Here is a 57061-nt window from a genome sequence, read left to right as displayed (position 1 = left end):
CTCGACCCTGTGATGGTCGAGGCTTACGGAACCCGCATGCCGATCAACCAGGTTGCCAACATCACCATACCGGAAGCCCGGATGCTTTCCGTTCAGGTTTGGGACAAGCAGATGGTCGGCGCTGTCGATCGCGGCATACGCGAGGCGAATCTGGGTCTCAATCCGATCGTGGACGGCCAGAACCTGCGCATTCCGCTGCCCGACCTGAATGAGGAACGGCGTCGCGAACTGGTCAAAGTGGCACACACCTATGCCGAGAACGCGAAGGTAGCGATCAGGCATGTGCGGCGCGATGGCATGGATGAGTTGAAGCGTTCGGAGAAGGCTGGAGACATCAGCCAGGACGACAGCCGGCAGCAAGCCGACCGCGTACAGAAAATGACCGACGAAATGATTTCCGAAATCGACCGCTTGCTTGCCGATAAGGAAAAGGAAATCATGCAGGTCTAGGGTTTCATTCCCAGATTTGACGTCGAGAGAGGGTCGCTGCACGAGACCCGGGAGTCTTCCATTGAGCACGCCGCACCACGTCGCCATCATCATGGACGGGAATGGACGCTGGGCGAAAAGCCGGGGCATGCCGCGTTCCATGGGGCATCGCAAGGGGGTCGAGGCGGTCCGCGAGACAGTGCGGACAGCCGGGGAAAGTGGCGTGCGATATCTGACGCTTTTCGCGTTTTCCTCCGAGAACTGGAACCGCCCGCCCGACGAGATCAATGATCTCATGGGCCTGCTGCGCCATTTCATTCGCCGGGACCTGGCAGAACTGCACAAGGAAAACGTGCGCGTGCGCGTCATCGGTGATCGTGACCGGCTGGAGAAGGACATCCTGGCGCTTCTTGAAGAGGCCGAGGAACTGACCCGCGCGAACTCCGCGATGCATCTCGTGATCGCATTCAATTATGGCGGACGCAACGAGATCGCACGGGCCATGAAGCGGATCGCTGAAGCCGTCGACCGCGGCGATCTCGACGCATCGTCCGTCGACGAGAGCACCGTGACCTCTTTTCTCGATACCGCCGGCATTCCCGATCCGGATCTGATCATCCGTACGAGCGGCGAAAAAAGGCTGTCGAACTTTCTGCTCTGGCAGGCCGCCTATACGGAGTTTGTCTTCGTGCCATGCCTGTGGCCCGATTTTGACAAGGCGGCCTTCTCAAATGCGATGCTGGAGTACCAGCAGCGTGAACGCCGCTATGGCGCGGTACCCGAGCGCGACTTAGCGCTCGGTTCATGATGCAGATCGAACTGAAGCAGCGCGTCGTCTCGGGCATCGTCCTGGGTCTGGCCGTGCTTGCCCTGACCTTTTGGGGGGGCGTTCCCTTCAAGGTCTTCGCCGCGCTGCTGGTGATCCTGATCTACATCGAATGGACGGCCATCGTGGGCGCGCGCCGTCAATCGTTTCAGGCCTATGCAACGGGATGGCTGGTGATCGGCCTCGTCGGCCTCTTCACGATTTCCGGCGCTGGTGTGCTGGCTGTCTCGACGATGTTTGCCGGGGCGGCGATCGCCGGGCTTTTGGCGCTGCGGACCGGTGCGGCCGGGTGGATCGCGCTCGGCATCGTCTATGCGGGCTTTTCAGGGCTGGCGATTGCCGAACTGCGGGATGACGCCTCGCTCGGGCTCATCGGCATGGCGTTCGTCATCGCCATCGTCTGGGCAACCGACATTTTCGCCTATTTCTGCGGCCGCGCGATCGGAGGGCCGAAACTCGCCCGCCGCATCTCGCCGGGAAAGACCTGGTCCGGCGCGGTTTTCGGCATGTTCGCAGGCATTGCCGCGGGCACGGCGGTCGCGCTGGCGACCCTGGAGCGAGGTGGCATCTGGATTCCGCTGCTTGCCGCGATCCTCTCCATTTCCAGCCAGGTCGGCGATCTTTTCGAATCCTGGATCAAGCGCAAATTCGGCGCCAAGGATTCCGGCCGGCTCATTCCAGGCCATGGCGGGGTCATGGATCGGGTGGACGGGCTTGTTTTCGCCGCTTTTTCGGCTTTTCTCATTGCAGTGATCGCGTCCGGCGGCATTCCCACGCGAGATGCCGGTTCACCGATTGCAGCAAGCCTTTTTGCATTGTAGGACATCGCCAACAGCGGCCATCGGCCGCTTTGGCCCCGGCTCTGGAAGGAGATTTCATCGATGGACGTCATCGCGCCGTACCTCTCCTTTCTCACTGGCTACATCATCCCGTTCCTGATCGTCTTGACGATCGTCGTCTTCGTTCACGAGATGGGGCACTATCTCGTCGGACGCTGGTGCGGGATTCGTGTGCTGACGTTCTCGGTCGGCTTCGGACCGGAAATCTTCGGCTTCAACGATCGTCACGGCACGCGCTGGAAGCTATCGGCGATCCCGCTGGGCGGCTACGTGAAGTTCTTCGGTGACGAAAACGTTGCAAGCGCGCCCGATGCGCGCGGGGTCTCAGCGATGAGCGAAGAGGATCGCCGCCGCTCTTTCCACGGCGCGTCCCTCTGGCGCCGGGCCGCGACGGTGGCAGCCGGGCCGATCGCCAATTTCATTCTCGCGATCGTGATCTTTGCGACCGTCTTCACCTTCAACGGCAGACATATCGCCGACCCTGTGGTGGCAGAGGTGCAGCCCGCCAGCGCGGCCGAGGCAGCGGGAATCCAGCCGGGGGACGTGTTCGTCGCAATAGACGGCGAAGCTGTGGAAACCTTCGACGATGTGCGGCGATACGTTTCGAGCAGGCCGGAGGTCGAGATCACCGTGACGATGCTGCGCGGCGGCGAGGAGATGGACTTTACCCTCGTTCCGGCCCGCGAAGAGATCGAGGACAATTTCGGCAACCGGATGGAAGTTGGTCTTATCGGCGTTGTCACCGACACGGATGCCGGCAATTTCCGCACAGTCGAGATGGGGCCGATCGAGGCGACGGGGCAGGCCGTCAAGGAGACGACCTACATCGTCACGCGGACGTTTGGATATATCGGAAACATCATCACCGGGCGCGAGAGCGCCGACCAGTTGGGCGGACCCATCCGCGTTGCCCAGGTTTCCGGCCAGATGGCGACGCTCGGTGCGCTGGCGCTCATCCAGTTGACCGCGGTTTTGTCCGTATCCATCGGCTTATTGAACCTCATGCCCGTTCCAATGCTCGACGGGGGGCATTTGGTGTTTTACGCTATCGAAGTAATAAGAGGGCGGCCGCTTGGGGACAACGCGCAGGAGATGGCGTTCCGGATCGGGTTGGCCATGGTGCTGATGCTGATGATTTTCGCGACCTGGAACGACGTCAACATGTTGCTGGGGTGAGCCGTTAACGAACGCGCACTATCCCCATGCGAATAAAGCATTTGTTTACGCTGATTGCAGCCATCCGTGACCTTTGGGCCACGCCTTGAAATGAAGTAAACAGAAATTAACCGGCGGCCTTGCTTGTAGGGCAAAAGCGGGTAAAAAACGACGGACTATTCGGAATCGGGCATCCGTCTGGTGTGGGAATTCGGGCAATAAAAGGTTTGTATCGATAATGAAAGCCGGTTCGAAGTTCACGGGCGCGGTCTCGGCCGTCGCCCTGTCGGCGGGGATTGCGTCGTGCGGGTTGGGCGCCGGGCTTCTTGCCACGGCATCGGTTGCGCAGGCGGCCGTCATCAACAGCATCGACGTCAGGGGCAACAGTCGCGTCGACGCGGCCACGGTCCGAGGCAACATCACGATCCAGCCCGGACAAAACTTCGACAATGCCGACATCGATGAATCGGTCCGCCGGCTCTTCGCGACCGGTCTCTTCTCCGACATCAGGATCGAGCAGGCCGGCGGCACGCTGATCGTGACGGTTTCGGAAAACCAGATCGTCAATCAGGTGGTCTTCAACGGCAACAGCAAGATCCGCGACCGGCAGCTGGAGACGATTGTCCAGACCAAATCGCTCGGGCCGTACAGTGAAGCTGCCGTCGAGGCGGACATTCAGGCGATCGAAGACGCCTATGTCGCGGTCGGGCGCAGCGATGCGACCGTAACGACACGGACGGTCACGCTGGACGACGGCCGGGTGAACCTGGCATTCGAAATCAATGAAGGCGACCGCACGAAGATCGCCGCCGTCAATTTCGTCGGCAACCAGGCATTTGGCGATGGTCGGCTGCGCGATGTCATTCGGACCAAGCGCTCCGGGCCGCTGTCGTTCCTGACACGCCGTGACGTCTATGATCAGGACAAGCTGCGCGCCGACGAGGAGCTGCTGCGTCGCTTCTACTACAATCGCGGCTATGCCGATTTCCAGATCGTGTCGTCCTTTGCCGAGCTCGATGAGCAAAGCAACGAATACACCGTGACCGTCACGGTCCAGGAAGGCGAGCGCTACACGTTCGGCAACGTGAACGTCGTCAGCTCGGTGCCGGATGTCGACACGGAACGCCTGATGCGCCTGGTCGAAAGCCGCAGCGGCTCGGTCTACAGCGCCGAAGAGGTCGAGGAGTCCATCGTCGCTCTGTCGGAGACGGTCGCGACCGAAGGCTTCCCGTTTGCCCAGATCACTCCGCGCGGCGATCGCGACTTCAACAACCGCACGATCGACGTCACCTACATGATCGATCAGGGCACGCGGGCCTATGTCGAGCGCATCGAGATCCGGGGCAATACCCGCACACGCGACTATGTCATCCGTCGCGAGTTCGATCTGTCCGAAGGCGATGCGTTCAACCAGGCGCTGGTGCGCCGCGCCAAGGAGCGCCTCGACAGGCTCGGTTACTTCAGCGCCGTGAACATCTCCACCGCGCCGGGTTCGCAGCCCGACCGCGTCGTGATCGTCGTCGACGTTCAGGACCAGCCGACGGGCGAGTTCTCGATCGGTGCCGGCTATTCCACGGGCAGCGATGGTGGTGCGACGGTCGAGGCCTCGGTCACCGAGCGCAACTTCCTCGGTCGCGGCCAGTTCATCCGCGTTGCTGCCGGCGGTGGCGAAGATTCGCGCAGCTACAACATCCAGTTCACCGAGCCCTATTTCCTCGGCTATCGTCTGGCTGCAGGCTTCGATGTGTTCCGCACGGAAGATAGGCGCGCCGACAACTACGAATACGAACAGCAGGGATTGACGCTGCGCATCGCGGCTCCGATCACCGAGGATCTGACGTTCGGCGTCAACTACAACCTGGTGGAAAGCGAATACTCGCCGAACGACGACAATGGCGTCGCGCTTGGCGACCTGTCGCGTGCCTACCAGGAAGCGGTTGAGTTCAGCCCTTGGCTGCGCTCGTCGATCGCTCCGCGGCTGACCTACAACACGCTGGACGACCGGAACCTGCCGCGCGAGGGCATCTATGCCCAGGTCGGGGCTGAATATGCCGGCCTTGGCGGCGATGCCGAATTCGTCAAATTCACCGGTGAGGTCAACTACTTCCAGCTGCTTTCGGACTCGGCCGATATCGTCGGTTCGCTTTCGGCCGGCGCAGGGCACATGATCGGCACGGGCGATGAAACGCGCGTTTTCGACCAGTTCTTCATCGGCGGCGAAACCATTCGCGGCTTCGACACGCGCGGCATTGGTCCGCGCTCCGAGGCGCTCGCTGACGGCTCGCGGGATTCGCTCGGCGGCACGACCTATTTCAATGTGTCGGCCGAAGCTTCGATGCCGATGCCGATCATTCCGCGCGATGTCGGTCTTCGCGTTGCGGCCTTCGCCGACGCCGGCACGCTTTACGGATCGGAACTGTCCGATGACGTTCTGGCCGATGCCGTCGGTCTGGATCGCAGCTGGCGAGCGTCCGTCGGCGCCAGCCTCATTTGGGCGTCGCCCTTCGGTCCGCTGCGTCTCGACTACGCCTTCCCGATCGAGAAGGAAGAGTTTGACGACGTGCAGGAATTCCGCTTCGGTGCCTCGACCCGGTTCTGACCGGGGCATCAGTGAAACGAGGATAAGCCGGGCTTTGAGCCCGGCTCATTGTTTGTGCACGCCAAGATGGACAAAGCCAACTTCTACCCGCCCCATCCCGGTATTGCCCTCGGCGAGCTCGCGGGCGAAATCGGTGCGGAGCTTCAAGACGATGCCCATGCCGCGCGCTTGATCCACGGGTTGGCACCGTTGACGCGGGCAGGCGAGGGCGAACTCGCCTTCATCAATTCCCGCCGCCATGTCGCCGAACTTGGTACATTGGCGTGTGCGGCGGTGATCTGTCCGTCCAGCCTGGCATCATCGGTTCCCAAGTCGGTGGCCGTCCTGATCTCGAATGCCCCGCAAACGAGCTTCGCCCAGGCAGGCGGTTTGCTTTATCCCATGGCGTTGCGGCCGGAGTCGCTGACCGGCGAAACGGCTGTCTCCACCGGAGCGTTCGTTCATCCCGACGCGCGGCTCGAACCTGATGTGGTCGTCGATGCTGGAGCGGTCATCGGTGCCGATGTCGAGATCGGACGCGGCTCCGTCATTGGCGCGGGCGCGGTGGTCGGCAGCGGCTGCAGGATTGGTCGGAACTGTTCGATTGGTCCGCATGTGTCGGTTCAGTTCGCGTTCCTGGGAAATGACGTGATCCTGCATCCGGGCGCCCGGATCGGACAGGACGGCTTCGGATATGCGCCGTCACCGGTCGGAATGGTCAAGATTCCGCAAATCGGGCGCGTGATCATCCAGGACAAGGTCGAGGTTGGCGCCAATACCGCGATCGATCGCGGCGCGATGGACGATACGGTCATCGGCGAGGGGACGAAGATCGACAATCTCGTTCAGGTCGGCCACAACGTTCGCGTCGGGCGTCATTGCATCATTGTGGGCCAGGTCGCCATCGCGGGGAGCGTCGTCATCGGCGACCAGGTGATGATCGGCGGCGGCACGACGATCGCAGGGCATCTTCAGATCGGATCCGGCGCGCAGATCGCGGGAATGAGTGCGGTTGCCGCCGATGTGCCGAGCGCGGCCAGGTGGGGCGGAATTCCAGCACGCCCCATGCGCGCCTTCCTGCGCGACATGGCCGAAATCAGAGCGCGCGCATTCAATCGCGGCGCAAACAAGGGGGACACTTCGGATGACTGAGGCATCCACGGCAACCATGGATGTCGCGGACATCCGCGAGATCCTGACGTTGTTGCCGCACCGCTATCCGTTCCTTCTCGTCGACAAGATCGTCGATATCGATGGCGACGACAGCGCAATCGGCATCAAGAACGTCACGGCGAACGAGCCGCATTTTACCGGCCACTTCCCCGAAAACCCGATCATGCCGGGTGTGCTGCTGGTTGAGGGCATGGCGCAAACGGCCGGTGCGATCTGCGCGCGCAAGCAGAAGGGGACGTCGTCGCTCGTCTACTTCATGACCATCGACAATGCGCGGTTCCGCAAGCCGGTTGTGCCCGGCGACCGGCTGGAGTATCACGTCGCCAAACTCAAACAGCGCGGCAACATCTGGAAGTTCCATTGCGAGGCGCTGGTCGACGGCGCCAAGGTCGCCGAGGCCGATATCGGCGCGATGCTTGTGGCGCAGGAAAGCGAGAACGGATGATTTCTGCCTCAGCGCGTGTCCACGCGTCCGCCATCGTCGAGGACGGGGCGGTGATCGGCGACGACGTTTCGATTGGTCCGTTCTGCCACATAGGGCCTTCCGTCCGGATCGGGCCAGATGTCGAAATCCTCAGCCATGTCGCAATTGCCGGTCATACGTCGATCGGGGCGCGATGCCGCATCTTCCCGAACGCTGCGCTCGGCTTCGAGCCGCAGAACATAGCCTATCGCGGCGAAGAGACCCGCCTTGAAATCGGCGAAGGATGTATCATCCGTGAAGGTGTGACGATGCATCCCGGCATGCCGAATGCTGGCGGCGTGACGACCATAGGACGCAACTCGCTGTTCCTTGCCTATTCCCACGTGGCCCATGATTGTCACGTCGGAGACAACGTCATCTTGTCCAACAACGTCATGCTCGCAGGTCACGTCACGGTTGGCGACCGCGTCATCATGGGTGGCGGCGCGGCTGTTCATCAGTTCACCCGGGTCGGGCACCATGCCTTTATCGGCGGATTGTCGGCGGTGAGCTACGACGTCATCCCATTCGGCATGCTCAATGGCAATCCGGGCATTCTTGGCGGGCTCAACGTCATCGGCATGCAGCGCACGGGCATGGACAAGAGCGCGATCCACGAGGTTCGCCGGGCTTTCAAACACATCTTCAACGGGCCGGAGTCCATTCGGAAGAATGCCGCTGCCGCGCGCGCGCTTTTCGCCGACAACGCCACAGTGATCGATATCGTGGATTTCATCGAAGCGGAAAGCGAACGGGCGCTTTCCTCGCCAGCGCGCGGACATCGATAGGCGCGCCATGGCGCGAGATTCAAGTTTCGAAGGAGCAGGTCGACTGGCGATCCTCGCCGGTGGCGGCCAATTGCCGTTGCATGTGGCAGAGGCGGCGCGCAAGAACGGCGAGAATCCGTTCATCATCGCGCTTTCTGCCGAAGCTGATCTTAACTGGCGGGATTTCGATAGCGCGGCGATCGGAACCGGCGATTTTTCGTCCCTCGAGGCGTTGTTGCGACAACACGGCATCGACCGGGTCGTTCTGTCGGGTGGCGTGCGCCGACGCCCGGAATGGCGGGAAATCAGACCGACCTGGAAGACTGTCCTCGGCATGCCGCGTGTCATCGGCACGCTCTTGCGCTCGGGCGACGACACGGTACTGCGGATGGTCATCGAACTGATCGAGGGCACCGGCGCGCGCGTGATCGGAGCACAGGAAATCGCGCCGGATCTTCTCGCCGAGACGGGAAGCTTGACGAAACGCTTGCCGCGTGCGGAAGATCGGCGGGATATCGAGGCAGGCAGTGCGGCAGCGCTTGCACTCGGTTCGCTCGATGTCGGGCAGGCGGCAGTTGCCGTCGGGGGGCGTGTCATCGCGCTTGAGGGCGCGGAAGGGACGGATGCCATGCTGCAGCGCGTTGCCGCCTTGCGCCGCGACGGGCGCATTTCCCAGAAACGTCAAGGCGTTCTGGTCAAATTCTGCAAGCCGCAGCAGGATGTGCGCGCCGATCTGCCGTCGATCGGGCCGGGGACCATCGAAGCGCTGAGCGTTGCGGGCCTTGCCGGGGTCGCGGTCGAAGCGGGGCGGTCTCTCATTCTGGAGCGGGCGCTGACGATCGATTCCGCCGACCGGGCAGACGTGTTCGTCGCCGGGATTGAGCGTGACGAGGCGCTTTGCCGATGACGCGCGGCAAATCCGATACGCTGACCGTCGCGATCATCGCAGGCGAGCCGTCAGGCGACCGCCTGGGCGCCGATCTCATCAGCCAGATGCGCATGCGGTGCGGTGGCAACATCGCATTGGTCGGTGTTGGCGGCGACCAACTGATCGGCGAGGGGTTGACCTCGCTGTTCGACTATTCCGAACTGTCCATCGTAGGCGTTGGTGCTGTCGTGGCCCGCCTGCCGCAGCTCATGGCCCGTATCCGGCAGACGGCGCGCGCCATCATCGCCGCGCGGCCGGACGTGCTGGTCATTGTCGACAGTCCCGATTTTACCCATCGCGTGGCCCGGCGCGTCCGAAATGCGCTGCCGCAGGTGCCGATCATCGACTATGTCTGCCCGACCGTCTGGGCATGGAAGCCGGAGCGGGCGCCGGCGATGGCGGCATATATCGATCACGTGCTGTCAATCCTGCCGTTCGAGCCATCTATCGTCGAAACGCTCGGAGGGCCGCCCACGACCTATGTCGGGCATCGGCTCGTCTTCGACACCGGCCTGCTTTCAGCAAGGGCAGAACAGCATCAGCGCCGCCGAACCAAGGTGATGACGAAAACGGTCATGCTGCTGCCCGGTTCGCGAGCGGGCGAACTGAAGCGAATGCTGCCACTTTTTCGCGATGCGGCAGCGGAACTGGCATCACGGAACCAGGGGTTGCGCTTCGTGCTGCCTGCGCAGCCCCGGCACAACGAGTTCATCGCCAGTCACGTTGCGGACTGGCCGGCAAAGCCGGAACTGGTGATCGGCGAAGAAGCCAAGTGGCGTGCCTTCGCGCAGGCTGACGGCGCGCTTGCGGCATCGGGCACGGTGCTTCTGGAATTGGCGCTTGCCGGTGTTCCTTGCATTTCGGCCTATCAACTCGATCCGATGGCGCGGCTTTTGATCTCCAAGATCACAGGATGGAGTGCGGCCTTGCCCAACCTGATCGCTGGCTATCCGGTCATTCCTGAGTATTTCAACGAATCGGCGCGCGCAAACCGGCTGGTGCGTCATCTGGAACGTCTGATCCAGCCGACCATCGAACGCGATGCGATGTTGCAGGGCTTCGACGCGGTGAGAAATGCCATGGCCGTGACGCGAACGCCGGGCGAGCACGCCGCCGAAATCGTTCTGGATTTTGCCCGGTCCGGGCGTTCTGCGGCCGTCCAAGTCGTTGATTGAACAAAATCGACCAGATGCTTACATAAGGGCTGGATAAATCGGCTGAAAGCCCTGCGGAAATTGGCTTCGCCGCCTGCCATCCGCTATAAAAACGCCAGTGATTCTGACCAAAAGATCGTGATTGCCCCTTGAGCGAGATAGTGCCTCCCGGCGGCCCGACCGGCCCCACCGGCATCGAGCCGGTTTCGATCATCGACGAGATGCAGCGTTCCTATCTCGATTACGCGATGAGCGTGATCGTCAGTCGAGCGCTGCCCGACGTTCGTGACGGACTGAAGCCGGTCCATCGGCGTATCCTCTACGCCATGCACGAGAGCGGGTATCACTGGAACCGCAAATACGTGAAGTCGTCCCGCATCGTCGGTGACGTCATGGGTAAGTATCACCCGCACGGCGACAGCGCGATCTATGACGCCATGGTCCGCATGGCGCAGCCCTGGTCGCTGCGCGCCATGCTGATCGACGGTCAGGGGAATTTCGGATCGATCGACGGTGATCCTCCAGCGGCGATGCGCTATACCGAAGCGCGGCTCGCGAAACTGGCGCACGAGCTTCTGGAAGACATCGACAAGGACACGGTCGATTTCCAGGATACCTATGACGGCTCGGGCGCCGAGCCCAAGGTGCTGCCCGCGCGCTTTCCCAATCTGCTGGCAAACGGGGCCGGCGGCATCGCGGTCGGCATGGCGACCAACATTCCGCCGCACAATATCGGCGAGCTGACCGATGCGTGCATCGCACTGATCGACGATCCCGCACTCGATCTTTTGAAGCTGATGGAGATCATTCCCGGTCCCGATTTCCCCACGGGCGGATTGATCCTTGGCCGGGCAGGCATCCGCAGCGCCTATGAGGGCGGCCGCGGCTCCGTCGTGATGCGCGGCAAGGTCCATGTCGAGCCGATCAGGGGTGATCGAGAGGCGATCATCATCACCGAGGTTCCCTATCAGGTGAACAAGGCGTCGATGATCGAAAAGATGGCCGAACTCGTTCGCGACAAGCGCATCGAGGGAATCTCCGATCTTCGCGACGAGTCCGACCGGCAGGGCTACCGTGTCGTTGTCGAGCTGAAGCGCGACGCCAATGCCGACGTGATCTTGAATCAGCTTTATCGCTACACACCGCTGCAGACGTCTTTCGGCTGCAACATGGTGGCGCTGAACGGCGGCAAGCCGGAATTGATGAACCTCCTCGACATGCTGAGGGCATTCATCGCCTTCCGCGAGGTCGTGATCTCTCGGCGCACGAAATATCTCTTGCGGAAGGCGCGCGACCGCGCCCATGTGCTCGTCGGCATGGCGATCGCCGTCGCCAACATCGACGAAGTGATCCACCTGATCCGCAACGCGCCGGACCCGCAAGTGGCACGCGAACAGTTGATGGAACGCCGCTGGCCGGCCAAGGACGTGGCGCCGCTGATCCGGTTGATCGATGACCCGCGGCACCGGATCAACGATGACGGCACCTACAATCTTTCCGAAGAGCAGGCCCGCGCAATCCTCGAACTGCGTCTTCAGCGGCTGACGGCGCTCGGGCGCGAGGAAATCGCGGACGAACTGAACAAGATCGGCGAGGAGATCAAGGACTATCTCGATATCCTGTCGTCGCGCGTGCGTATCCGCGAGATCATCAAGCAGGAACTGACCGACGTCAAAGCCGAGTTCGGCACGCCGCGCCGGACCGAGATCGCCGATGGCGGTCCGGACATGGACGACGAGGATCTGATTGCGCGCGAGGACATGGTCGTCACCGTGTCCCATTCGGGCTACATCAAACGGGTGCCGCTTGCGACCTATCGCGCGCAGCGCCGGGGTGGAAAGGGCCGCTCGGGAATGGCGACGCGCGACGAGGACTTCGTCACGCGGCTTTTCGTGGCCAACACGCACACGCCCGTCCTTTTCTTCTCTTCGCGTGGCATCGTCTACAAGGAGAAGGTCTGGCGGTTGCCGGTCGGCACGCCGCAATCGCGCGGCAAGGCGCTGATCAACATGCTGCCTATCCAGCATGGAGACCGCATCACGGCGATCATGCCGCTGCCCGAGGACGAGGACAGCTGGAGCAATCTCGACGTGATGTTCTCCACCACGCGGGGGACCGTCAGGCGCAACAAGCTGTCGGACTTCGTCCAGGTCAACCGCAATGGCAAGATCGCCATGAAGTTTGACGACGAGAGCGACCAGATTCTCAATGTCGAGACCTGCACGGAGCATGACGACGTCGTTCTGACGACTGCGCTCGGCCAATGCATTCGGTTCCCCGTGACCGACGTTCGCGTCTTCGCCGGACGCAACTCGATCGGCGTTCGAGGCATATCGCTCGGCGACGGCGACAGGGTCATCTCGATGGCCGTGCTCGGCCATGTGGACGCCGAAGCGTCCGAGCGTTCGGCCTATCTCAAGCGGGCGGCCGCCGAGCGGCGCGCGGCCAGCGGCGAGGACGAGGACATCACGCTGGTCGGCGAAGACGTTGGGGAGGACGCCGATCTATCTCCGGAGCGCTACGAGGAACTCAAGGCGCGCGAGCAGTTTGTCCTGACCATCAGCGAAAAAGGCTACGGCAAGCAATCTTCGTCCTACGATTTCAGGATTTCCGGTCGCGGTGGCAAAGGCATCCGGGCGACCGACGTCTCGAAAGTCGCGGAAATCGGAGAACTGGTCGCTGCATTCCCGATCGAAACCGGCGATCAGATCATGCTGGTTTCCAATGGCGGGCAGTTGATCCGGGTACCGGTCAACGGCATCCGCATCGCCAGCCGCGCCACCAAGGGCGTCACGATCTTCTCGACGGCGCGGGACGAGCGTGTGGTCTCGGTGGAGCGAATCAGCGAGCCTGAGCCGGACGAAGTCGACGAGGTGCTCGAAGATGCCAAGGAAGCGGAAGAACTCGACGGAATCGCGTCCGACAACGAGGCTGCGACGACTGACACGCCGTCGACCAACGACGACGACGCCTGATCAAGGCTGAACGCCGCTCGATCTTGATCTGAGCGCATAAAAAAAGACCGAGCCGTCTCCGCGGCTCGGTCTTTGTGTGTCCAAGTGGGCGAGGGGAACCGCACTTCGACTGGAGGGCGTCTAACACCAGCTGGCAGGCCGGCGCTGTAATCCTAGAAGTGGCGCGTTGTCCGCGCTCTTACTCTTGCTTCCTTGGCTTCACGTTTCATCTGCACCACCATCGCGAACACATCGCTGATGAGAATGCAGGCGATCAGAACTGCGAAAACTGTCAATGCCGTCAGCATCATCTGCATCTAGCCCCGTAATCAGTAATGGCTGCGTACGCGCATCGGCACTTGCGACTTGCTCTCTGCGCTCAGGGCGAAAGCCGTCGCGATGACCATAGCGAAGAACATAACGACGGCGAGGATGAGTATCGGCATTGTTCGGTCTCCATTTGCTCTCACAACGCGGCAGTGTTGAAATGGTTTCATTCGCGTTGAGAGAATGTTCATCACAAGTCGCGTGAAACGGTGTTGAACAGCCTATTCATCTACAGTTCATCTTGCTCGGCATGGGGTGATCGTCGCTTGCGAATGGTGCGGCTGCGTGACAAAAGGCTGCCAACGTGAAAGGGGCGCCGCATGAAAACCGCCTTCTACCCCGGATCGTTCGATCCGCTGACGAATGGCCATCTCGATGTATTGATGCAGGCCCTTGCGACGGCCGACCGGCTGGTCGTGGGGATCGGCATTCATCCCGGGAAGACACCGCTTTTCACCTTCGAGGAACGTGCGGATCTGATCCGTCAATCGCTTTCGACAACGGGTGAAACCTCCGACGGGCAAGTCGAGGTCGTTCCCTTCGACGGACTGGTTGTCGACGCGGCGCGCGCGAACGGAGCCAGCCTGTTGCTGCGTGGGCTGCGCGATGGAACCGATCTCGATTACGAAATGCAGATGGCGGGGATGAACCGGCAGATGGCGCCGGACATCCAGACGGTGTTCCTTCCTGCCGCCACGTCCTCGCGACCGATTACCGCCACATTGGTGCGCCAGATCGCGGCAATGGGCGGCGATGTCAGCGCCTTCGTCCCGGAGGTCGTGCTGACGGCGCTCCGGCACAGATTTTCCTGAAAGTTCAGCGTCATCATTGGGAGAACGCGATGAGAACCATCTTCGTCAAGACTGCGGCACTGTTGATCACGGGCCTTGCCGCCACCGCCAGTTTCACCGTTCTGGCGCAGGACGCGGAGAACCGCCTGGTGATCGAACTGGAGTCAGGCGAGGTCGTCGTCGAATTGCTGCCCGACGTGGCGCCTGAGCACGTGGCCCGTGTCAAGGAACTGGCAGAGGCCGGAGAATATGACAACGTGGCGTTTCACCGGGTGATCGATGGCTTCATGGCCCAGACCGGCGATGTGGAGTTTGGCGACCTGACCGATGGCTATGTCGCGCCGAGGGCCGGCACCGGAGGGTCTTCGCTGCCCGATCTGGAAGCGGAATTTTCCGATATCCCCTTCGAGCGCGGCACGCTCGGTATGGCCAGGGCACAGGATCCCAACTCGGCCAACTCGCAGTTTTTCATCATGTTCGACGAAGGTGCGTTCCTGAACGGCCAGTACACGGTCTTCGGCCAGGTCGCCGAAGGCATGGAGCACGTCGATGCGCTCAAGAAGGGCGATGCGGCTGCCAACGGCGCCGTGGACAATCCGGACCGCATGATCAGCGTGCGGGTCGAGTAAGCGAATTCATCAGAACAGGAGAACACGATGGCCGAGATCAAGGATCCGGAAAACGCACTTGTCATGGAGACCAGCAAGGGGCGTGTCGTGATCGAGCTTTTGCCCGATCTGGCGCCCGAACACGTCAAGCGCATCAAGGAACTGACCAGCGAGGAAGCCTATGACGGCGTGGTCTTCCACCGCGTGATCGACGGCTTCATGGCGCAGACCGGCGACGTCAAGTTCGGCAAGACCGGCGGCAAGGATTTCAATCCAGGCCGAGCAGGCATGGGCGGGTCCGACAAACCCGATCTAAAGGCCGAATTCTCCAATATCAGTCACGTGCGTGGCACCTGCTCTATGGCGCGCTCCCAGAGCCCCAATTCGGCGAACTCGCAGTTCTTTATCTGTTTCCAGGATGCGCCGTGGCTGAACCGCCAGTATTCCGTGTGGGGTCAGGTCATTGAAGGCATGGATGTGATCGACAAGATCAAGCGCGGCGAACCGGTCTCCGATCCAGACACGATCGTCAGCATGCGCATCGCCGCGAACGCCTGATCGGGCGAAACAACTGCAAGACGTTTCCCGCCGGTGCGGTTCCTGTCGCGCCGGCGTCTTTGATTGGAATGGATCCTCATGCGTGTCGATCTCTTCGACTTCGATCTGCCCGAAGAGCGAATTGCACTTCGGCCGGCCTCACCGCGCGACCAGGCAAGGCTTCTGCATGTACGCCCGGGCGACGTGACGCCGCTTGACGATCATTCCGTGACGGATCTGCCTGATCTGCTGCGTCCGGGCGACGCGCTGGTCTTCAACGATACGAAAGTCATTCCGGCCCAACTGGAAGGTCTGCGCAGCCGCCCTGGTCCAGATGGCGAAGCCATGACCGTTGCCGTGTCCGCGACGTTGCACCTGCGCCAAGCGTCCAATCAATGGCGCGCCTTCCTCAAGCCCGGCAAGCGGGTCAAACCGGGCGACCGTATCGCGTTCGGCGGCGGCAGCGACGCCTGCTTTCTTGGACGGCTAGACGCCACGGTCGACGAGAAAGGCGAGGGCGGGGAGGTGCTGCTGACATTCGATCTCGACGGTCCGTTGCTTGACGAGGCGATCATGGCCGTCGGGCACGTGCCGCTTCCGCCTTATATTGCCTCGAAGCGGGCCGAGGATCAGCAGGACCGCAAGGACTACCAGACGATCTACGCGCGCCAGGACGGGGCGGTCGCCGCGCCAACGGCCGGTCTGCATTTCACGCCGGAGCTCTTCGAGCGCCTCGACAGACGGGGTATCGAGCGCCATTTCGTGACACTGCATGTGGGGGCAGGAACCTTCCTTCCCGTCAAGGCTGACGATACTGCCGACCACCGGATGCATGCCGAAATCGGACTGGTGAGCGCCGAAACGGCGACCGCGCTCAATGCCGTGCGAGGCCGCGGCGGACGGATCGTGTCCGTCGGCACGACGTCGCTGCGGCTTCTGGAGAGCGCAGCCGGCGAGGATGGACGGATCCATGAATGGACCGGGGCGACGGACATCTTCATCACGCCGGGCTATCGCTTTCGCGCTGTCGACCTTCTGATGACGAATTTCCATTTGCCCAAATCCACGCTGTTCATGCTCGTTTCGGCCTTCAGCGGACTGGAAACGATGCAGGCGGCGTATGCCCATGCAATCGATCGGCAGTACCGGTTCTACTCTTATGGTGACGCATCGTTGCTGGAGAGGAAATTGCCGTGAACGATACCTTTCGCTTCGATATCCAGGCACGAGACGGTCAGGCGCGGACAGGCGCGGTCTCGATGCCCCGCGGCACGGTTCGCACGCCGGCCTTCATGCCGGTGGGCACGGCCGGGACAGTCAAGGCGATGTATCTCGATCAGGTTCGCGACCTCGGCTCAGACATCATCCTTGGCAACACCTATCATCTCATGCTGCGGCCCGGTGCCGAACGTGTCGCCCGACTGGGGGGGCTGCACGACCTCATTCGCTGGCCGCATCCGATCCTGACCGATTCGGGCGGCTTTCAGGTCATGTCTCTGGCCGGATTGCGCAAGCTGACCGAAGAGGGGGTGACGTTCCAGTCGCACATCGACGGCAGCCGGCACGCGATGAGCCCGGAGCGTTCGATCGAAATCCAGGGGCTATTGGGGTCCGACATACAGATGCAACTCGACGAATGCGTTGCGCTGCCGGCAACGCGCGCGGAAATCGAACGCGCCATGGAGTTGTCGTTGCGCTGGGCAGGTCGATGCAAGACGGCCTTTGGCGATCAGCCCGGCAAGGCGATGTTCGGCATCGTGCAAGGCGGTGATCAGCCGGATCTGCGTGTCCGGTCGGCCGAGGCGCTGAAATCCATGGATCTGAAGGGCTACGCCGTCGGCGGCCTGGCGGTCGGCGAGCCACATGACGTGATGCTCGCGATGCTGGAGGCAACCTGTCCGGTTCTGCCTGACGACAAGCCACGTTACCTGATGGGCGTCGGAACGCCAGATGATATCCTGAAATCCGTCGCGCGGGGGATCGACATGTTCGATTGCGTCATGCCGACGCGGGCAGGGCGCCACGGACTGGCCTTCACCCGGCGTGGCAAGGTCAATTTGCGCAACGCCCGCCATGCGGAGGATGTCCGGCCTCTCGATGAAGAGTCCGATTGCCCGGCATCACGCGATTATTCACGAGCTTATCTGCACCACCTGGTCCGTTCTGGCGAGGCGCTGGGCGGCATGCTGCTGACGTGGAACAATCTTGCCTACTACCAGAGCCTGATGGCCGGCATTCGCGGGGCCATCGCCGCTGGCCGGTTCGCTGACTTCATGGCAGAAACGCAAGATGCATGGATGAGGGGCGATGTTGCGCCTCTCTGACCGTCGCCTTGTGTCTTTTCAGATCTGGGGCGCCTGCGATTTCAGCATGTGAACCCCGTTAATCCGGAACTCTCCATTGTCTTGCTTTTCCAGGACGTAAACGGCCGTCCAGTCATCCTTGCCCTTGGTGCCGCCGATCAACACCTCCTGCACGATGGTCTTTCCATCGCTGGCCGGCTTTGCCTTGCCGAATGCAAAGTTTCCGGGGCGAAAGACGGGCGCATAGCCGCGTTTGACCATTTCGAAGAAGAGATCGGGATTGGGGTACATTCGCTGTATACCCGGCGCGGCATGCGCATACGCCGCTGCGGCATCTTCTCTCAAGAAGGCCTCGATCTGACTTTCGATGACGGCTTGGGCGTCTTCGATATCATCGGCTCTGGCTGGCGCGGCAACAAAAATCCACGCGGTGGCCGCGATCAATGCAAGTGAATGCTTCATGGACATCACCCTCCGGGACCCATCAGCATCATAAGTCCATTGCTGCGAACTGCGAAGCGATACGATCGGGTCCGCTCCCGTATCACTTTGAGTGAGTACGTAGCGTAACGCCAAATCGTTGCGCCGCTCGCGTGGTCCTTTCGAGGGGTGCAGTCGTGGGGTGCGGGAGGATTCGTTCCTTGCCGCCCGGTTTTGCGCAAAGGCGATCCGCTGTCCAAGGGAAGCGACGCATTCCTGTTTCTTCAATCCGTTCTTTCGATTGGCGATACTTCGAACCAGTCTCGAAAGGTATTGGAGCCATGCTTTCCATCGACGAACAACTGAGCGTCTTTCCGGCTTTCTTCAAGGTCGAAGGAAAGCGCGTGTCGATCATTGGCGGTGGCGAGGAAGCGTTTGCAAAGGCGAGGCTTCTGGCAAATACCCGTGCCGAGATAATCGTCCATACGCTCAAACTCGAGCCAGATTTCGAGCATTGGCTTTCGGAACGCTCGATTGATGTCCGTCGGACGTCGTTCACGGCGGGTGACCTTGGCGATGCTGTATTGGTTTTCGCGGCGACGGGCGATGGCGCCGAAGATCGCCGCATCGTGGAGGCGGCACGCGCTCGGCGCATCCCAGCCAACGCGGTGGATCAGCCGTTGCATTGCGATTTCTATACGCCTGCGATCGTCAACCGAGCGCCAGTTGCCATCGCGATTGGCACCGAAGGCGCCGGCCCGGTTCTCGGACAGATGATCCGCGCGCGGATCGATCAGATGCTATCACCCTCGCTTGGCGCCCTGGCCCGGCTTGCTGCCACCTACCGGCCGGCTGTCGAACGGCTTTTGCCAAAGGGCGCCCCGCGCCGGGTCTTCTGGCGGCGTTTCTTTTCCGATCGGCCGGCAAGCGAAGTGGCCAGAGGTGATCTGTCAGGTGCGCGTCGTGCAGCAACGCACCTGTTGCGCACGATCGACGCGGCCGAGGGCCGCGTCTGGCTGATCGGTGCCGGTCCGGGGGCTGTGGACCTTCTCACGCTCCGGGCACAACGCATTTTGATGGAAGCGGATGTGATCGTTCATGATGCGCTGGTGCCGCAGGCGATCGTCGACATGGGGCGTCGTGATGCGGAGCGCATATCGGTCGGTAAGCGCAAGGGTTGCCATTCCAAGTCGCAACATGAAATCAATGCGCTGCTGGTGGAACTTGCCAGATCGGGCAAGCGGGTGGCGCGGCTCAAATCGGGTGACCCGCTGATTTACGGACGCGCAGGCGAGGAGATGGCGGCGCTGCGTCATGCCGAAGTGGCCTTCGAGATCGTCCCCGGCATCACCTCGGCTTTCGCCGCAGCCGCGGACTTCGAACTGCCGATGACGCTGCGTGGAGTGGCTTCTTCGGTGGTTTTCACGACCGGTCACGACCTCAATGGTGAGACACTGCCGGACTGGGCCCGTCTTGCCGCTTCCGGCGCGACGATCGCCGTCTATATGGGTCGCACCGTGGCCGCCGGCGTTGCTCTGAAGCTCATCGAGGCAGGTCTCGCAGGCGATACACCGGTGGCGGTGATCGAAAACGCCGGGCGCGAAACCCGCCGCATGTTTCACGGCACGATCGATCAATTGCCTGAACTGGAGCGACGCGGCGATCTCAATGGGCCGGTGATGGTCATTGTCGGCGACGCGGTTGCCGGCGCGAATCTCGAGCGCTCGGCGCTGCTGGTGCCGCACGATGCGGCGCTGGTAGCCGCATGATCGCCTTCAAAGGAATTAAGGGAGTACAGAAATGAGCACGCTCAAGGCCTTGACTGCGAACAGACTTTCCGACGGCATCGCTGTCTGGCTCGGTGCCGATGGCGGCTGGCACGAAAGTCTCGATGAAGCTTTTGTCGCTCGCCACGAAGCTGCGGTGTCCGGGCTTCACGATGCGGAAAAGGTGGCCGCGCTCGACAACCAGGTCGTCGACGTAGCGGTGATCGATGTGGAAGAACGCGAAGGGCATCTCTACGCCCTGCGGCTTCGCGAGCGTATCCGCGCCCTTGGTCCCACAGTGCGCAGCGATCTCGGCAAACAGGTCGAGCAATCGGCACGCGACGACGACGCCATAGCTGCCTGAGGCATATCATGTATCGTTACGATGAGTTCGATCACGCTTTCGTTCGTGAGCGCGTTGACCAGTTTCGCGACCAGGTGAACAGGCGTGTTTCCGGAGAGATCACCGAGGATCAGTTCAAGCCGTTGCGGCTGATGAACGGCGTTTATCTGCAATTGCACGCCTACATGCTGCGTGTAGCGGTGCCCTATGGAACGCTGTCGTCGCGTCAGATGCGCAAGCTGGCGCACATCGCGCGCGTCTACGACAAGGGCTACGGCCATTTCACCACGCGGCAGAACATCCAGTACAACTGGCCGAAGCTTGTAGACACACCGACGATCCTGTCCGAACTCGCCGAAGTCGAGATGCACGCCATCCAGACGTCTGGCAACTGCATCCGCAATGTGACCGCCGACCATTTCGCCGGCGTGGCGTCCGACGAGGTGGCCGATCCGCGACCCTATGCGGAGATCTTGCGGCAGTGGTCGTCGATCCATCCGGAGTTTTCGTTTCTGCCGCGAAAATTCAAGATCGCGCTCACTGGTGCGGATCGGGACCGGGCGGCGATCCAGACGCATGACATCGGCCTGCATCTCAAGAGAGACGACACCGGCGCGCTCGGATTCGCCGTCTATATCGGCGGTGGTCAGGGGCGTACCCCGATGGTTGCGAAGAAGATTCGCGATTTTCTGCCCGAGAACGAGTTGCTGGCCTACACGACTGCGATCCTGCGTGTTTACAACCTGCATGGCCGCCGGGACAACAAGTACAAGGCGCGCATCAAGATCCTGGTCCACGAGACCGGAACCGAGGAACTCACCGCACAGATCGAAGCGGAATGGGCCAAACTGAAAGGCGGCGACCTCGAACTTCCGAAAAAGGACATCGAGGCGATCTCGGCCTATTTCGCGATGCCCGATCTGCCCGAGCGCTCCGATGGCTGGGCGTTGCTCGCGGCCGAAAAGCGTCGCGACGCAGATTTCTCAGCCTGGGTTGCGCAGAATGTGGTTGCGCACAAGCACCCGGATTACGGCATCGTGACCATTTCGCTGAAGCCGATCGGGGGAATTCCCGGTGATGCTTCCGATGAGCAGATGGAACGTGTGGCGGATATCGCGGAAAGCCTCAGTCAGGACGAAATCCGCGTGACTCACGAGCAGAATCTCGTCTTGCCCCATGTCGCGCTCGGCGACTTGCGCGAGGTCTATGATCGCCTCGTGGAGGCCGAACTTGCCACGGCCAACAACAACCTGATCACCGACATCATCGCGTGCCCCGGTCTTGATTACTGCGCCCTGGCCAATGCGCGTTCCATACCGATCGCACAGGATATCTCCCGGCGTTTCGGATCGCCGGCGCGCCAGCAACAGATCGGCGAACTCAAGATCAAGATCTCAGGCTGCATCAATGCCTGCGGCCACCACCATGTCGGACATATCGGCATTCTCGGCGTGGAGAAGAAGGGCGCCGAGCTCTATCAGCTGACGCTTGGCGGATCGGCGGACAACGAGACCGCGATCGGGGAAATCGTCGGACGCGGGTTCGAGCCCGACAAGATCACCGACGCCGTCGAAACGGTGGTCGAGACTTATCTCGGTCTGCGGGACAACGCGGACGAGACGTTCATCGAGACCTACCGCCGTGTCGGAGCGCAGCCGTTCAAGACCGCGCTCTATGGCGAACCATCGAAGGCGGCTTGAGGAGATGGATGTGAACGATATCCCAGTCTGGACCGTCGAAGGCTTCGTCGCGGACGATCCCTGGCAGGTCGTCGAAGCGCAGGACGAGTTGCCCGCAACGGGCGACATCGTCGTTCCGCTCGAGGGCTTCGTCGCATTGTCGGATGAAACGCGCCGGGGAATCGGGGTCGATGCCGGCCGTAATACGCGACGGATCGGCGTTTTGATCTCTGCCGACGACGACCCCGGCGAGATCGCCGACATGCTCGACGATGTCGCACTCGTGGCGTTGGACTTCCCCAAGTTTTCTGACGGCCGGGCGTTTTCGCATGCGGCCCGGCTGCGTGAGCAGTTCGGTTTCAAGGGTGATCTCAGAGCCGTCGGCGATGTGCTGATCGATCAGATGCCGCTCATGCTGCGCGTCGGAATCACCAGCTTCGCGGTTTCGAGCGAGACGACGATCAAGCGTCTTGAAGCCAATCGATTGCAGGGAATTGCCCGCCACTATCAGCCCGGTGCCTTGCCCGAGGCGGACAGCGGCGGCTATAGCTGGCGCCGGGTCAGCGCCTGAAGCCAGCCATCTCTTACGACCAATCCGAAAGCGAGCCGATGCACATCAATGTCACCGACCAGGGCGGTAAGCGCCATCGACTGGAAGCTCTCGAGGGTTTCCGTGTGATGGAAATCATTCGCGACTGGGGTCTCGACATCAATGCGGAGTGTGGTGGTGCCTGTGCATGCGCTACCTGCCACGTCTACGTCGCCGATGAATGGCTGGACAAGCTGAATGCGCAGGAAGACGAGGAGGTCGACATGCTCGACGAGGCCTTCATGGTCGAAGACAACTCGCGGCTTTCCTGCCAGATCATCATGAGCGAAGAACTCGACGGGCTCGAAGTTTCGCTGGCGCCTGGCTCTGAAAAGGAACGCGTCGCGGCCTGACGCACCTTTGCAGCCGATGGATCAGAAGCCCGCCATCGCGCGGGCTTTTTCGTGCGCGGGAGGGTACATTGGACAGGGGCGCAATCGCATTGTTATTCACGCGCTATAGTGCCACCTTCACGGAAAAGGACGTGGAGGGTTGCCGATGGATTTCGATCTGAACGAAGAACAGCGAGCCATATTCGAGATGGCGCGTGACTTCGGCGCGGAAAAGATCGCCCCCTTCGCCGGCCAGTGGGAAGAGGACGGCACGATCCCGAAAAGCGTCCTGAAGGAGGCCGCCGATCTTGGCCTCGCCGGTATCTACGTCAGTGAGGATATGGGCGGCTCCGGCCTCAGCCGCCTGGATGCGGCTTTGATCTTCGAGGCGCTTTCCATGGCCTGTCCATCCGTCGCCTCGTTCCTGTCAATCCACAACATGTGTGCCTGGATGGTCGACCGGTTCGGCGGCGACGTGCAGAAGGCAAAATGGCTGCCGTCCTTGACCCGCATGGAGACGATCGCGTCCTATTGCCTGACCGAACCGAATTCGGGTTCGGATGCGGCCGCGCTTCGCACGCGGGCCGAGCGCACCAACGAGGGTTACGTTCTCACCGGCACCAAGTCGTTCATCTCCGGCGGCAGCTATTCGGACCTATATGTCGTCATGGCACGAACCGGCGGGGACGGGCCGCGCGGCATCTCCGCTGTCCTCGTGGAGAATGGGACGCCCGGCCTTTCCTTCGGCGCACTGGAGAAGAAGATGGGCTGGCGCGCCCAGCCGACCAGCGAAGTGCGAATGGATGACTGCCATGTGCCTGCGGACAATATGATCGGCGAGGAAGGTCACGGCTTCAAATATGCCATGGCCGGACTGGACGGCGGCCGGCTGAACATCGCGGCTTCGGCGCTGGGCGGCGCACAGTCCGCGCTCGACAAGGCGCTGGCCTACGCCGGTGAGCGCACGGCGTTCGGACAGACCATCGACCAGTTCCAGTCGTTGCAGTTCAAGCTGGCCGACATGGAAACCGAGTTGCAGGCCGCGCGGATATTCCTGCGCCAGGCGGCCTGGAAACTGGACATGTCGGCGCCGGATGCGACCAAGCACTGCGCTATGGTCAAGCGATTCGTCACCGACACCGCATTCAGCGTCGCCAATCATGCTCTCCAAATCCATGGCGGGTATGGATATCTTGCCGACTACGGCATCGAGAAGATCGTGCGCGATCTTCGCGTACACCAGATCCTCGAGGGAACGAATGAGATCATGCGGATGATCACCGCACGCGCCCTGTTGGCGGAGCGGGACGCTTGACGGACGTATCCGGCACGATCACGCGGCGCGAGGGCAGGGCTGGCCGCATCACGCTCAACCGCCCGCAGGCCCTGAACGCCCTGACTCACGAGATGGCCGGAGAGATCGAGGCCGCACTTTTGGCGTGGCGGGATGATGACGACATCGCACTCGTGATCATCGACGCGGTGGGCGAGAGGGCCTTTTGCGCTGGAGGCGATATCCAGGATCTCTATCGGACAGGCAAGTCAGGTGATTTCTCTTATGGCCGGCGATTTTGGGCAGACGAGTATCGTCTCAATGCGCTTATCGACAGCTATCCGAAGCCATACGTCGCCGTAATGGATGGGATCACGATGGGAGGGGGCGTCGGCATCGCTGCCCACGGCTCGCATCGGATCGTTACGGAACGCACCGTGCTGGCGATGCCCGAATGCGGCATCGGTCTCATCCCCGATGTCGGCGGTTCGATGATACTCGGTCATGCACCCGGCCGGCTCGGGCTCTATCTCGGCCTGACGGGCAAGCGGCTCAAGGCGGACGGCGCGATCCTGACCGGCTTTGCCGATGCATTCGTACCTTCGCAGTCCGTCGCGGAACTGACGGCCCGCCTCATCGAGACGGGCGATGCGGACGGTGCTCTTTCATCTCTGGCTGTCGATCCGGACGGAGGCGCGTTGCGGGAGTTGCAGGCCGAGATCAAAGTGGCTTTTGCCGGTTCCGACCCTGCTGATTGCCTTCGCCGCCTCGACGATGCCTCGGCAGACGGCAATTGGCAGGCGGAGGCCGCCAAGGCGATGCGCCGTGCGAGCCCGCTTTCCATCCAGTGTGCGCATGCGGCGATCCTCAAGGCCAGCGAGATTTCCGATCTCCGTGATGCGCTGAAGCTGGAGTATCGCTTTTCCTGGCGATGCATGGAGCATGGCGATTTTCTCGAGGGCGTGAGGGCCCAGATCATCGACAAGGACCGCAACCCGCATTGGCGTCATCGCGATATCGACGCCGCGGCGCACGATGCGGCAAAAATGCTGGAATCGCTCGGAGACGACGAACTCGTTCTTTGACTGCAATGCGCACAATCGGAGGGAAAAACATGAACATCGGCTTCATCGGACTGGGGAAGATGGGTGCGCCGATGGCGTCCAATCTGGTCAAGGCCGGCCATTCGGTCACCGGCTTCGATGTCGCAGGTGTCAAGGTGGATGGGGTGGCGGATGCTTCGTCGGCCGCGGACGCGGCGCGTGGCAAGGATGTCGTCATCACCATGCTGCCGAACGGTGATATTCTTCGGTCGGTCTATGCCGAGATCGTTCCTGCCGGGACGGCCGGCAGCTGCTTCATCGATTGCTCGACGGTCGATGTGGACAGCGCGCGCGCCGCGCACGAGATGGCTTCGAAGGCGGACCTTCTGTCCGTCGACGCTCCGGTCTCCGGCGGCGTTGGCGGTGCAACGGCGGGCACGCTGACTTTCATGGCGGGGGGAAGTGAAGCGGCGTTCGCCATCGCCGAACCTTTGTTCTCGATCATGGGACAAAAGGCCGTGCATTGCGGCCCCGCCGGCTCCGGGCAGGCGGCCAAGATCTGCAACAACATGATCCTCGGCATTTCGATGATCGGTGTCTGCGAGGCGTTCGTGCTCGCCGACAAGCTGGGTCTCTCACGCCAGAGCGTCTTTGACGTCGTGTCGACGTCGTCCGGCTCCTGCTGGTCGATGAACACGTACTGCCCGGTTCCGGGTATTGGACCGCAAAGCCCGGCGGACAATGCTTACAAGCCGGGCTTCGCGGCGGAACTGATGCTGAAGGATCTGGGCCTCGCCCAGGACGCAGCCGAATCCGTCGGTGCTCCAACCCCGATGGGCGCGAAGGCTCATGCCCTTTACCGTGCATTCGTCGATCAGGGTGGCAAGGGCCGCGACTTCTCGGCCATGATCGAAAAGTTGGCGAACGATCCGCGGTAGGTGCTGCGGTCAGGCGGCGCGTAACACCTCGTTCAGATCGTCAAGATCGACCACGGCGACGCTGACGATCTGCCGCTGTATGTCTTCGGGTGGCAAGCCCTCGCTCTGCATTCGCGCCACGAGTTCGCGCAAGGTTTCCATCTCGGTGATGCGTGGCTTCATGCCTTGATGCTGATGATTGTGCATGCTGAGCGACCCCAATCATGGTTTGATGAAAGGTCGGGCTAAGCAGGAATCAGGCCCGGAACATGGCAAGTGTTCCATCATCCACAGCTAAAATAAACTGTGCGGATCGGCAAAAGAATTCTGGATTGTGCGATCGATGCAACGATGTCGGAGATGGACCAGCCGATGTCATTGGTGGAGGTTTGCGGGTTTGTGCGATGGGCTATCGCAGGAGGCATCCGGCGACCCTCGACAAGCCGGGCCGTGCGGTTTAGCCAGACCGTCGCGTCTTACGACCAGCCTTCAACTCCGGAGCCGACTGCGACATGACCCATCCCTACGTCCTGACCCTGTCCTGTACCGATCGTCCCGGCATCGTTGCCGCGGTGACGACCGAACTTGCTGCGAGCGGCTGCAACATTGCCGAAAGCAACCAGTTCTGGGATCGGGCAACCGGACGGTTCTTCATGCGCATCGCCTTCCATGCCCCGGACGGGTCGTCCAAGGATGATCTGGAACGTGCGCTGAAGCCGGCCGTGGAGCGCTTCGACATGAAGACGACCATCGCTGATGGCGCCCGCCGACCGAAGATGATCGTGATGGTGTCCAAGTTCGACCATGCGCTTTTGCATCTGCTCTATCAGATACGGGTCGGCTGGCTTGATGCCGAGGTCGTGGCGATCGTCTCCAACCATGATGATTCGCGCCGCACCGCGGAACTTGAAGGCATCGCGTATCACCATCTTCCAGTCTCGAAGGATACCAAGGACGAGCAGGAGGAAAAGCTCCTGGCGCTCGTCAAGGAGACAGGCGCCGATCTGGTGGTCCTTGCCCGTTACATGCAGGTGCTTTCAGACAGGTTGTCGAAGCGGCTTTTCGGCAAGGTGATCAATATCCACCATTCCTTCCTGCCATCCTTCAAGGGGGCAAAGCCCTATCACCAGGCCCATGAGCGGGGCGTCAAGCTGATTGGAGCGACGGCGCATTACGTCACCCCGGACCTGGACGAGGGACCGATCATCGAGCAGGAAACCGAGCGCGTGACCCACGCCATGAGCGCCGATGATTTCGTTGCCACCGGCCGCGACATCGAAAGCCGCGTGCTCGCGCGTGCCGTCAAGATGCACCTGGAAAGCCGCGTCATGCTCAACGCGCACAAGACGGTGGTGTTTCTCTAGACAGTTCAGCTTCGCACGGAAGCGGGCCGCGCGACATGGCGCGGCCCGATCCCCGGCATCAACCCATGGTCGGGATGACGAATTCCGCGCCGTCCTTGATGCCCGAGGGCCAGCGCTGCGTGACCGTCTTGGTGCGGGTATAGAAGCGGAATGCGTCCGGACCATGCTGGTTAAGGTCGCCGAAACCCGAGCGCTTCCAGCCGCCGAACGTGTGGTAGGCGAGCGGAACCGGGATCGGAACATTGACGCCGACCATGCCGACATTGATCCGGGACACGAAATCACGCGCCGCATCGCCGTCGCGGGTGAAGATGGCGACGCCGTTGCCGTATTCGTGCTCCATCGGCAGACGGATGGCGTCCTCGTAATTCTTCGCGCGAACGACCGAGAGGACGGGTCCGAAAATTTCCTGGGTGTAGATGTCCATATCGGTCGTGACGCGGTCGAACAGGCAGCCGCCGATGAAATTGCCGTTTTCATAGCCCTGCATCTTGAATTCGCGGCCATCGACGACAAGCTCTGCGCCAGCTTCAAGACCGGAATTCACCAGGCCGAGAACCCGCTCACGGGCTTCCTTGGTGACCAGAGGCCCGAAATCGACATCGTCGCCGGCCGTGTAGGGGCCGATCTTCAGGTTCTCCACCATCGGCGCCAGCTTCTCGACAAGCCGGTTTGCCGTTTCCTCACCGACCGGTACCGCGACCGAGACGGCCATGCACCGTTCACCCGCCGCGCCATAGCCAGCGCCCACGAGGGCGTTCGCGGCCTGGTCCAGGTCAGCGTCCGGCATGATTATCATGTGATTCTTCGCGCCGCCGAAGCACTGAACGCGCTTGCCATTCGCGCATCCGCGCGCATAGATGTACTCGGCGATGGGTGTCGAACCAACAAAGCCCACGGCCATGATGTCCGGGTGATCGAGGATCGCGTCGACCGCTTCCTTGTCGCCGTTGACGACGTTCAGGATGCCTTCCGGCAGTCCGGCTTCGATCATCAGTTCGGCCAGCATCATCGGCACGGATGGGTCGCGCTCCGATGGCTTCAGGATGAAGGCGTTGCCAGCCGCGATCGCGGGGCAGAATTTCCACATTGGGATCATCGCCGGGAAGTTGAACGGCGTGATGCCGGCGACGACACCGAGGGGCTGGCGCATCGAATAGAGATCGATGCCGGGGCCGGCGCCTTCGGAGTATTCCCCTTTCATGAGGTGCGGCGCGCCGATGCAGAACTCGGCGACTTCCAGTCCGCGGATCACGTCACCCTTGGCATCGGGAATGGTCTTGCCGTGCTCGCGCGACAGCGCCTCGGCCAGCTTGTCCATATCGCGGTTGAGCAGATCGACAAACTTCATCAACACCCGGGCGCGTCGCTGGGGATTGGTGGCGGCCCATGCCGGCTGCGCCTTCTTTGCCGTCTCCACGGCGTCTGCGAGATCCTTTGCGGACGCAAGGGCGACCTTGGCGTCAACCTCTCCAGTGGCCGGATTGTAGACGTCGCCTGTCCGGCCGCTCGTGCCGGCGACAGTCTTGCCGCCGATGAAATGTCCGATATCGCGCATGGTTCATCCTCCGGGAATTTTCGATGGTAGCATTCTGCACTATAATTTGCGTTCAACAACAGCGCGGATTAAGCAGCCGCTGTGCACAAAATCATGTTGAGGCGCCATGAACTGGGATGATGTCAGGGTATTTCTCGCTGTGGCCCGCAACGGCCAGATCCTCGGGGCTGCGCGGAGTCTCGGTCTCAACCACGCCACCGTCAGCCGCAGGCTGACTGCTCTCGAGGATGCGCTGGCGACGAAGCTCGTGATTCGCCGGACGAACGGTTGCGAGCTCACCGGCGAGGGCGAAGCGTTTCTCGACGGGGCAGAACGAATGGAGACGGAGATGCTGGCCGTGCAAGCCAGCATCGGGCGCCAGGATGCCGCCGTCTCGGGCACGGTACGCATCGGCGCGCCTGACGGGTTCGGCATCCAGTTCCTTGCCGCGCGGCTTGGCAAGTTGACGAGGCGCCATCCAAACCTGAAAATCCAGCTCGTTCCGGTGCCGAGATCCTTCTCGCTGTCCCGCCGTGAGGCCGACATCGCGATAACGGTCGAAAGGCCGGAGCAGGGGCGGCTCGTTGCACGCAAACTCATCGACTATTCGCTCAGCTTCTACGCCTCGAAATCCTATCTGGCGGACCATCCAGCGCCGCGCCAACTGGAAGACCTCCAGTCGCACCACCTGATCGGCTACGTGGAGGATCTCGTTTTTTCACCCAGTCTCCATTTTTCGGCTGAGCTGCCCCGTCAATGGCAGGCTGGATTCGAGATATCGAGCGCGGTTGGGCAGAGCGAAGCCGTGCGCGCGGGTGGCGGCATTGGCATTCTCCATGATTTCTCGGCGCGCAGCGATCCATCGCTGGTGCGGCTCTTCCCAGGGAAGACCATTGTTCGCGCGTATTGGATATCATTTCACGAAAGCGTGCGAGATCTTGCCCGTGTGCGTACGGCAAGTGACTTCATTTCACGGGAAGTTTCAGGTGAGCGCGCTATGTTCCTGCCGGACCGCACGGGGGAATGAGCGCGTCTTTTGACCGCCAAGGTTGATGTGGACGCTTCCTCTGCTAGAACCCCGGGTGCAGATATCGAAGACGGATGTCTCCTCCCAGTCCGCAAATCTCATCAGCGAGAGATGAAAACTCAATGCCGATCAGAATACTGAGCCAACTCTTCGCCACGTTCGTTCTCGCCGCTTTCCTGTCGTTTCCCGTCACCGCGATCGCTCAAGACGCTGCAAGTGAGCCCGCCGAGGAAACCGCCACGGAAGCCGGCGCGGCCACGCCCAGCGAACTTCAGCTTCTGATCGATGCGCTGAGCAACGAAGAGAGCCGCAACCGGCTGATCGATGAATTGCAGTCTGCCGCGGAAGTCGCTGAGCCCGGCCCCGTCGAAACGATCGACAATGCGCTCTTTGGTAGCGACGAGGTGTCTCTCGGCCGGCGAATCGCCGAAACGACCCGCTATTTTGCCGAGGGGGTGGCTGACTCCGCGCTCGGCTTCTGGAACCGCGTCGCGGCCACGCCGGCGATGTTCTCTGCGCTCGACGCCGACCAGATCGGCGTCCTGTCCGGCGCCTTCGTCGACCTCCTCGTCGTGATCATCGCCACTTATGCGATTTTCCTTGCGTTGCGCAGCCTCGCCAAAGGCGTCTTCCGTTCCATGGGGCAGCGGGCAGGCAATGCCGGCATCGTGCAGAAGATCGTCTTCATCGTGGCTTCGGCGCTGGTCGACGCGTTGGTCGTCGTGATCGCTTGGGCAGCCGGTTACGCCATCTCGCTTTTCGCGTTCGGTGATCTGGGGTCGATGGGCCTGCGCCAGACCCTCTATCTGAATGCGTTCATGATCGTCGAGCTCATGAAGGTGGTCCTGCGCATCGTCCTTTCACCGTCAACCGGCGATCTTCGTCCGGTGCCGATTCGCGACGGCGCTGCCCGCTCCATGAATCGCGGCTTCACCTGGATCATCGGCATCCTCGGCTACGGACAGCTGCTTGTTCTGCCCATCGTCAATCAGGACATATCTCCGGCGGCTGGACAGGCGATCTCGGCACTTATCGCCCTGGTCGCGCTGATCATCGCCGTGGTCATGACGGTTTCGAGCCGGAAGGCGGTCGCACAATGGCTTCTGGAGCGGCCCGAGGAGGAGCTCGCGGCGGAGACGAGCGGCGATGGTGTTGCGAGCCCATCGCCTTCGCTCAAGGCGCAGCGACGAAACAAGCAGTTGCGCTTTCTGGCGCATCGCTGGCATTGGCCAGTGCTGCTTTATCTCGCCTTCCTGTTCGTCATAGTGCTTGCAAGTCCCGCCGACGTGCTCCTCAGCGTTCTCGGTGCGAGCGGGAAAATTCTGATCGCAGTCGTGATTGGATTTGCCGTCGCGGGATGGATCGCCCGAGCGATTGCGCGGGGGATCAATCTCCCGGATCGCGTGAACCAGCGGCTGCCGCTCCTGGAGCGCCGCCTGAACGCCTTCGTGCCGAAATTTCTGACGGTACTCAGAATCTTGATCTTCATCGTCGTCCTGCTCGTCGTGCTCGATACGTTGAATTTCTTTGATCTTCGCGCATGGATGCAAAGCCAGGTCGGCATCCGCACGACCGGCGCGCTGATGTCGGTTTTCCTCATTCTCGTCATTGCTTTCGCAATGTGGCTGGCGCTCAATTCATGGGTCGACTATCGGCTCAATCCGGATTTCGGGCGGCCTGCAACCTCCCGCGAACAGACATTGCTCAGCCTTCTGCGCAATGCGGCAACGATCGCGATCCTGGTGATCGCGCTGATGTTCGCGTTGTCGGAAATCGGGATCAACATCGCTCCGCTGATCGCCTCGGCCGGTGTTCTCGGTCTTGCGATCGGTTTTGGTGCGCAAAAGCTTGTTCAGGACATCATCACCGGGGTCTTCATCCAGCTGGAGAATGCCATCAATGTCGGGGACGTGATCACGGTCGGCGGCATGACGGGCACGGTGGAGCGTTTGACGATCCGCTCCGTGAGCCTGCGTGACGTTTCTGGCGCCTACCACATCATCCCGTTCTCTTCGGTGGACATGGTCACGAACTTCGTCCGCGACTTCGGTTACCATGTCGGGGATATCGGCATCGGATATCGCGAGAACGTCGAAGATGCCCGTGCCGCGATCGCAGAGGCTTTCGAAGCGCTTCGCAAGGATCCGGAGATGAACACGGCGATCATCGGCGACATGGAGTGGTTTGGTGTCCAGTCGCTCGCCGACAGCGCCGTGATCGTGCGCGTGCGCATCAAGACGGTGCCCGGCAAGCAATGGGGCGTCGGGCGCGCCTTCAACGCCGAGGTCAAGCGTGTCTTCGACGAGCGTGGCATCGAGATTCCATTCCCACACCAGACACTCTATTTCGGAGAGGACAAGCGTGGCCGTGCCCCCGCCGCGCACATCCTGCTTGAACAGAAAACGACGTCTGCCGATGTCGAGGAGACCCCAAGCGAGCCGAAGAAGCGCGCGGCACGTCGCAAGACGAGCGTGCGTGACAACAAGGATGCCATTCCGCACAGCGATGACGACGAAGATGATGCACCTGACCGGTAGGGTCCAAGATGCCCTGACGCCGCCTCAGAATGCCTTGAACGTCAAGATGGTGTGGGTGCGTTCGACACCGTCGATGGTGTGCAGGTTTTCGGCGACGAAGTGTCCGATGTCGACGTCCTGGTCGACATAGAACTTGACGAGGAGGTCGTATTCGCCGCTGACGGAATACACCTCCGAGGCGATTTCGCGCGCCGCGATTTCGTCAGCAACCTTGTAGGCCTGCCCAAGCTTGCATTGGAATTCCACGAAAAAGCAGTGCATGCCCTTCATCTCCGAATTTGTGCCCGGCGGGGCCGACCCGCCTTCTTGCCGGTCTAGCTTGTCGGCCTGGCGCGATCAACAGAAGGGTCAGAGGATGCAGGTCGGTGATTGCTTCATATCGTGCAATCATGAAAGGCTGTCGGTCCTTAGAAGCAAGGTTCAATCTGCATGAGTGGCTCCATGGGTACGGTCATCATTCTGGGTCTCGTCGTTCTCCTCGTCGTCTATGGCGTCTTCGTCTACAACGGCCTTGTTCGGGCGCGGCAGATCGTTGAGGAGGCGTGGAGCGGGATCGATGTTCAACTGAAGCGTCGCGCCGACCTTGTCCCAAACCTCGTCGAGACGGTGCGCGGTTATACCGACCACGAGGCCAATACGCTTCGCGAGGTGACAGAGATGCGTGCGCGGGCCCAAGCCTTGCCGAGCGACGACGTCAAGGGCAGGGCGGCGGCAGAAGGACTTCTCGGCCAGGCGCTGGGGCGGCTGATGGCCGTGGCCGAAGCCTATCCCGACCTCAAGGCGAACGAGAACTTTGCCCAACTTCAGCGGTCGCTGGAAACACTCGAGAACGAAATCCAGATGTCGCGGCGCTACTACAACGGCGCGGCGCGGGACCTCAATATCAAGGTCGAGAGTGTGCCATCCAACATCGTTGCCGGGGCGTTCGGCTTCCGCAAGACGGAGTACTTCGAAATCGAGGATGCACGCGATCGCGCGGTGCCGGATGTCAAGTTTTCGCAATGAACTCGCTCGTTGCATCGCTTGCTCGAAGGCTGAGTGATTTCGGGCGCCTCATCGCCGCAATTGCTTTCATTCTGGCAGCTCTCGGTGGCGGCTCTGCGAAGGCTGAGGAAGCGATCCTCTCCTACGACAGCCGAATCGAGATTGCAGCGGACGGATCGCTCGACGTTACGGAGACGATCGAGGTGCGGGCGGAGGGAAACCTGATCCGCCGCGGCATCTACCGGGATTTCCCAATTCGCGCGGAAGGGGCGGACGGACGGCTGCATGAGGTCGGATTTGAGGTGGTTGCCGTAAGCCGTGATGGCGAGCCGGAACCGTTCAGCGTCGAGCGAGGCAGCGGCATTGCGCGGGTCTATGTCGGTAATCCCGATGCAACGCTCCAGCCAGGCATCCATCGCTACCAGTTGCACTACCGCAGTGATCGCCAGATTCGATTCTTCCCCGATCACGACGAGCTGTACTGGAACGTGACAGGCAATGGCTGGGTGTTTCCCATTCAAAGGGTTAGCGGCACGGTGCATTTGCCCGATGAGAGCCGCGTCCAGGACGTGGCGGTCTTCACTGGTGCCTATGGGGAGCGGGGCGAAGCCGCGCGCACGTCAGGTGTCGGTGAGCAGGCCGTGCGTTTCGAAAGCACCGCGCCCCTGCAGCCCGAAGAAGGCCTGACCATCGTCGTTTCGATGGCGAAGGGCGTGGTTGGCGAACCGGATGAGGCGCAGCGGCGTGCCTGGTTCCTGAGGGACAATCGGGGAGCGCTGATCGCCATGATCGGGCTTACCGTGGTCATGAGCTATTATGTCTGGGCATGGCGGCGCGTCGGTCGCGATCCGCCAGCCGGCGTCGTCGTTCCGCGCTGGGACGTTCCCGATGGAGTCTCACCGGCACTGGTCCACTACATCGACCGAAAAGGGCTTCCGAGCGGTGGCTTTGTCGCGCTGGCCGCCGCGATCGTTAATCTGGCGGTCAAGGATCAGGTGGAATTGACAGGGTTTGGCGACGACCTGACGGTTCAGCGGACAGGCAAGGAGCCGGAAGATCGATTGCCGGTCGGCGAGGCCGCGGTCATCGCTTCCCTTGCCGCGTCGGGTGGGACGCTTAGGCTGAGCCGCAGCGAGGGCACCTCCGTCAAATTGCTCGCGGCCCGGTTCCGCAAGGCGATCGAAGCCGAGCACCGTGGCAAGTTCTACCGGCACAATCGCGCGTACAGCTTCGTCGGCATTGGTCTCAGCATCGCGACGCTCGTTGCGCTCATCGTCGGCGGCGGTCTGAACGAACCGACGATCGTGGGGATGATCGTCCCGGCTGTCATCGCCGTTGTGCTTGGCAGCGCGGCAGTCAACATCGGGCGCTCCTTGACACGCAATCGGCGACTCGGCGCGCGTATCATGTCGATCATTGCATTGGCGGTGGTCGGCACCGCCGTGGTCAGCGTCGGTGGCGGCGTGCTCGCATCGCTGCTCGACAGCGAAGTCGCGCTGACCGTGCTCGTTCCCTTTGGCGCACTGGTCCTCGTCAACGTGCTCTTCTTCTTCCTTATGGGGGCGCCGACACCCATCGGCGCGCGCATGGGGGCCCATCTTGAAGGGTTGAAGCGCTATTTGAGCTACGCCGAGGCGGAACGGATGAACATCGGCGGTGCGCCGGATATGTCGCCGCGCCAATTCGAGACCATGCTGCCCTATGCGATTGCGCTGGGTGTCGAAAAGCCCTGGAGCCGTTCGTTCGAAACCTGGCTCGCAACCGCGACCGCTGCGGGTGCAACCGTGCATTATGCAGGGCCGCACTGGTATGGCGGACGCGATTTCGGGTCGCTCGGCGATTCGCTCGGAAAACTTGGCTCGGATCTCTCCAGCAGTCTTTCAGCCGCGATCCCGCCGGCCAAATCTTCGTCCTCAGGTTTTTCTGGCGGCGGCGGATTCTCTGGCGGCGGCGGAGGAGGAGGAGGTGGGGGAGGCTGGTGAGGTTGCGGCTGGTCCGGCCTGGCGTTGACAAATCAAGGGCCGGGCTTCTTCTTCGGCCGCACTTTCCCCATTCGACTGGAATCACTGGTGTCAGTCACAGCGCATACCATTCTCCGCGATGTCTTCGGCTATCGCAGTTTCCGCCCCGGCCAGGAGGCGATCATCGAGACGATCACAGGCGGCGAGGATGTCCTCGCCGTCATGCCGACGGGTGCGGGAAAATCCCTGTGCTTTCAGATCCCGGCGATTCTGGACCGCCGCCTGACCGTTGTCGTCTCGCCGCTTGTCGCGCTTATCGACGATCAGGCAGCGGCCCTCAGGGCGAATGGCGTCAGTGTTGCCGCAATTCACTCCGGTCATGACCGGGAATTCAATGTGGCGGAATGGAAGCGGGTCCGGGCAGGCGATGTATCGCTGCTCTACATGTCGCCGGAACGGCTGATGACGCCACGGATGATCGCAGCGCTCCAGCAGATCGGCGCCGGGCTTTTCGTTGTCGACGAAGCGCACTGCATCTCAAAATGGGGAGCGAATTTCCGGCCGGAATATGAACGGCTGGGCGAACTCAAATCCGCTTTTCCCGAAGCCGGCATCGCCGCGTTCACGGCAACCGCCGATCGAGCGACGCAAGCGGATATCGCTGAGAAACTGTTTTCGGGACGCGGCCGGATCGTCGTTCAGGGTTTTGACCGGCCAAACCTTTATCTCGCGGTCGAGCCCAAGCGGGATTGGAAGCGCCAGCTCATCACCTTCTTGAAGGATCGGCGGGACGAATCGGGCGTGGTCTACTGCCTGTCACGGCGCGCGACCGACGAAACGGCGGAACTTCTGGCGGGCGAAGGGTTCAACGCCATCGCCTACCATGCAGGTCATGCACCCGAGGTGCGCAAGGCGAACCAGGCCCGCTTCATGCGCGAGAACGCGATCATGGTCGCAACGGTGGCTTTCGGCATGGGAATCGACAAGCCGGACATCCGCTTCGTCTGTCATCTCAACCTGCCTGCCAGCATGGAAGCCTATTATCAGGAAATCGGGCGTGCTGGCCGTGACGGGATGCCGGCCGACACACAACTCTTCTTCGGGCTCGACGACGTTCGCTTGCGCCGCCAATTCATCGAAAATGATGGCGAAGACCGAGAACACATCTTGCGCGAGCACAAGCGGCTCGATGCTCTGCTGGCCTATGCGGAGGCGCCGGGATGCCGTCGGGTTTCGCTGCTGGCCTATTTCGACGAAGAGGCGGGACCATGCGGACATTGCGACAACTGCTACGCGCCCCCGAAGGTGATCGACGGCACGCGTGAAGCGCAAGCGCTGTTCGGCATCATCGAGGGCACTGGCGAGACATTCGGTGGGGCGCATATCGTCGATGTGCTGCGGGGGCTCGAGACCGAGAAGATTCGCTCGAATGGACATGAGCGGCTGAAGGGATACGGGGCCGGGGGCGCCAAGACGAAAACTTACTGGCAGGCCTTCGTGCGCCAGGCTGTCGCAGGACGCTATCTTTCGATCAACATCCAGAAATTCGGCGCGCTTGAATTGACCGCACGCGGCAAGTCCGTGCTTGCCGGGCAAAGCGCTTTCGAACTGCGCGAAATCGTGATTTCGACCCGAGACAAGCCAGCTTCACGGCCGAAGCGATCGGCCCCCTCGCTCTCGGCCCGCGATGAAACGCTGCTCTCGGCATTGAAGAGCTTGCGTCTGGAGTTCGCGCGCGAGAGATCGGTGCCCGCTTATGTCATCTTTTCCGACGCGACGTTGATGGAAATGGCTTCCGCACGTCCTGGCACGCTCGATGAACTGGCAAGCGTCAACGGTGTCGGTCCCAAGAAACTCGGCGAATTCGGGTCCGCCTTCCTTGCGCTGACGCGCGGCTGATCCTGAAGGGTATCAGCTCACGATTGCGGTGATCGACAAGCCGATCAGCACGATCGATATGATCAGGAACGCACCGAAAATGCGGGGACGATCGAAAACGACGGCAAAGGACGATGTCCAGACCGACGTGGCTGCGCCGAGCGCGAAGAGAAAGGCAGGCTTGTCGTTCCATGCGATGCCAACGGCCATCAAACTGGTGATGATGATGGCGCCGAAGATCACCATAATGGCAAAGCCGAGTTGTTCGAAATGGTCCATCGTCGTTACCTCGTTCGGCTCCTGTTGCATGCCGCCTGATCACGCCCCCGACCGCTGCAGCCACGAGATTCGCGCCGAACGGTGCCGCGCGCATCATATTCAATCATTGGTCAGGTGCCAGACTTGGGTGGGCGTTTTGCGCGATCGGTCGTTTACCTGTGCATTCAATCGTCGTTCGTGGCGTCGAGGTCACACGGGCGGATGCCCTCTTCCACGCGGGCGGGGGTCTTCTGGAGAACGCCGCGTCCCCCTTCTGAAAGAAATACGATGCCTTGGCGAAGGAGCACATCGCGAATCGCTGCCACGGCGGGGTCACTGTCCCGCAAGCTGGCCGTCCCCCGCGCTTCGATGCGCTGGACTTGGTCGGCCGCAAGGCCGGCGCTCTTTGCTACATCCGCCACTTCGAGGCCGACAAGCACGCGCGCCGCGTGCATCTGGTTGCCTGTCAGGGTCATGCCTACTCCTTGCGTCATCACTTTTTGCAATTGTTGGCGTCGGAATTGTGGAAAGCAAGGCAGCGCACGCTTGCGGACGTATTTTTGCCGCGCGGAGGGTGCATCGCTGATCCGATACATCAAAACGTAAACACGTCACCCTGGCGGGAATCGGAGCCATGATCATGCGAACCGTCCCTTTGTTCCTGCCTGCGCTTGCGTGGCTTGCCATGGCAGTCACCTGTTCCGTACCCAGCCTTGCGGAAGAGAGGTTGCATCGGGTCGATGTCAGCAAAAAGCCTTGGAGCGCGGTGGGACGGATCCACAACAGCACAGGCGGGCACTGCACGGGCGTTCTCATCGCACCCTCTCTCGCCGTGACGGCAGCGCATTGCCTCTATTCCGCTCGGGCGGGCGCAATGGTCAGTGCTCGATCCGTTCATTTCCTGCTAGGCTACGAGCGCGGCAGCTATGAACACCACACCGTTGCTCGTGCCTATCAGGTCGCGGACGGCTTCAATCCCTCAAGGCCGGTCGAGACACCGTCGTCCGATTGGGCGCTTATCGAGCTTGAGGATCCAGCGCCCAAGCGCTTTCCGCCGATTGCGGTCTCCGAAGCGATCCCGTCCGAAAGTTCGTTCGTTTCGGCCGGCTACGGCATCCAAAGACGCTACTGGCTGACCTCCACCGATTCGTGTGTAGTGCGGCAGGAGACCGATAGCGGCATGATCATTGGCTCATGCCCGACGGTTTCTGGATTTTCCGGCGGGCCGCTCATCAATGACGATTCGGAATTGATCGGCATCCAGACCGGCAACGGTCGACAGAACGGCAAGGCCGTTCTGCTCGGCGTCTCCAGCAAGAATTTTGCGGACCATATGAAGTGAAGAGCTTTAGAGGAACGTCCGCAGCGCTTCCGCTGGCTGTATGCGAATGAATTCCAGCGCGATGCCTTCCTGGAAATGGCGCACGACGCGGCCGCGCATGGTGCCAAGCACGACGGGCGTTCCGAGCGCGGGTCGCACCTCGATTTCCACCGCCGCGCCAGACAGCGAGAGGTCGATGATCCGGCAGGCATAGCGTCGACCGTCGTCAAGGCTGATCTCTGCGCGCGGATTGCGCGGGGCGTAGCGTTCATGCCGACGATCTTCCGGCAATCCCAATTCGTGCTTGTTGGCGAGCCACGTCAGCTGTGCCGCAAGTTTCTCGCGCTTCCTGACGGTGGCATTGAGTTCGATCGTGAAACCGTCACTCTCCAGGGACGCGACACGACCCTCGACCCGGCCAAGATGGTCGAGATAGGCCACGATCCGCTCGTTCGGGCGGGGCCGAGCCGCACACAGGAACTGGACATCGCCAGGAGACATCTGAGCCGCGACGCAATCGTGCTCGGAAAAGTCGGCGCACATCAGTCGACCCGGCACGTTTATGGAGACGCTTTGAAAGCGATTGTCGCCGACGACCGGCGTGGAGGCGGGAGCCTGTTCGAGGACGAAGGACATGGTCGACCCGGGATGCTCGTTTCGTATGAGACAACTTTAGGTCACATCCATTAACAACAAGTAATAAACGGGAGGATGCAGGCGGAAACTTCGGCTGATCTGGAGAGCGCCAACGCACGGCCTAGATAAGGGGAAACTCTTATCGTCACAGGTCCTCATGCCCGCATCCTCTCGACAAGCCGTCCGCAGCATCAGATTCGTTCTCGGAGACCAGCTGACACGCGATATCAGCGCGCTGCAGGGCGTCGATCGGGAACGCGATCTGATCGTTCTGGCGGAGGTGAAAGAGGAGGCGACCTATGTGGCGCATCACAAGAAGAAAATCGCATTCCTTTTTGCCGCTATGCGCCACTTTGCCGAGCAACTGCAGCAGGCGGGCCATCAGGTCCGCTATTTTCGCTATGAGGAGGGGATCCCATCGTTCGACGCGGCGATAGAAACGGTCGTCGGTGAAACAAAGGCATCATCGCTCATCGTGACCGAGGCCGGGGAGTATCGTGTCGTTCAGAAGCAGCGGAATTGGGCCGAAGAACTACCGCTCGATGTCGAGATCAGGCCCGACGATCGGTTCTTCTGTTCGCACGAATTGTTCGATGAACTCGCCGGGCCCGATCCCAAGACGCTTCGCATGGAGTATTTCTACCGTGAGATGCGCCGCAGGACGGGCTATCTGATGGACGGCGATGAGCCGGTCGGAGGGCGGTGGAATTTCGATCACGACAACCGCGATCCGCTGCCTGGGGACGTCTCTCCTCCCAACCGGCCGCATTATGGACAGGACGATACGACCAAGGAAGTCATCGAGCTGGTCGCCAGCACTTTCGGTGAACACTTCGGCGAATTGGAGCCATTTGACTATCCCGTCACGCGTCGTCAGGCGCTGCACTACCTCAATTGGTTCATAGCCGAGGCCCTGCCGGATTTCGGCCGGTATCAGGATGCCATGCGGCAGGGTGAGCCGCTAATGTTCCATTCCCACCTGTCCGCGCTGATCAATTGCGGGCTGTTGAGCGCGCGCGAATGCTGCGACCGTGTCGAGGCAGCGCACAAGAATGGTTCGGTCCCGATCAATGCAGCGGAAGGTTTCCTGCGCCAGATCATCGGCTGGCGCGAATTCATCCGCGGGGTATATTGGCTGAAGATGCCCGGTTATGGCGATCAAAACGCCCTCTCGGCCGATCGCCAACTGCCTGAATTCTTCTGGTCGGCCGATACCGATATGAACTGCCTTGCGCAGGCGATCGGGGAAACCAGCCGGAACGCCTATGCCCACCATATTCAGCGGCTCATGGTGATCGGCAATTTCTGCCTCCTGGCCGGCCTCGATCCACGCGAGGTGCAGGAATGGTACCTGCTGGTCTACCACGATGCCTATGAGTGGGTGGAGATGCCGAACGTTGTCGGCATGATCCTTTATGCAGACGACGGCTTTTTCGCCTCGAAGCCTTACGCAGCCTCGGGCGCCTACATCAACCGGATGTCCGACTATTGCGGCAATTGTCGCTACGACGTGAAGCGCAAGAACGGACCGGACGCCTGTCCCTTCAACTATCTCTATTGGGACTTCGTGATGCGCAACCGGGCCCATTTCGAGAGAAACCGGCGTATGGGCGTGGTCTTGAAATCTCTTGATCGCATGTCGAGCGACAAGAAGGATGCAGTGCGCAGTGACTCAGAGCGCTTCCTGTCAATCCTGTGAATTACGCATTGAGGCATGGAACATCGCAGGCGATGGTCCGTTGCCCCACCGGAGTGCGTTGACCTGTCAGCAAGCCAACGCAAAGGAATGCCAACATGGCGACCATTCAAGGGGTTTACATTGCTCTTTTCGGAAGACCCGCCGACCCGCTCGGACTGGCCTTCTACGAGAACGAGACCAATAACGGCGAGGATTTGAGCGCGATCTACGGCGCTCTTGCCAGTTCAGCAGAATATCAAGACCGTTTTGAAGGGATGATGTCGAGCGAGGAGATCGTCAACTCGGTCTACATGTCGCTCTTCGGACGCGGCGCCGAGCCCGATGGTCTGGCCTATTGGGCCGAGCGGCTCGATACGGACCTGACGATCGAGCAGATCGCCATCGCGATCTATGACAGTGCCATGGGCGACGACATGCAGACGCTCATGAACAAGGAAATTGCCGCCAACAACTTCACCAGCGCAATCGATACCGAGGACGAGATCGAGGACTATCAAGGTGAAGATGCAGCCGATGCGGGTCGCGCGTTCCTCGATGATGTGACGTCAGACCCCGCAACAATCCCGACCGATGAAGAGACCGATGCGGCCATTGCCGGTCTCGGACTTCGTCTGACGGAAGCATCGAATGAAATGCTGACCGGCGGCGATGGCGACGATGCCTTCAGCGGAGCCATCGGCGGCGACAACCCGACCGTAAACGATGGAGATTCGATCGATGGCGGCGCAGGCAGCGACAGCTTCTCGGTTGTCGTGGCAGGCTCGGACGACGATCCCGTCGATCCACAGCTTACCGATGTCGAGGCGATCGACGTTACGTTTACCGAAAGCTCGTCGATGAGCACGCCGGAAATCAGTCTCGCCGAGGCGACAGGTGTCGAGCGGGTGTCGGTCTCTAACAGCAATGCCTTCGGTAGCGTGAGCAACATCGGGAACGTCAGCCAGTTTCGCGTGATGAACCAGGGCGCCTCGGTTGGCTTTGCCGGGACGACGGCTGCAGCGCTTTCGCTGATGCTGACGGATGTCGTGGATGCGGATGAGGGCGACCTCGTCACCATCGACTTCGACGATATCACGGCCACGTCGCTTGAAGTGTCGGTGGAAGACAGTGCGGCAGCGCTCGGGATTGCCAATGTTGGACCGGATTTGACCGCGGACGATACCGTTGAAACGCTGACGATAGAGTCGAACGGCGAAAGCAACCTGATCGGCGTCAGCGGCACGAGTGCTCTGGCAACCATCAATCTCACCGGCATGGGCGATGTCACGCTTGTCGGCGGGACGGTCAACGATGACGCGAACCCAGGCGACGGAATCAACGCCGGAACCGAGTTCACCGCCGATGGGTTTGCTGCCGTTGAGCTTCTCAACGCAGCCGACCTTGAAGGCGATCTGGCGATTGACCTGTCCAATGCGACAGGAGCCGTCACGGCACGGGGCGGGTCTGGCAACGACACCATCACGACCGGCGCGGGCGATGATCTCGTCACGGGCGGCGCCGGCGATGACACGCTGGATGGTGGCGCCGGCGACAATATCTTCGGCGGCGGCCCCGGCAACGACACGATCATCCTGACCAGTGGCGGAAACGATGAGGTGCACGTCGATGCCGGCGTCGGGCTCGATACCGTCACCGATTTCGTGGCTGCCGAAGCCGAGGGCGCAACAAACGATACGATCGACGTTGTGTCTTTTCTCCAGGGTGGAGCGATCACCTTCGCCAACTCGATGGATGATGATGTTCGTGGCGACGGCGATCTCGCCGAAGGGGATTTTCAGATACGCACCGATCTGATGTCGCTTTCGTCGGACGATGACCAGAAAGTCGTTCTGATCACCGATGGCATGGCGGCGGATGAGGGCGTCACGCAAGCTGCGATCGACGCTGCCACCTCGGAGGGCGCAGCGGAGTTCTATCTCGCCGTCTTCAATTCCGAATCCGGCGATACGGAAATCTATCATGATGAGGACTGGTCAGACACTGACGGTCGTGAGCATCTCATGTCGCTGACCGGCGTCAATTCGGAAGATCTGACGCGCGACAATTTCGACGTCTACGTCTAGGAGCCGTCGGATCAATACCGGAAATCGGAGCCCGGGTCATCGACCCGGGCTTTTCATATCGGTCAGATGAGCTGAAGCCCTTTCAGGCTGGCGTGGCCGTTGCGACCGACGATGACGTGGTCGTGCACCGTGATCCCGAGTGGTTTGGCCGTTTCGATGATCGTTCGCGTCATTTCGATATCGGCGCGGGACGGGGTCGGGTCGCCCGAGGGGTGGTTGTGGACCAGGATCAACGCCGTCGCAGACAGTTCGAGCGCGCGGCGCATGACTTCGCGCGGATAGACCGGTGTATGGTCGACGGTGCCCGTCTGCTGGACCTCGTCGGCGATCAGCACATTCTTCTTGTCGAGGAAAAGGATGCGGAACTGTTCTCGCGTTTCAAACGCCATGGCCGCACGGCAGTAGTCAATGACTGACTGCCAGGAACCGAGCAGCTGGCGCTCGCGGATTGCTCCCTTGAGGGAGCGTTGACCCAAGGCGGCAACGACCTTCAGGTCCAGCGCCGCGCTTTCACCGATCCCATCCGTCTCCGCCAGAAGATGCGGCGGCGCGCCCAAGACTTCCGATAGCGTCCCGAACCGTTGAAGCAACGCTTTCGCGATCGGCTTGGTGTCGCGCCGCGGCAACAGGCGGAAGAGCAGCAGTTCCAGAAGTTCGTAGTCGGCAAGACCGGATGCGTTGTCGCGGAAACGCTGGCGAAGGCGATCGCGGTGGCCGTGATAGTGCTGAGCGGGCGGCTTTATTCCGCCATCCAGCGGCCGGGGTTGTTCAGCAAAATAGGAGCGTTCATCGGCCGGAGCCGGGTCGCCTTCATCCGTGTTGTCCTGCCCTTCGGCCGTCATCCGGTCTCAGGTCCATCCCTTGCGATCAAGCCGGCAATCCGGGGCGGTCGAGTCCGCCGGGCGAAAGCGTGAAGATCTCACATCCGGTTTCAGTCACCCCGATCGTGTGTTCGTACTGCGCCGACAAGGACCGGTCGCGGGTCACAGCTGTCCATCCATCGGCGAGAACCTTCACATGCGGCTTGCCGAGGTTGATCATCGGTTCGACGGTGAAGATCATCCCGGGGCGCATCTCCGGGCCCTCATTGGCCCGTCCATAGTGGAGGATGTTCGGAGCGTCATGAAACAGACGTCCCAGCCCGTGACCGCAAAAATCCCGGACGACGGAGCAGCGCTCGCCCTCGGCATAGACCTGAATGGCTTCGCCGATAGCACCGGTGCGGGCGCCGGGCCGGATGGCGGCGATGCCGCGCATCATCGATTCATGAGTGACTTCCAGAAGCCGCTCGGCCGCGCGCTTCAACTGCCCGACCGGGTACATGCGGCTGGAATCGCCATGCCAGCCATCCAGGACATAGGTGACGTCGATATTGACGATATCGCCGTCGCGGAGCGGCTTCTCGTTGGGAATGCCGTGGCACACGACATGGTTGATCGATGTGCAGGAGGACTTCATGTAGCCGCGGTAGTTCATCGTCGCCGGAAATGCGCCGTGATCCTTGCCGAAGCCGTAGACGAAATCGTCGATTGCCTGTGTGGTGACGCCGGGCGTAACCATGGCGGCGAGTTCATCGAGGCACCGCGCCGTCAGTTGACAGGCCTTGCGCATGCCCTCGAACCCGTCTTCACCGTAAAGGCGGATCTGGCCATTGTTTTTCTGCGGGGCCAACGCTGCGTCGATATAGCTGACCATTACTTTCCGTTCCGATTTGCCGCTTCCGACCCGGTGCATGGTCGGGCTCCCGGTTCTTCGATCGGGACGACGGCGTCGGGACGGATGAATTCCGGTGTGATGTCGCATCGAACCGCGATGGCTTCAACCCCACGCGCCACCGCGCGATCGAAAGCGGCAGCATAGATCGGATCGAGGTCGCGGCAAAGCCGGAAACGAGACACGTCAGGACGCTGGATCATATAGAGCATGATTGCGCGATGGCCTGACTCGACCATATCGCCAAGTTCTTCGAGATGTTTGGCGCCGCGAGCCGTAACCGAATCGGGAAATTCGGCAAGGCCGGAGGTCCGGCTCATATGCACGTTCTTCACCTCGACATAGGCTTTGCCGCGCGCTTGATCTTGAAGCAGGATGTCGATGCGCGAATTGCGTCCGTAGCGCTGTTCGCGCAGCCGCTCGCCGTAGTCGGCGAGGTCACGGATCAGGCCAGCATCGATCGCCTCGTCCGCCAATCGGTTGGGCAGCCCGGTATTGACGCCGATGATGGTGTCGTCAGCCTCCACCAGTTCCAGGCAGTGCCGGTATTTTCGCGTGGGACTGTCGTGCTCGGACAGCCAGACGCGCGCGCCGGGTGTCGTCAGGCCGAACATCGAGCCGGTGTTCGGGCAAGAGCCGGTGATCGCCTGGCCGTCCGCCAGAACCGCGTCGAACAAGAAGCGCTTGTAGCGTGCGACGAGCGTCGCAGGCACGAGGGGAGATTTGAACTGCATCGTCGAGGCGATAAGGCATCCCCCGTCTCGGCGCAATCGAAGCATCTATGAGTTGCGGGCGCATCACGCCTTCATCTTGACGAACGAACCAGGCGCATCCTCGATCGGTTTCAGTTTGGCGCCGCCCGGTTTGCGGGTCTTGGCCTCGACCTTGCGATCATCCTGCGCTTCAATCCATGCCTGCCAATGGGGCCACCAGGAGCCGGGGTTCTCCTGCGCCCCCGCGATCCAGTCTTCGAAGCCGCCCACCGGCGGCCCTCCCGTCCAGTACTGGTACTTGTTCTTGTCCGGCGGGTTGACCACGCCGGCGATGTGACCAGATCCGGAAAGCACATACTGCACATCGCCGCCGAAGAACTGGCTGCCGATGAACACCGACTTTGCTGGCGCGATATGATCTTCCTTCGTCGCCAGGTTGTAGACCGGGATGCGGATGTCCTTCAGCGAAACCGGCTTGCCGCCCAGCTCCATGCGTCCGGCCGACAGATTGTTTGAGAGATAGCAATTGCGCAGATAAAACGAGTGGTTGGCGCAGGGCATCCGCGTGGAATCTGAATTCCAGTAGAGGAGATCGAAGGGCAGGGGATCCTTGCCCTTGAGATAATTGTTGACGACGTAGGGCCATATCAGATCGGACGAGCGCAGCATGTTGAATGCCGTCGCCATCTTGGAGCCGTCGAGATACCCGGTGCGCTGCATGCCCGCTTCGATCGCTTCGATCTGTTCTTCGTCGACGAAGACCTTGAGATCGCCCGCATAGGTGAAGTCGACCTGGGTCGTCAGGAAGGTGACCGTGCGGATGCGCCGGTCCTTTTCCCTTGCGTGCAACGCCAGTGTCGCCGCCAGAAGCGTCCCGCCGACGCAGTAGCCGATCGCGTTGACCTCGCTCTCGGCCGTTGCCGCCTCGACCGTATCCAATGCGAAGCCGATCCCTTCGCTGGCGTAGGCGTCCCAGTTCTTTTCCTTGTGACGCTCGTCGGGATTGACCCAGGAGATGACGAAGACGGTGTGTCCCTGTTCGATGGCCCACGCGATGAACGACTTTTGCGGGTTGAGATCGAGAATGTAGAATTTGTTGATCCAGGGTGGGCAGATCACAAGGGGGCGCTTCAGGACCTTCTCTGTCTTGGCGCTGTACTGGATGACCTGACAAACGTCGCTCTGGGCGATCACCTTGCCGGGGGTTGTCGCGAGATTCTCGCCAACCTTGAACTTGGAGTAATCGGCCTGACGCAAGCGAAGATCGCCTTTGCCGGCCGCAATGTCCTCGGCCAGCATCCTCATGCCGCGCACGAGGTTTTCGCCGTTGGCTGCCACCGTTTCCCGATACAGTTCCGGATTGGTCATGATGAAATTGCTGGGCGCCAGCGCATTGGCGATCTGCTTGGTGTAGAAAACCGCCTTGTGCCGCGTGTGCTCATCGAGCCCTTCGGCATCTTCAACGAGCTTCTCAGCCCAGTCCGAGGTGACATCATAGGCGCTTCGCAGGAAGTTGAAGAATGCGTTGCGTTCCCAATCAGCGTCGGAAAAGCGTTTGTCGCCTGCATGTCTTGCCGGCGTGATCGGGCCGTCGTCCTGACCGGACATCTTCTGGAGCGAGGCGTTCCACAGCCCGAAATAGCTCGTCATCAAATGCGTTTGCGCCTCGAAGGCGCGTGCGGGGTCCGACAACCAGTATTCAGAAACCTTGCTGAAGGTCTTGACCATGTCGGCGACGGGCTCGGAGAGGGTATCGGTCTTTTCACCGCTCTCGCGTGGGCGCACCCAGGCCGAGGCAGCTCTTCCCAACTCCTCCAGCATTCGGGCCAGATTGCGCGCAAAGGCCTCCGGATCCTTGATGATATAGGGCTCGATCGACGATGCATCGATCTTGTCGGAGGCCTTTTTGCTGTCCGTCGTGTTCGACATGCCGTTCCTCCCGGTCATGGCATTTCGCCTTTGCGGCTTGTCAAAAAAGCCTACTATATCGAAGCTCGCCAATGTAAGAGGAATAAGACATTGTTTTCCCGCACCGCCGGATTGGCCGCGTCACTGCGCATGGCGGTTGGCGGATGAAAGCGCGACAATCATTCGGCGAGTCCTTGTCCATGCTCTTCACTTCCTGTCGTTCTGGTGTCCTCCTGCTGCTCATCGCCGGCATGATGGCCGGTTGTAGCGAGACGACGGACCCCCAGTCCGAGCGCTACGATCCCACGCTGACCGTTGTGCAGCAGAACCTCTCGCGACCCGATACGCTGACACCGGAACCGTTCGTCCAGACGGGTGCGCGCCGTGGTGGCGAGTTTCCGACCTTTTCGCGCATGCCACGCGGCGCGACGGCCCAGATGAGCGATGTCGAGCGCCAGATGATCGAGACAGAGATGGCCGCTGCTCTCGCGGAACAGCGCAACGACCGGGTCGCTGCGACACGGTATCGCGAGCGGCTGGCACAGCTGCAGGCGATCGCCCGCAATCACGGCACCGAAACGCTGCAGCGCATCGAGAACTGAGCGGCCTTGCATTTGTTGCCGATTGGACGCAATGGGTCTGCATGACGTAGGGTTACTGCGTCGCCCACTTCCCGGATCGAGACCATGGAAGAATTTCACAAAGTTCGCCGTCTGCCCCCTTACGTCTTCGAGCAGGTCAACCGCCTCAAGGCGAACGCGCGAGCCGGTGGCGCTGACATCATCGATCTCGGGATGGGGAACCCGGACCTGCCGACACCGAAGAGTATCGTCGACAAATTGTGCGACGTCGTGCGCGATCCCCGCACGCATCGGTATTCCTCGTCCAAAGGCATTCCGGGGTTGCGGCGTGCGCAGGCGGCTTACTATGCCCGCCGCTTTGGCGTGAAACTCAACCCGGACACACAGGTCGTCGCCACACTCGGTTCGAAGGAGGGCTTTGCGAACATGGCCCAGGCGATCACAGCGCCGGGCGATGTCGTTCTGTGTCCCGATCCGACCTATCCGATACATGCGTTCGGTTTCCTGATGGCCGGCGGTGTGATCCGCTCGATGGCCGTCAAGCCGGACGACAGCTTCTTCGTCGCGCTCGATCGCGCAATCCGCCATTCGATCCCCAAGCCGCTGGCGCTCATCCTGAACTATCCGTCGAACCCGACGGCGTATGTTGCAACGCTCGACTTCTACAAGGAAGCGGTGGCCCAGGCGCGCAAGCACGATATCATCATCCTCTCCGATCTGGCCTATTCGGAAATATACTTCGACGGGACACCGCCGCCTTCGGTGCTTGAGGTGCCGGGCGCCATGGACGTGGCCGTCGAGTTCACCTCGATGTCCAAGACCTTCTCGATGCCCGGTTGGCGCATGGGCTTTGCTGTCGGCAACGAACGGCTGATCGCGGCTCTTACCCGGGTCAAATCCTATCTCGACTATGGCGCCTTCACACCGATCCAGGTCGCCGCGGCGGCCGCGCTCAATGGTGATGGGTCGGAGATCGAGGACGTCCGCAACGTTTATCGGCGCCGCCGTGACGTTCTGGTCGAGAGCTTCGGCAAGGCAGGCTGGCAGGTTCCTCCGCCCGCAGCGACGATGTTCGCGTGGGTGCCCGTGCCCGAAGCGTTCAAGCCGCTCGGGTCGCTGGAATTCTCGAAGATTCTGGTCGAAAAGGCGGATGTCGCCGTTGCGCCGGGTATCGGTTTCGGCGAACAGGGGGATGACTATGTCCGGATCGCCCTGGTGGAGAACGAGCACCGAATTCGGCAGGCGGCCCGCAACATCAAGCGCTTTCTTGCATCGGCTGACGAGACGATGCACAACGTGATCCCGCTCAACGCCCGGCGCTAGCGCGCCGGACACTGGTATCACGTTGCGGTGTGCGTCTGGCGCCGCGACCTTCCGAACATGAATGGACTGACGAATGGCTGAACCCCTTCGAATCGGCATCGCGGGTCTTGGGACCGTGGGATCGGCGCTGGCGAGCGTGCTGGTCTCCCGCCACGCGCTCCTGGCCGACGCGTGTGGACGCGAGATCGTGATCACCGCCGTCGCGGCACGCGACCGGGAGCGCAACCGCGGCATCGATCTGAGAGCGATGGAATGGTTCGACGATCCGGTCGAACTTGCGAGGAATGCGCAGATCGACGTTTTCGTCGAGCTGATCGGTGGTGACGGCGATCCAGCGCATCTGGCCGTCGAAGCCGCTTTGAAGCGCGGCGTTCACGTCGTCACCGCCAACAAGGCGCTGCTCGCCCGGCACGGCGTTGCGCTGGCACGGCTCGCCGAGGAAAAGGGCGTGCTGCTCAACTTCGAAGCGGCGGTCGCCGGTGGCATTCCAGTGATCAAGGCGATGCGGGAATCCCTGACGGGCAACCGCGTGAGCCGCGTCTACGGGATCATGAACGGGACGTGCAACTATATCCTGACGGAGATGGAGCGCGAAGGCTTCACCTTTGCCGAATGCCTCAAGGAGGCGCAGCGCCTCGGCTATGCGGAAGCCGACCCGACCTTCGATATCGAAGGCAACGACACGGCCCACAAGCTTGCGATCCTGACGAGCCTTGCCTTCGGCACGGAAATATCGGCTGACAACATCTATCTCGAGGGGATTTCCAACATCTCGATCGAGGATATCCGCGCTGCCGACGATCTCGGTTACCGCATCAAGCTCCTGGGGGTGGCGCAGCGAACGGAGTCGGGAATCGAACAGCGCGTTCATCCCACCATGGTACCAAAGGATTCCGTGATCGCTCAGGTTGACGGCGTGACCAATGCCGTTGCGATCGAGTCGGACGTCCTCGGCGAACTTTTGATGTCGGGGCCTGGCGCGGGCGGTGATGCCACCGCATCGGCGGTGATGGGCGACATCGCCGACATCGCCAAGAGCCGTCCGGGGCTTCAGCATGGACCGGCCCTTGGCCAGCCCGCAGCGAAACTGCTGCCGTATCAGCGTGCCAAGATGCGCAGCCATGAGGGCGGGTACTTCATTCGCCTGACGGTCGAGGATCGCGCGGGCGTTTTTGCTTCCATCGCCAAGAACATGGCGGACAACAAGATTTCGCTTGAGTCCATCGTCCAGCGGGCCAAGCACCATGCGCCGTCCGGCCTCGGACACCAGACCGTCGTGCTTGTCACGCATGCGACGACGGAAGCGTCTGTGCGGGCGGCCGTCGATGCGATCAAGCACGAGGGATATCTGGAAGGCGCGCCACAGGTCATCCGTATCGAGCGGCCCAAATCGGGCTGAGGGGACGCTCGAAACGCTGGGCCGTCGAGGCGAGGAACAGGCGGTGCAAACGATGCCGATGGAACGGGAGCGGGCCTTTCTTGACGTCGAGATGTCGCTGACTGGCCAGCGCTGGAGCCAACGACTGGACCAGTCGGGCCGAAACCGGGCGCTGGCCATGGCGCAAAGCTACGGGATGTCCGAGATCGTCGCCCGGGTTCTGGCCGGCCGCGGTGTCGGACTGGACGAGGCGCAGGATTTCCTTGATCCGACGTTGAAGAAGCTGATGCCCGATCCGCAGTCGCTGACGGACATGGAGCGGGCCGTCACACGGCTGTCGCGGGCAATCCGCGACCGGGAGGCGGTGGCCATCTTCGGCGACTACGATGTGGACGGCGCCTGCGCATCGGCGTTGATGAAGCGCTTCTTCGATCATTTCTCCGTCCCGTCGGATATTTACATTCCGGACCGGATTTTCGAGGGATACGGCCCGAATGCCAGGGCCATCGGGGACTTGATCGATCGTGGCGCCAGGCTGATCGTTACCGTCGATTGCGGTTCGACCAGTCACGATGCTCTGGCCGAGGCGGCCAAACGGGGGGTCGATGTCATCGTTATCGATCATCACCAGCTCTCGGCCGATCTGCCGCCATGCCATGCGCTGGTCAATCCAAACCGTGAAGATGACCTTTCTGGGCAGGGCCACCTGTGCGCTGCCGGCGTGGTGTTTCTGGTCCTCGTCGCGACACTTCGGCGCCTGCGCGAAGAGCACCAGCCAGGTCATGCCAGTCTCAATTTGCTGAACTGGCTCGATCTCGTTGCCCTTGCGACGGTGTGCGACGTGGTGCCACTCAAGGGTCTCAACCGCGCATACGTGGTGAAAGGGCTGGTCGCTGCGCGTCATCTTGGTAACCCGGGTCTTGCCGCTCTCGTTCGCAGCGCCGGGGTTGGCGGACCGCTGACGCCTTATCATTTCGGCTTCCTGCTGGGACCGCGGATCAACGCAGGCGGCCGCATCGGTGATGCGGCGCTCGGCAGTCGGCTGCTGACGCTCGGCGATGCGGCGGCCGCCGAGGAGATTGCGGTGCAGCTCGAGGCCCTTAACCGCGAGCGTCAGGCTATGGAGCGCGCCATGCTGGAAGAGGCTGAAGCAGAAGCGCTCTACGAATACGCGTCCGGCACGGGTCCCGCCATCTTCGTTACCGCGAAGGATGGCTGGCACCCCGGTATCGTCGGTCTGATTGCCTCGCGACTGAAAGACCGACTGCGCCGGCCGGTCTTCGCGATCGCCTTCGATTCGAGCGGGCGTGGCACCGGGTCCGGCAGATCGATCGCAGGCTTCGATCTTGGTCGGCTGGTGCGCGGCGCTGTGGAGCAGGGTTTGCTGGTCAAGGGCGGCGGGCATGCCATGGCGGCCGGTCTGACCGTCGAACGCTGCAAACTTGGTGCTCTGCGGACGTTCCTGGAGGAACGCGCCACGTCTAAGATCGAGGCGCTGACGGCCGACAGCGAGTTGAAGCTCGATGGCGCGTTGTCTTCGAGCGGGGCGACCGTGGGATTGTTGGATGCTCTGGAAGCGGCTGGTCCCTACGGCGCCGGCCACGCTCAACCGATCTTCGCCTTTCCGCGTCACCGCTTGAGCAATGCGCAGGTTGTCGGCCAGGATCATCTGCGCATTGAAGTGCAGGGTTCGGACGGCGGACGGCTCGGTGGCATTGCTTTCAGGGCCGCTGACACGGCTCTTGGCCAGGCCTTGATGGCCGGGCGCGGCGCGACGTTCCACTTCGCCGGCAGCATCGCGATCAACCATTGGCAAGGCACACAAAGGGTGCAGCTTCGCCTGCTGGACGCAGCGCCCGCATAGGTCGGTTCGACAGACAATTTCGAAGAGAGGGTGGCACGCCCTAGGGGAATCGAACCCCTCTTTCCAGAATGAAAATCTGGCGTCCTAACCGATAGACGAAGGGCGCATGCCGTGATCGCGTCGCCGCGATGGGCGTCTTATAGTCAGGGGATTTTGTCTCCGCAAGCACCAAAACCCGTTATGTGGAAAAAAAGTACCGCGATGCGGTAGACGAGGCGCGTGGCACTCAGAAACTTCACGCAAACAATGGGTTGGATGCGTTAGTTGCGACGGCGGCAGCGCCAGTTCCAGTCGCGCTTGCTGCCGACGTCCACATGGACCGATTCCGTGTGGCAGTATGTGCCCACCCCGCCACGGCCCGGCAGGCTGCGCGCAAACTCGGCAATCTGCCACTTGCTGACGCCAGCCACCTGGATATCGGCTGCCTCGCAGGACATGTGCTTGGATTCGCGGGCACCTCCGACGCGTCGGTTGTGCGATTTGTTGCGATATCCTGACGTGACGACGACCTGGCGTCCGAAATGGGCTTCTATCCGGCGAATCGTCTGGACGAGGCCGGGCTTCAGGCAGGAGACGTCGACATTCTTGTGCTGGACGGCAAGCCGGCTGCCAGCAAGCGCGGCAAGGCCCACGGCGGAGGCAACCTGGACGGTGCCGTTTTCCTCATCATAACTGTTGTAGTCGAAACCTTCGCGCCGCGAGAGCTGATAGAGGCTGCTGACTTCGCGCACGCCGGGCAGGGGCGCTTCGCCGCCGGCCACACTCAAGCGCGCTTGCGGCTTGCTCGTTGCGATGGATGCGGTGGTGACCGGCGATGTCTCGGGTTCCGCCGGCTCTTCGGCCTCAGCGGCACCGGCCGGTTGTTCCGTTTCGCCCCGGTCGCTTTCGAACAGGCTTCCGGCCGTGGCCGAACGCGGCGAGGCGGGCTCGGTCACCGGCTTTTCGGCTGACTTGCCGGAGCGGGAGAAAAGACGGGCAAAGGGCGAGGGGGCTTTCTCGGGTTCGGCGACGACGGCGAGCGCGGCGGGTGCGCGATCCTCGGCGGCGGCTGGCTCGGCCTCGGCCGCTTCGACCGGTGTATCCCGCTGCGCTGGATCAGCGGCTGCGACCTCGACCGGTTGCGCTGCGGTCTCGGTACTTGCCGCTTCAGCGGCTGTGTCTGTTGGCGCCGCCTGATCGGTGGCCGCTACACTTGCATCCGCGCTTTCATCGTCGACGGCTGCTGCCGTCGCCTGCGCTGCGCTCCCTTCGGAAGCTGTCGCGCTCTCGCCGTCATCGGCGACCGCTTGTGCGTCCGCGGTCTGAATGTCTTCTGTGGATGACGATCCGGCCGTCTCGACGGCTGCGCCCGGTGCTATAGAAAGAGCCCCGTCATCGGAGACCGCGCAACCGGCCACTATTCCCAGGCACCCCGCCATGGCCAGAAGCTTGAAGTGTGCAAGATGGTTCGTGCTGCGGTTCGCGCGACGCTGCAATGATTCTTCCCCGCTTGAAATGGCGTCTCAGACACGCCAGCCAACGCTTCTATAGGAAGAAACGACGCGCTGTCCATGCCAGGCCGACGGAATTGTTGCAGTCCCCGATAGTGTTGTTCTGATTCAATCCGAATTGGGGCGAAACGATGGCTGTGCGCAATCAAACGTTAACCATGAACAACTTGCGGACCGGCAGATCGCGCTGCCGGCCCGCGGACGATGCATGTTATCTACCAGGATCCGGTGTTTTCCATCGAAGCCCATGGCTCCTGGCTGGGCAGGCTGTCGCCCTTCTGCAGCAGCTCGATCGAGATGCCGTCCGGTGAGCGCACGAACGCCATATGGCCGTCTCGCGGGGGACGGTTGATGGTGATGCCGCTGTCCATCAGCTTCTGGCAAAGCGCATAGATGTCGTCGACCACATAGGCGAGGTGGCCGAAATTGCGCCCGCCCTGATACGTCTCCGGATCCCAATTGTAGGTGAGCTCGACCATCGGGGCCTTTTCCTGTTCCGCCCGCTCCTGGTCTTCCGGTGCGGCAAGAAACACGAGCGTGAACCGGCCACCTTCGTTTTCCAACCTGCGGATTTCCACAAGCCCAAGCTTGTTGCAATAAAAGTCGAGTGCAGCGTCCAGGTCGCTGACGCGCACCATGGTGTGCAGGTAACGCATTGGCTTCTCCGATGTTTTTGGTTTCCGCCAGGCAAACTAGACGACAGAGGCGCCGGTGCAATGGCGGCGTCGAAATTTTCACGCCGGCCTGTTCATGGAAAAGTAACTCTTGCACAGCCGGCCCATTGCAATGTTATCTTCTGTCACAGAATCAACGTTGCTTGACGTTAAGTAACAAAGGCGGATGGGGATGGGGGACAGTTCCTCGCAGAAAGACGAGATGTTGGATAGCCACATCGTTGGCGAGCCCGTCGACCTGATCGAAATTTCCGGTGTTATCAAGTGGTTCGATGTCGCCAAGGGTTTTGGGTTCATCGTGCCCGACAACGGGATGGACGACGTTCTCCTCCATGTGACCTGCCTCAGGCGTGATGGCTATCAGACCGCCATGGAAGGCACGCGAGTCGTTTGCGAAATCCAGAAGCGCGAGCGTGGCTACCAGGCGTTCCGCGTCCTTTCGATGGATCAGTCCAACGTACCGCATCCGTCTCAATTGCCGCCGGCGCGCACGCGCGTCCAGGTGACGGCGACCAGCGGGCTCGAGCGCGCCATCGTCAAGTGGTTCAACCGCACCAAGGGATTCGGCTTCGTCACGCGCGGCGAGGGGACCGAGGACATCTTCGTCCACATGGAGACGTTGCGCCGGTTCGGCCTTGCCGAGCTCAGACCCGGTCAGGTCGTGCTGGTGCGCTATGGTCCGGGGGCCAAAGGCCTTATGGCTGCCGAAATTCACCCCGATACGGAAACGCCGTTTCCCAAGTCGCACTGACGCAAAAGCGAAAGAGCCGCCATGTTTCACGTTCGTCCTCTCGCCCTTGGTGCGGCCGTTGCGCTGTGCGCCTGCCTGCCAATCCTAGCCGTCGCACAGGAACACGAGACTTCCGCCGATCCGCTGGTGATCGAGACGGCAGACGGGCAATTCGACTATACGGTGGAGCTGGCGCTCGACGGACGGGAGCGAGCCATTGGCCTGATGAACCGCGAGAGCATGGAAGATGATCATGGCATGCTCTTCCGGTTCGAAAGCGTTCGCCCAGTCTCCATGTGGATGAAGAACACGCTGATCCCGCTCGACATGCTGTTCATCCGGGAGGACGGCACCGTTGCCGGTTTTCACGAGAACGCCGAGCCGATGTCCGAGACCGTGATTTCCGCCCCGGAACCGATCCGCTATGTGCTCGAACTCAATGGCGGCACGGCTGAGGAAATCGGGCTTGCCGAAGGCGACCGTGTGTCCCACCCGGTCATCGACGGGACCGACTGACAGCGTCACGGTTCCGGCCCGCTGCCGGGATATGTCTGTGGCGGCAAAATGCGGTTGCGGGCGGGCGATGAAGCGTGTATCCCCCACCCGTCGTCATCGGCATCCGGAGCGTAGCGCAGCCTGGTAGCGCATCTGGTTTGGGACCAGAGGGTCGCAGGTTCGAATCCTGCCGCTCCGACCATGATGACCGGGTCGTTCTCAGGCCATTGTCGAAGCACGGAGCGCCGCTGATGTCCGCCAAGATCTACCGTCCCGCCAAGACCGCAATGCAGTCGGGCAAGGCGCGCACGCAGGACTGGCTTTTGGAATACGATCCGGAAATCCCGCGCGCCATCGACCCGATGATGGGCTACACGTCCTCGCGCGACATGAAGCAGCAGATTCGCATGAGCTTCGACACCCGCGAGGCGGCCATCGCCTACGCCGAGCGCCATGGCATCGCCTATCGTCTGGTAGAGCCGAAAGAGCCCAAGCGCGTGCGTGTCGCCTATTCCGACAACTTCAAATATGATCGCAAGATCCCCTGGACGCACTGATCCCGGGCGACGCGGCCCCTTAGCTCAGCTGGATAGAGCACCGGCCTTCTAAGCCGATGGTCGCAGGTTCGAATCCTGCAGGGGTCGCCATTTTTCCGGGGTACGACCCGGAGACATGGGTAACAGAATGTACCTAAGACATGGGTGACGACCTCGTGCCGAACGGGTTGTCGATG

54 protein-coding genes and 3 tRNA genes (1 of these 57 cut by a window edge) are annotated in these 57061 nt (G+C 61.5%); 42 read left to right on the top strand and 15 right to left on the bottom strand.

All coding sequences use genetic code 11. From position 1 onward, the window contains the following. From frr to gyrA, 11 genes are all read left to right on the top strand, one after another. Positions 1–450, top strand: partial view of a ribosome recycling factor gene (gene frr, locus CN673_RS12015; RefSeq protein WP_099866536.1) — the 3' portion only. 111 nt of this gene lie to the left of the window's left edge; only the last 450 of its 561 coding nucleotides appear in the window; its start codon lies beyond the left edge, outside the window; its stop codon occupies positions 448–450. A 16-nt stretch (positions 451–466) separates the two neighbouring features. Continuing rightward, positions 467–1237 carry an isoprenyl transferase gene (locus tag CN673_RS12010; protein ID WP_370853036.1) on the top strand — a complete coding sequence of 257 codons (771 nt, stop codon included), beginning with the start codon at positions 467–469 and terminating at the stop codon, positions 1235–1237. After that, positions 1237–2076, top strand: coding sequence for a phosphatidate cytidylyltransferase (locus tag CN673_RS12005; RefSeq protein WP_099866868.1), 840 nt, complete (start codon positions 1237–1239; stop codon positions 2074–2076). Before CN673_RS12010 ends, CN673_RS12005 begins: the two co-directional genes overlap by 1 nt. Positions 2077–2136: 60 nt before the next feature. Further along, a complete protein-coding gene (rseP, locus tag CN673_RS12000; protein ID WP_099866534.1) occupies positions 2137–3270 on the top strand; it encodes an RIP metalloprotease RseP in 1134 nt (377 codons plus the stop codon). A 217-nt stretch (positions 3271–3487) separates the two neighbouring features. After that, positions 3488–5848 (top strand): outer membrane protein assembly factor BamA, encoded by a 2361-nt coding sequence (bamA, locus tag CN673_RS11995; RefSeq protein ID WP_099866532.1) that lies wholly within the window; start codon positions 3488–3490, stop codon positions 5846–5848. A 66-nt stretch (positions 5849–5914) separates the two neighbouring features. Next, positions 5915–6979: a UDP-3-O-(3-hydroxymyristoyl)glucosamine N-acyltransferase gene (gene lpxD / locus CN673_RS11990; protein WP_099866531.1), complete on the top strand. Its 1065-nt coding sequence runs from the start codon at positions 5915–5917 to the stop codon at positions 6977–6979. Further along, the gene (gene fabZ, locus CN673_RS11985) at positions 6972–7445 is read left to right on the top strand and encodes a 3-hydroxyacyl-ACP dehydratase FabZ (protein WP_099866529.1); all 474 of its coding nucleotides are present in this window, start codon (positions 6972–6974) and stop codon (positions 7443–7445) included. Before lpxD ends, fabZ begins: the two co-directional genes overlap by 8 nt. Continuing rightward, a complete protein-coding gene (lpxA, locus tag CN673_RS11980) occupies positions 7442–8251 on the top strand; it encodes an acyl-ACP--UDP-N-acetylglucosamine O-acyltransferase (protein WP_099866528.1) in 810 nt (269 codons plus the stop codon). The genes fabZ and lpxA overlap by 4 nt, the downstream gene beginning before the upstream one ends. Positions 8252–8258: 7 nt before the next feature. Then, complete coding sequence (locus CN673_RS11975; protein WP_099866527.1) at positions 8259–9137, top strand: LpxI family protein; 879 nt, start codon at positions 8259–8261, stop codon at positions 9135–9137. After that, positions 9134–10333: a lipid-A-disaccharide synthase gene (gene lpxB / locus CN673_RS11970; RefSeq protein WP_099866525.1), complete on the top strand. Its 1200-nt coding sequence runs from the start codon at positions 9134–9136 to the stop codon at positions 10331–10333. The genes CN673_RS11975 and lpxB overlap by 4 nt, the downstream gene beginning before the upstream one ends. 128 nt (positions 10334–10461) lie before the next feature. Further along, complete coding sequence (gene gyrA, locus CN673_RS11965; protein ID WP_099866523.1) at positions 10462–13287, top strand: DNA gyrase subunit A; 2826 nt, start codon at positions 10462–10464, stop codon at positions 13285–13287. 152 nt (positions 13288–13439) lie between these two features. Here the strand turns inward: gyrA and CN673_RS20920 are convergent, their stop codons facing one another. Continuing rightward, a complete protein-coding gene (locus CN673_RS20920) occupies positions 13440–13583 on the bottom strand; it encodes a hypothetical protein (protein ID WP_157928888.1) in 144 nt (47 codons plus the stop codon). 330 nt (positions 13584–13913) lie between these two features. Here CN673_RS20920 and coaD point away from each other — a divergent pair, with 330 nt between their 5' ends. The 5 genes from coaD to tgt all read left to right on the top strand — a co-directional run bounded on the left by coaD (position 13914) and on the right by tgt (position 17853). After that, on the top strand, positions 13914–14405 hold the full coding sequence (coaD, locus tag CN673_RS11960) for a pantetheine-phosphate adenylyltransferase (protein ID WP_099866522.1): 492 nt from the start codon (positions 13914–13916) through the stop codon (positions 14403–14405). Positions 14406–14434: 29 nt separating this feature from the next. Then, positions 14435–15013: a peptidylprolyl isomerase gene (locus CN673_RS11955; protein ID WP_099866521.1), complete on the top strand. Its 579-nt coding sequence runs from the start codon at positions 14435–14437 to the stop codon at positions 15011–15013. Between the two features lie 27 nt (positions 15014–15040). After that, complete coding sequence (locus CN673_RS11950; protein WP_099866520.1) at positions 15041–15550, top strand: peptidylprolyl isomerase; 510 nt, start codon at positions 15041–15043, stop codon at positions 15548–15550. A 78-nt stretch (positions 15551–15628) separates the two neighbouring features. After that, on the top strand, positions 15629–16726 hold the full coding sequence (gene queA, locus CN673_RS11945) for a tRNA preQ1(34) S-adenosylmethionine ribosyltransferase-isomerase QueA (protein ID WP_099866519.1): 1098 nt from the start codon (positions 15629–15631) through the stop codon (positions 16724–16726). Further along, a complete protein-coding gene (gene tgt, locus CN673_RS11940; protein ID WP_099866517.1) occupies positions 16723–17853 on the top strand; it encodes a tRNA guanosine(34) transglycosylase Tgt in 1131 nt (376 codons plus the stop codon). The genes queA and tgt overlap by 4 nt, the downstream gene beginning before the upstream one ends. An 18-nt stretch (positions 17854–17871) precedes the next feature. On the opposite strand, the gene CN673_RS21320 is transcribed toward tgt, so the two are convergent. Continuing rightward, complete coding sequence (locus tag CN673_RS21320; RefSeq protein ID WP_245409881.1) at positions 17872–18540, bottom strand: DUF4864 domain-containing protein; 669 nt, start codon at positions 18538–18540, stop codon at positions 17872–17874. Between the two features lie 53 nt (positions 18541–18593). Here CN673_RS21320 and cysG point away from each other — a divergent pair, with 53 nt between their 5' ends. The 8 genes from cysG to mmsB all read left to right on the top strand — a co-directional run bounded on the left by cysG (position 18594) and on the right by mmsB (position 26215). Beyond that, a complete protein-coding gene (gene cysG, locus CN673_RS11930; RefSeq protein ID WP_099866516.1) occupies positions 18594–20021 on the top strand; it encodes a siroheme synthase CysG in 1428 nt (475 codons plus the stop codon). Positions 20022–20052: 31 nt separating this feature from the next. After that, a complete protein-coding gene (locus CN673_RS11925; RefSeq protein WP_099866515.1) occupies positions 20053–20382 on the top strand; it encodes a DUF2849 domain-containing protein in 330 nt (109 codons plus the stop codon). Between the two features lie 8 nt (positions 20383–20390). Further along, positions 20391–22061 carry a nitrite/sulfite reductase gene (locus tag CN673_RS11920; protein WP_099866514.1) on the top strand — a complete coding sequence of 557 codons (1671 nt, stop codon included), beginning with the start codon at positions 20391–20393 and terminating at the stop codon, positions 22059–22061. Positions 22062–22071: 10 nt separating this feature from the next. Next, positions 22072–22611 (top strand): DUF934 domain-containing protein, encoded by a 540-nt coding sequence (locus CN673_RS11915; RefSeq protein ID WP_370853035.1) that lies wholly within the window; start codon positions 22072–22074, stop codon positions 22609–22611. Between the two features lie 38 nt (positions 22612–22649). Then, the gene (locus tag CN673_RS11910; RefSeq protein WP_099866512.1) at positions 22650–22982 is read left to right on the top strand and encodes a 2Fe-2S iron-sulfur cluster-binding protein; all 333 of its coding nucleotides are present in this window, start codon (positions 22650–22652) and stop codon (positions 22980–22982) included. 145 nt (positions 22983–23127) lie between these two features. Next, complete coding sequence (locus tag CN673_RS11905) at positions 23128–24276, top strand: acyl-CoA dehydrogenase family protein (protein ID WP_099866511.1); 1149 nt, start codon at positions 23128–23130, stop codon at positions 24274–24276. Then, positions 24273–25319 carry an enoyl-CoA hydratase/isomerase family protein gene (locus CN673_RS11900; protein WP_099866509.1) on the top strand — a complete coding sequence of 349 codons (1047 nt, stop codon included), beginning with the start codon at positions 24273–24275 and terminating at the stop codon, positions 25317–25319. The genes CN673_RS11905 and CN673_RS11900 overlap by 4 nt, the downstream gene beginning before the upstream one ends. Positions 25320–25348: 29 nt before the next feature. Beyond that, positions 25349–26215, top strand: a complete 867-nt coding sequence (gene mmsB / locus CN673_RS11895; protein WP_099866507.1) for a 3-hydroxyisobutyrate dehydrogenase — start codon at positions 25349–25351, stop codon at positions 26213–26215. 9 nt (positions 26216–26224) lie between these two features. Here mmsB and CN673_RS20915 read toward each other — a convergent pair whose 3' ends face one another. Next, the gene (locus CN673_RS20915) at positions 26225–26377 is read right to left on the bottom strand and encodes a hypothetical protein (RefSeq protein WP_157928887.1); all 153 of its coding nucleotides are present in this window, start codon (positions 26375–26377) and stop codon (positions 26225–26227) included. Between the two features lie 329 nt (positions 26378–26706). Here CN673_RS20915 and purU point away from each other — a divergent pair, with 329 nt between their 5' ends. After that, on the top strand, positions 26707–27558 hold the full coding sequence (purU, locus tag CN673_RS11890; RefSeq protein ID WP_099866506.1) for a formyltetrahydrofolate deformylase: 852 nt from the start codon (positions 26707–26709) through the stop codon (positions 27556–27558). A 58-nt stretch (positions 27559–27616) separates the two neighbouring features. Here purU and CN673_RS11885 read toward each other — a convergent pair whose 3' ends face one another. After that, positions 27617–29116 (bottom strand): CoA-acylating methylmalonate-semialdehyde dehydrogenase, encoded by a 1500-nt coding sequence (locus tag CN673_RS11885; protein ID WP_099866505.1) that lies wholly within the window; start codon positions 29114–29116, stop codon positions 27617–27619. A 106-nt stretch (positions 29117–29222) separates the two neighbouring features. On the opposite strand from CN673_RS11885, the gene CN673_RS11880 reads away from it, so the two are divergent. Together CN673_RS11880 and CN673_RS11875 are read left to right on the top strand one after the other, a co-directional pair. Further along, a complete protein-coding gene (locus CN673_RS11880; protein ID WP_099866504.1) occupies positions 29223–30122 on the top strand; it encodes a LysR family transcriptional regulator in 900 nt (299 codons plus the stop codon). A 122-nt stretch (positions 30123–30244) separates the two neighbouring features. Then, complete coding sequence (locus tag CN673_RS11875) at positions 30245–32659, top strand: mechanosensitive ion channel domain-containing protein (RefSeq protein WP_198585986.1); 2415 nt, start codon at positions 30245–30247, stop codon at positions 32657–32659. A gap of 24 nt (positions 32660–32683) precedes the next feature. On the opposite strand, the gene CN673_RS11870 is transcribed toward CN673_RS11875, so the two are convergent. Next, complete coding sequence (locus CN673_RS11870) at positions 32684–32920, bottom strand: Lrp/AsnC ligand binding domain-containing protein (protein ID WP_099866865.1); 237 nt, start codon at positions 32918–32920, stop codon at positions 32684–32686. 168 nt (positions 32921–33088) lie between these two features. Here CN673_RS11870 and CN673_RS11865 point away from each other — a divergent pair, with 168 nt between their 5' ends. From CN673_RS11865 to recQ, 3 genes are all read left to right on the top strand, one after another. Continuing rightward, positions 33089–33664, top strand: coding sequence for a LemA family protein (locus CN673_RS11865; protein WP_245409880.1), 576 nt, complete (start codon positions 33089–33091; stop codon positions 33662–33664). Then, positions 33661–35625, top strand: a complete 1965-nt coding sequence (locus CN673_RS11860) for a DUF2207 domain-containing protein (protein WP_099866501.1) — start codon at positions 33661–33663, stop codon at positions 35623–35625. Before CN673_RS11865 ends, CN673_RS11860 begins: the two co-directional genes overlap by 4 nt. A gap of 87 nt (positions 35626–35712) precedes the next feature. Further along, a complete protein-coding gene (recQ, locus tag CN673_RS11855; RefSeq protein ID WP_245409879.1) occupies positions 35713–37503 on the top strand; it encodes a DNA helicase RecQ in 1791 nt (596 codons plus the stop codon). A gap of 12 nt (positions 37504–37515) precedes the next feature. Here the strand turns inward: recQ and CN673_RS11850 are convergent, their stop codons facing one another. Both CN673_RS11850 and CN673_RS11845 read right to left on the bottom strand, forming a co-directional pair. Beyond that, a complete protein-coding gene (locus CN673_RS11850) occupies positions 37516–37791 on the bottom strand; it encodes a hypothetical protein (protein ID WP_245409878.1) in 276 nt (91 codons plus the stop codon). Positions 37792–37925: 134 nt separating this feature from the next. Then, on the bottom strand, positions 37926–38216 hold the full coding sequence (locus CN673_RS11845; RefSeq protein WP_099866500.1) for a hypothetical protein: 291 nt from the start codon (positions 38214–38216) through the stop codon (positions 37926–37928). Between the two features lie 158 nt (positions 38217–38374). On the opposite strand from CN673_RS11845, the gene CN673_RS11840 reads away from it, so the two are divergent. Further along, positions 38375–39082: a trypsin-like serine peptidase gene (locus CN673_RS11840; RefSeq protein ID WP_099866499.1), complete on the top strand. Its 708-nt coding sequence runs from the start codon at positions 38375–38377 to the stop codon at positions 39080–39082. A 6-nt stretch (positions 39083–39088) separates the two neighbouring features. Here CN673_RS11840 and CN673_RS11835 read toward each other — a convergent pair whose 3' ends face one another. Beyond that, a complete protein-coding gene (locus tag CN673_RS11835; protein ID WP_099866498.1) occupies positions 39089–39697 on the bottom strand; it encodes a PilZ domain-containing protein in 609 nt (202 codons plus the stop codon). Between the two features lie 157 nt (positions 39698–39854). Here CN673_RS11835 and CN673_RS11830 point away from each other — a divergent pair, with 157 nt between their 5' ends. Next, entirely contained in the window at positions 39855–41396 is a 1542-nt protein-coding gene (locus CN673_RS11830; protein ID WP_099866497.1) for a cryptochrome/photolyase family protein, read from the top strand. Between the two features lie 95 nt (positions 41397–41491). Further along, complete coding sequence (locus CN673_RS11825) at positions 41492–43459, top strand: DUF4214 domain-containing protein (protein WP_099866496.1); 1968 nt, start codon at positions 41492–41494, stop codon at positions 43457–43459. A 62-nt stretch (positions 43460–43521) separates the two neighbouring features. Here the strand turns inward: CN673_RS11825 and radC are convergent, their stop codons facing one another. From radC to CN673_RS11805, 4 genes are all read right to left on the bottom strand, one after another. Further along, positions 43522–44301 (bottom strand): RadC family protein, encoded by a 780-nt coding sequence (radC, locus tag CN673_RS11820; RefSeq protein WP_099866495.1) that lies wholly within the window; start codon positions 44299–44301, stop codon positions 43522–43524. 25 nt (positions 44302–44326) lie between these two features. Continuing rightward, entirely contained in the window at positions 44327–45154 is an 828-nt protein-coding gene (gene map, locus CN673_RS11815) for a type I methionyl aminopeptidase (protein WP_099866494.1), read from the bottom strand. Continuing rightward, a complete protein-coding gene (gene sfsA / locus CN673_RS11810) occupies positions 45154–45906 on the bottom strand; it encodes a DNA/RNA nuclease SfsA (protein ID WP_099866493.1) in 753 nt (250 codons plus the stop codon). Before sfsA ends, map begins: the two co-directional genes overlap by 1 nt. Positions 45907–45969: 63 nt before the next feature. Next, positions 45970–47814, bottom strand: a complete 1845-nt coding sequence (locus CN673_RS11805; RefSeq protein WP_099866862.1) for a PHA/PHB synthase family protein — start codon at positions 47812–47814, stop codon at positions 45970–45972. Positions 47815–47993: 179 nt separating this feature from the next. On the opposite strand from CN673_RS11805, the gene CN673_RS11800 reads away from it, so the two are divergent. The 4 genes from CN673_RS11800 (at position 47994) to recJ (ending at position 52939) form a co-directional block, all read left to right on the top strand. Then, positions 47994–48395 carry a hypothetical protein gene (locus tag CN673_RS11800; protein WP_157928886.1) on the top strand — a complete coding sequence of 134 codons (402 nt, stop codon included), beginning with the start codon at positions 47994–47996 and terminating at the stop codon, positions 48393–48395. A gap of 84 nt (positions 48396–48479) precedes the next feature. Next, positions 48480–49697, top strand: a complete 1218-nt coding sequence (locus tag CN673_RS11795) for an LL-diaminopimelate aminotransferase (protein ID WP_099866491.1) — start codon at positions 48480–48482, stop codon at positions 49695–49697. A 73-nt stretch (positions 49698–49770) separates the two neighbouring features. Then, positions 49771–51096, top strand: a complete 1326-nt coding sequence (locus tag CN673_RS11790) for a homoserine dehydrogenase (RefSeq protein ID WP_099866490.1) — start codon at positions 49771–49773, stop codon at positions 51094–51096. 52 nt (positions 51097–51148) lie between these two features. Further along, positions 51149–52939, top strand: a complete 1791-nt coding sequence (recJ, locus tag CN673_RS11785) for a single-stranded-DNA-specific exonuclease RecJ (RefSeq protein WP_245409903.1) — start codon at positions 51149–51151, stop codon at positions 52937–52939. A 31-nt stretch (positions 52940–52970) separates the two neighbouring features. Here recJ and CN673_RS11780 read toward each other — a convergent pair. The 3 genes from CN673_RS11780 to CN673_RS11770 all read right to left on the bottom strand — a co-directional run bounded on the left by CN673_RS11780 (position 52971) and on the right by CN673_RS11770 (position 55085). Further along, positions 52971–53045 (bottom strand) — tRNA-Glu (locus CN673_RS11780). A 154-nt stretch (positions 53046–53199) separates the two neighbouring features. Next, positions 53200–54414, bottom strand: coding sequence for a YcbK family protein (locus CN673_RS11775; RefSeq protein WP_245409877.1), 1215 nt, complete (start codon positions 54412–54414; stop codon positions 53200–53202). Positions 54415–54644: 230 nt separating this feature from the next. Then, positions 54645–55085, bottom strand: coding sequence for a VOC family protein (locus CN673_RS11770; protein WP_099866488.1), 441 nt, complete (start codon positions 55083–55085; stop codon positions 54645–54647). Positions 55086–55305: 220 nt separating this feature from the next. Between CN673_RS11770 and CN673_RS11765 the strand changes: the two genes are divergently transcribed. The 5 genes from CN673_RS11765 to CN673_RS11745 all read left to right on the top strand — a co-directional run bounded on the left by CN673_RS11765 (position 55306) and on the right by CN673_RS11745 (position 56975). Continuing rightward, positions 55306–55854, top strand: coding sequence for a cold-shock protein (locus CN673_RS11765; RefSeq protein ID WP_245409902.1), 549 nt, complete (start codon positions 55306–55308; stop codon positions 55852–55854). Positions 55855–55875: 21 nt separating this feature from the next. After that, positions 55876–56349, top strand: a complete 474-nt coding sequence (locus CN673_RS11760; RefSeq protein ID WP_099866486.1) for a DUF192 domain-containing protein — start codon at positions 55876–55878, stop codon at positions 56347–56349. A gap of 104 nt (positions 56350–56453) precedes the next feature. Further along, positions 56454–56530: transfer RNA gene (locus tag CN673_RS11755), tRNA-Pro, on the top strand. Positions 56531–56579: 49 nt separating this feature from the next. Then, positions 56580–56885, top strand: a complete 306-nt coding sequence (locus CN673_RS11750) for an ETC complex I subunit (RefSeq protein ID WP_099866485.1) — start codon at positions 56580–56582, stop codon at positions 56883–56885. 13 nt (positions 56886–56898) lie between these two features. Next, positions 56899–56975, top strand: a tRNA-Arg gene (locus CN673_RS11745). Positions 56976–57061 lie beyond the last annotated feature (86 nt).

It is taken from the genome of Neopararhizobium haloflavum (assembly GCF_002750855.1).
Taxonomy (GTDB): Bacteria; Pseudomonadota; Alphaproteobacteria; order Rhizobiales; family Rhizobiaceae; genus Georhizobium; species Georhizobium haloflavum.
Note: the sequence above shows the minus strand (reverse complement) of the source record. Positions and strands in the feature narration are given on the sequence as shown.

Excerpts from the sequence above, each read along its gene's own strand:
- lpxB (WP_099866525.1), top strand. The coding sequence starts at position 9,134 with ATGACGCGCGGCAAATCCGATACGCTGACCGTCGCGATCATCGCAGGC.
- lpxA (WP_099866528.1), top strand. The coding sequence starts at position 7,442 with ATGATTTCTGCCTCAGCGCGTGTCCACGCGTCCGCCATCGTCGAGGAC.
- mmsB (WP_099866507.1), top strand. The coding sequence starts at position 25,349 with ATGAACATCGGCTTCATCGGACTGGGGAAGATGGGTGCGCCGATGGCG.
- CN673_RS11800 (WP_157928886.1), top strand. The coding sequence starts at position 47,994 with ATGCTCTTCACTTCCTGTCGTTCTGGTGTCCTCCTGCTGCTCATCGCC.
- lpxD (WP_099866531.1), top strand. The coding sequence starts at position 5,915 with ATGGACAAAGCCAACTTCTACCCGCCCCATCCCGGTATTGCCCTCGGC.
- CN673_RS11865 (WP_245409880.1), top strand. The coding sequence starts at position 33,089 with ATGAGTGGCTCCATGGGTACGGTCATCATTCTGGGTCTCGTCGTTCTC.
- rseP (WP_099866534.1), top strand. The coding sequence starts at position 2,137 with ATGGACGTCATCGCGCCGTACCTCTCCTTTCTCACTGGCTACATCATC.
- CN673_RS11920 (WP_099866514.1), top strand. The coding sequence starts at position 20,391 with ATGTATCGTTACGATGAGTTCGATCACGCTTTCGTTCGTGAGCGCGTT.
- purU (WP_099866506.1), top strand. The coding sequence starts at position 26,707 with ATGACCCATCCCTACGTCCTGACCCTGTCCTGTACCGATCGTCCCGGC.
- CN673_RS20920 (WP_157928888.1), bottom strand. The coding sequence starts at position 13,583 with ATGCAGATGATGCTGACGGCATTGACAGTTTTCGCAGTTCTGATCGCC.
- CN673_RS11860 (WP_099866501.1), top strand. The coding sequence starts at position 33,661 with ATGAACTCGCTCGTTGCATCGCTTGCTCGAAGGCTGAGTGATTTCGGG.
- sfsA (WP_099866493.1), bottom strand. The coding sequence starts at position 45,906 with ATGCAGTTCAAATCTCCCCTCGTGCCTGCGACGCTCGTCGCACGCTAC.
- CN673_RS11825 (WP_099866496.1), top strand. The coding sequence starts at position 41,492 with ATGGCGACCATTCAAGGGGTTTACATTGCTCTTTTCGGAAGACCCGCC.
- bamA (WP_099866532.1), top strand. The coding sequence starts at position 3,488 with ATGAAAGCCGGTTCGAAGTTCACGGGCGCGGTCTCGGCCGTCGCCCTG.
- CN673_RS11790 (WP_099866490.1), top strand. The coding sequence starts at position 49,771 with ATGGCTGAACCCCTTCGAATCGGCATCGCGGGTCTTGGGACCGTGGGA.
- CN673_RS11880 (WP_099866504.1), top strand. The coding sequence starts at position 29,223 with ATGAACTGGGATGATGTCAGGGTATTTCTCGCTGTGGCCCGCAACGGC.
- cysG (WP_099866516.1), top strand. The coding sequence starts at position 18,594 with ATGCTTTCCATCGACGAACAACTGAGCGTCTTTCCGGCTTTCTTCAAG.
- CN673_RS11850 (WP_245409878.1), bottom strand. The coding sequence starts at position 37,791 with ATGCAACAGGAGCCGAACGAGGTAACGACGATGGACCATTTCGAACAA.
- CN673_RS11910 (WP_099866512.1), top strand. The coding sequence starts at position 22,650 with ATGCACATCAATGTCACCGACCAGGGCGGTAAGCGCCATCGACTGGAA.
- CN673_RS11805 (WP_099866862.1), bottom strand. The coding sequence starts at position 47,814 with ATGTCGAACACGACGGACAGCAAAAAGGCCTCCGACAAGATCGATGCA.
- CN673_RS11875 (WP_198585986.1), top strand. The coding sequence starts at position 30,245 with ATGCCGATCAGAATACTGAGCCAACTCTTCGCCACGTTCGTTCTCGCC.
- CN673_RS11845 (WP_099866500.1), bottom strand. The coding sequence starts at position 38,216 with ATGACCCTGACAGGCAACCAGATGCACGCGGCGCGCGTGCTTGTCGGC.
- CN673_RS11770 (WP_099866488.1), bottom strand. The coding sequence starts at position 55,085 with ATGCGTTACCTGCACACCATGGTGCGCGTCAGCGACCTGGACGCTGCA.
- CN673_RS11830 (WP_099866497.1), top strand. The coding sequence starts at position 39,855 with ATGCCCGCATCCTCTCGACAAGCCGTCCGCAGCATCAGATTCGTTCTC.
- CN673_RS11885 (WP_099866505.1), bottom strand. The coding sequence starts at position 29,116 with ATGCGCGATATCGGACATTTCATCGGCGGCAAGACTGTCGCCGGCACG.
- CN673_RS11870 (WP_099866865.1), bottom strand. The coding sequence starts at position 32,920 with ATGCACTGCTTTTTCGTGGAATTCCAATGCAAGCTTGGGCAGGCCTAC.
- CN673_RS11840 (WP_099866499.1), top strand. The coding sequence starts at position 38,375 with ATGATCATGCGAACCGTCCCTTTGTTCCTGCCTGCGCTTGCGTGGCTT.
- CN673_RS11955 (WP_099866521.1), top strand. The coding sequence starts at position 14,435 with ATGAGAACCATCTTCGTCAAGACTGCGGCACTGTTGATCACGGGCCTT.
- map (WP_099866494.1), bottom strand. The coding sequence starts at position 45,154 with ATGGTCAGCTATATCGACGCAGCGTTGGCCCCGCAGAAAAACAATGGC.
- CN673_RS20915 (WP_157928887.1), bottom strand. The coding sequence starts at position 26,377 with ATGAAGCCACGCATCACCGAGATGGAAACCTTGCGCGAACTCGTGGCG.
- CN673_RS11795 (WP_099866491.1), top strand. The coding sequence starts at position 48,480 with ATGGAAGAATTTCACAAAGTTCGCCGTCTGCCCCCTTACGTCTTCGAG.
- queA (WP_099866519.1), top strand. The coding sequence starts at position 15,629 with ATGCGTGTCGATCTCTTCGACTTCGATCTGCCCGAAGAGCGAATTGCA.
- radC (WP_099866495.1), bottom strand. The coding sequence starts at position 44,301 with ATGACGGCCGAAGGGCAGGACAACACGGATGAAGGCGACCCGGCTCCG.
- coaD (WP_099866522.1), top strand. The coding sequence starts at position 13,914 with ATGAAAACCGCCTTCTACCCCGGATCGTTCGATCCGCTGACGAATGGC.
- CN673_RS11905 (WP_099866511.1), top strand. The coding sequence starts at position 23,128 with ATGGATTTCGATCTGAACGAAGAACAGCGAGCCATATTCGAGATGGCG.
- recJ (WP_245409903.1), top strand. The coding sequence starts at position 51,149 with ATGCCGATGGAACGGGAGCGGGCCTTTCTTGACGTCGAGATGTCGCTG.
- fabZ (WP_099866529.1), top strand. The coding sequence starts at position 6,972 with ATGACTGAGGCATCCACGGCAACCATGGATGTCGCGGACATCCGCGAG.
- CN673_RS12005 (WP_099866868.1), top strand. The coding sequence starts at position 1,237 with ATGCAGATCGAACTGAAGCAGCGCGTCGTCTCGGGCATCGTCCTGGGT.
- CN673_RS11765 (WP_245409902.1), top strand. The coding sequence starts at position 55,306 with ATGTTGGATAGCCACATCGTTGGCGAGCCCGTCGACCTGATCGAAATT.
- CN673_RS11950 (WP_099866520.1), top strand. The coding sequence starts at position 15,041 with ATGGCCGAGATCAAGGATCCGGAAAACGCACTTGTCATGGAGACCAGC.
- CN673_RS11835 (WP_099866498.1), bottom strand. The coding sequence starts at position 39,697 with ATGTCCTTCGTCCTCGAACAGGCTCCCGCCTCCACGCCGGTCGTCGGC.
- CN673_RS11760 (WP_099866486.1), top strand. The coding sequence starts at position 55,876 with ATGTTTCACGTTCGTCCTCTCGCCCTTGGTGCGGCCGTTGCGCTGTGC.
- CN673_RS11925 (WP_099866515.1), top strand. The coding sequence starts at position 20,053 with ATGAGCACGCTCAAGGCCTTGACTGCGAACAGACTTTCCGACGGCATC.
- CN673_RS11975 (WP_099866527.1), top strand. The coding sequence starts at position 8,259 with ATGGCGCGAGATTCAAGTTTCGAAGGAGCAGGTCGACTGGCGATCCTC.
- CN673_RS11750 (WP_099866485.1), top strand. The coding sequence starts at position 56,580 with ATGTCCGCCAAGATCTACCGTCCCGCCAAGACCGCAATGCAGTCGGGC.